47 protein-coding genes and 2 pseudogenes (1 of these 49 running past the window's edge) are annotated in these 57,671 nt (G+C 67.8%); 20 read left to right on the top strand and 29 right to left on the bottom strand.

The window, feature by feature from the left end; genetic code table 11:
- From BSE24067_RS05135 to BSE24067_RS05165, 7 genes are all read right to left on the bottom strand, one after another.
- On the bottom strand, nt 1-646 hold a 646-nt coding region (locus BSE24067_RS05135), incomplete at its 3' end, for a glycosyltransferase family 9 protein (RefSeq protein ID WP_367647127.1).
- Entirely contained in the window at nt 643-1,254 is a 612-nt protein-coding gene (locus tag BSE24067_RS05140) for a D-glycero-alpha-D-manno-heptose-1,7-bisphosphate 7-phosphatase (protein ID WP_151068684.1), read from the bottom strand. The genes BSE24067_RS05135 and BSE24067_RS05140, both read right to left, overlap by 4 nt.
- Entirely contained in the window at nt 1,245-1,994 is a 750-nt protein-coding gene (locus BSE24067_RS05145; protein ID WP_151068683.1) for an SDR family oxidoreductase, read from the bottom strand. The genes BSE24067_RS05140 and BSE24067_RS05145 overlap by 10 nt, the downstream gene beginning before the upstream one ends.
- A gap of 177 nt (nt 1,995-2,171) precedes the next feature.
- Nucleotides 2,172-2,699 carry a hypothetical protein gene (locus BSE24067_RS05150; RefSeq protein ID WP_151068682.1) on the bottom strand — a complete coding sequence of 176 codons (528 nt, stop codon included), beginning with the start codon at nt 2,697-2,699 and terminating at the stop codon, nt 2,172-2,174.
- Nucleotides 2,641-5,496 carry an ABC transporter transmembrane domain-containing protein gene (locus BSE24067_RS05155; RefSeq protein WP_174904702.1) on the bottom strand — a complete coding sequence of 952 codons (2,856 nt, stop codon included), beginning with the start codon at nt 5,494-5,496 and terminating at the stop codon, nt 2,641-2,643. The genes BSE24067_RS05150 and BSE24067_RS05155 overlap by 59 nt, the downstream gene beginning before the upstream one ends.
- Before the next feature lie 50 nt (nt 5,497-5,546).
- On the bottom strand, nt 5,547-6,497 hold the full coding sequence (locus BSE24067_RS05160) for a BON domain-containing protein (protein WP_151068595.1): 951 nt from the start codon (nt 6,495-6,497) through the stop codon (nt 5,547-5,549).
- Nucleotides 6,498-6,828: 331 nt separating this feature from the next.
- Complete coding sequence (locus BSE24067_RS05165) at nt 6,829-7,194, bottom strand: chemotaxis protein (RefSeq protein WP_151068594.1); 366 nt, start codon at nt 7,192-7,194, stop codon at nt 6,829-6,831.
- 294 nt (nt 7,195-7,488) lie between these two features.
- Between BSE24067_RS05165 and BSE24067_RS05170 the strand changes: the two genes are divergently transcribed.
- Entirely contained in the window at nt 7,489-9,069 is a 1,581-nt protein-coding gene (locus BSE24067_RS05170) for a hybrid sensor histidine kinase/response regulator (protein ID WP_151068593.1), read from the top strand.
- Between the two features lie 17 nt (nt 9,070-9,086).
- Here the strand turns inward: BSE24067_RS05170 and BSE24067_RS05175 are convergent, their stop codons facing one another.
- Together BSE24067_RS05175 and BSE24067_RS05180 are read right to left on the bottom strand one after the other, a co-directional pair.
- Nucleotides 9,087-9,413 (bottom strand): four-helix bundle copper-binding protein, encoded by a 327-nt coding sequence (locus tag BSE24067_RS05175; protein WP_174904710.1) that lies wholly within the window; start codon nt 9,411-9,413, stop codon nt 9,087-9,089.
- Between the two features lie 38 nt (nt 9,414-9,451).
- A complete protein-coding gene (locus BSE24067_RS05180; RefSeq protein ID WP_151068591.1) occupies nt 9,452-10,657 on the bottom strand; it encodes a zinc-dependent alcohol dehydrogenase in 1,206 nt (401 codons plus the stop codon).
- Between the two features lie 249 nt (nt 10,658-10,906).
- Between BSE24067_RS05180 and BSE24067_RS32925 the strand changes: the two are divergent.
- Nucleotides 10,907-11,125, top strand: a pseudogene (locus BSE24067_RS32925) (DUF6566 family protein).
- A 90-nt stretch (nt 11,126-11,215) separates the two neighbouring features.
- Here the strand turns inward: BSE24067_RS32925 and BSE24067_RS05190 are convergent.
- From BSE24067_RS05190 to BSE24067_RS05205, 4 genes are all read right to left on the bottom strand, one after another.
- A complete protein-coding gene (locus tag BSE24067_RS05190) occupies nt 11,216-12,751 on the bottom strand; it encodes an FAD-dependent oxidoreductase (RefSeq protein ID WP_151068590.1) in 1,536 nt (511 codons plus the stop codon).
- A 308-nt stretch (nt 12,752-13,059) separates the two neighbouring features.
- Nucleotides 13,060-14,484, bottom strand: a complete 1,425-nt coding sequence (locus tag BSE24067_RS05195) for an aminotransferase-like domain-containing protein (RefSeq protein WP_174904703.1) — start codon at nt 14,482-14,484, stop codon at nt 13,060-13,062.
- Between the two features lie 437 nt (nt 14,485-14,921).
- The gene (locus BSE24067_RS05200) at nt 14,922-15,374 is read right to left on the bottom strand and encodes a phosphate-starvation-inducible protein PsiE (RefSeq protein WP_151067344.1); all 453 of its coding nucleotides are present in this window, start codon (nt 15,372-15,374) and stop codon (nt 14,922-14,924) included.
- On the bottom strand, nt 15,371-15,703 hold the full coding sequence (locus BSE24067_RS05205) for a LysR family transcriptional regulator (RefSeq protein WP_151067346.1): 333 nt from the start codon (nt 15,701-15,703) through the stop codon (nt 15,371-15,373). Before BSE24067_RS05205 ends, BSE24067_RS05200 begins: the two co-directional genes overlap by 4 nt.
- 411 nt (nt 15,704-16,114) lie before the next feature.
- On the opposite strand from BSE24067_RS05205, the gene BSE24067_RS05210 reads away from it, so the two are divergent.
- The 7 genes from BSE24067_RS05210 (at nt 16,115) to trpS (ending at nt 26,175) form a co-directional block, all read left to right on the top strand.
- Nucleotides 16,115-17,203, top strand: a complete 1,089-nt coding sequence (locus BSE24067_RS05210) for a Dyp-type peroxidase (RefSeq protein WP_151067350.1) — start codon at nt 16,115-16,117, stop codon at nt 17,201-17,203.
- Nucleotides 17,196-18,011 carry a family 1 encapsulin nanocompartment shell protein gene (locus BSE24067_RS05215; RefSeq protein ID WP_151067352.1) on the top strand — a complete coding sequence of 272 codons (816 nt, stop codon included), beginning with the start codon at nt 17,196-17,198 and terminating at the stop codon, nt 18,009-18,011. Before BSE24067_RS05210 ends, BSE24067_RS05215 begins: the two co-directional genes overlap by 8 nt.
- A 113-nt stretch (nt 18,012-18,124) precedes the next feature.
- Nucleotides 18,125-18,394, top strand: a complete 270-nt coding sequence (locus BSE24067_RS05220; RefSeq protein ID WP_151067353.1) for a hypothetical protein — start codon at nt 18,125-18,127, stop codon at nt 18,392-18,394.
- Between the two features lie 605 nt (nt 18,395-18,999).
- The gene (locus tag BSE24067_RS05225; RefSeq protein WP_151067355.1) at nt 19,000-21,834 is read left to right on the top strand and encodes an ATP-dependent Clp protease ATP-binding subunit; all 2,835 of its coding nucleotides are present in this window, start codon (nt 19,000-19,002) and stop codon (nt 21,832-21,834) included.
- A gap of 124 nt (nt 21,835-21,958) precedes the next feature.
- Complete coding sequence (locus BSE24067_RS05230) at nt 21,959-24,238, top strand: FdhF/YdeP family oxidoreductase (protein ID WP_151067357.1); 2,280 nt, start codon at nt 21,959-21,961, stop codon at nt 24,236-24,238.
- Between the two features lie 558 nt (nt 24,239-24,796).
- Nucleotides 24,797-24,952, top strand: a complete 156-nt coding sequence (locus tag BSE24067_RS05235) for a hypothetical protein (protein ID WP_170297541.1) — start codon at nt 24,797-24,799, stop codon at nt 24,950-24,952.
- A gap of 209 nt (nt 24,953-25,161) precedes the next feature.
- Nucleotides 25,162-26,175, top strand: coding sequence for a tryptophan--tRNA ligase (gene trpS, locus BSE24067_RS05240; protein WP_151067359.1), 1,014 nt, complete (start codon nt 25,162-25,164; stop codon nt 26,173-26,175).
- A 218-nt stretch (nt 26,176-26,393) separates the two neighbouring features.
- Here the strand turns inward: trpS and BSE24067_RS05245 are convergent, their stop codons facing one another.
- The 8 genes from BSE24067_RS05245 to BSE24067_RS05280 all read right to left on the bottom strand — a co-directional run bounded on the left by BSE24067_RS05245 (nt 26,394) and on the right by BSE24067_RS05280 (nt 35,356).
- Nucleotides 26,394-27,617, bottom strand: coding sequence for an MFS transporter (locus BSE24067_RS05245; RefSeq protein ID WP_151067361.1), 1,224 nt, complete (start codon nt 27,615-27,617; stop codon nt 26,394-26,396).
- Between the two features lie 106 nt (nt 27,618-27,723).
- The gene (locus tag BSE24067_RS05250; RefSeq protein ID WP_151067370.1) at nt 27,724-28,557 is read right to left on the bottom strand and encodes a shikimate dehydrogenase family protein; all 834 of its coding nucleotides are present in this window, start codon (nt 28,555-28,557) and stop codon (nt 27,724-27,726) included.
- 28 nt (nt 28,558-28,585) lie between these two features.
- Nucleotides 28,586-29,977, bottom strand: coding sequence for an MFS transporter (locus BSE24067_RS05255; protein WP_151067372.1), 1,392 nt, complete (start codon nt 29,975-29,977; stop codon nt 28,586-28,588).
- Between the two features lie 424 nt (nt 29,978-30,401).
- On the bottom strand, nt 30,402-31,004 hold the full coding sequence (locus BSE24067_RS05260; RefSeq protein WP_170297542.1) for a J domain-containing protein: 603 nt from the start codon (nt 31,002-31,004) through the stop codon (nt 30,402-30,404).
- A 342-nt stretch (nt 31,005-31,346) separates the two neighbouring features.
- Nucleotides 31,347-31,760 (bottom strand): VOC family protein, encoded by a 414-nt coding sequence (locus BSE24067_RS05265; RefSeq protein ID WP_151067363.1) that lies wholly within the window; start codon nt 31,758-31,760, stop codon nt 31,347-31,349.
- A 93-nt stretch (nt 31,761-31,853) separates the two neighbouring features.
- Complete coding sequence (locus BSE24067_RS05270; RefSeq protein ID WP_151067365.1) at nt 31,854-32,774, bottom strand: bestrophin family protein; 921 nt, start codon at nt 32,772-32,774, stop codon at nt 31,854-31,856.
- Between the two features lie 170 nt (nt 32,775-32,944).
- Complete coding sequence (gene cydB, locus BSE24067_RS05275; RefSeq protein WP_151067367.1) at nt 32,945-33,952, bottom strand: cytochrome d ubiquinol oxidase subunit II; 1,008 nt, start codon at nt 33,950-33,952, stop codon at nt 32,945-32,947.
- A gap of 3 nt (nt 33,953-33,955) precedes the next feature.
- Entirely contained in the window at nt 33,956-35,356 is a 1,401-nt protein-coding gene (locus BSE24067_RS05280) for a cytochrome ubiquinol oxidase subunit I (protein ID WP_151067368.1), read from the bottom strand.
- A gap of 403 nt (nt 35,357-35,759) precedes the next feature.
- On the opposite strand from BSE24067_RS05280, the gene fdhD reads away from it, so the two are divergent.
- The 5 genes from fdhD (at nt 35,760) to BSE24067_RS05305 (ending at nt 40,072) form a co-directional block, all read left to right on the top strand.
- Entirely contained in the window at nt 35,760-36,629 is an 870-nt protein-coding gene (gene fdhD / locus BSE24067_RS05285) for a formate dehydrogenase accessory sulfurtransferase FdhD (RefSeq protein WP_174904704.1), read from the top strand.
- Nucleotides 36,629-37,843, top strand: a complete 1,215-nt coding sequence (locus BSE24067_RS05290; protein ID WP_151068416.1) for a molybdopterin molybdotransferase MoeA — start codon at nt 36,629-36,631, stop codon at nt 37,841-37,843. Before fdhD ends, BSE24067_RS05290 begins: the two co-directional genes overlap by 1 nt.
- A gap of 190 nt (nt 37,844-38,033) precedes the next feature.
- On the top strand, nt 38,034-39,155 hold the full coding sequence (gene moaA, locus BSE24067_RS05295) for a GTP 3',8-cyclase MoaA (RefSeq protein ID WP_151068415.1): 1,122 nt from the start codon (nt 38,034-38,036) through the stop codon (nt 39,153-39,155).
- 45 nt (nt 39,156-39,200) lie between these two features.
- Nucleotides 39,201-39,764: a molybdenum cofactor biosynthesis protein MoaE gene (locus tag BSE24067_RS05300; protein WP_151068414.1), complete on the top strand. Its 564-nt coding sequence runs from the start codon at nt 39,201-39,203 to the stop codon at nt 39,762-39,764.
- Between the two features lie 50 nt (nt 39,765-39,814).
- The gene (locus BSE24067_RS05305; RefSeq protein ID WP_151068413.1) at nt 39,815-40,072 is read left to right on the top strand and encodes a MoaD/ThiS family protein; all 258 of its coding nucleotides are present in this window, start codon (nt 39,815-39,817) and stop codon (nt 40,070-40,072) included.
- A gap of 131 nt (nt 40,073-40,203) precedes the next feature.
- Here the strand turns inward: BSE24067_RS05305 and BSE24067_RS05310 are convergent, their stop codons facing one another.
- Nucleotides 40,204-41,478 carry a glycosyltransferase family 87 protein gene (locus BSE24067_RS05310; protein WP_151068412.1) on the bottom strand — a complete coding sequence of 425 codons (1,275 nt, stop codon included), beginning with the start codon at nt 41,476-41,478 and terminating at the stop codon, nt 40,204-40,206.
- Nucleotides 41,479-41,888: 410 nt separating this feature from the next.
- Here BSE24067_RS05310 and acnB point away from each other — a divergent pair, with 410 nt between their 5' ends.
- The 3 genes from acnB (at nt 41,889) to BSE24067_RS05325 (ending at nt 46,824) form a co-directional block, all read left to right on the top strand.
- Nucleotides 41,889-44,474 carry a bifunctional aconitate hydratase 2/2-methylisocitrate dehydratase gene (acnB, locus tag BSE24067_RS05315; RefSeq protein WP_151068411.1) on the top strand — a complete coding sequence of 862 codons (2,586 nt, stop codon included), beginning with the start codon at nt 41,889-41,891 and terminating at the stop codon, nt 44,472-44,474.
- Nucleotides 44,475-44,698: 224 nt separating this feature from the next.
- Nucleotides 44,699-45,295, top strand: a complete 597-nt coding sequence (locus tag BSE24067_RS05320; protein WP_151068410.1) for a TetR/AcrR family transcriptional regulator — start codon at nt 44,699-44,701, stop codon at nt 45,293-45,295.
- A 47-nt stretch (nt 45,296-45,342) separates the two neighbouring features.
- The gene (locus tag BSE24067_RS05325) at nt 45,343-46,824 is read left to right on the top strand and encodes an MFS transporter (RefSeq protein WP_151068409.1); all 1,482 of its coding nucleotides are present in this window, start codon (nt 45,343-45,345) and stop codon (nt 46,822-46,824) included.
- Between the two features lie 96 nt (nt 46,825-46,920).
- Here the strand turns inward: BSE24067_RS05325 and BSE24067_RS05330 are convergent, their stop codons facing one another.
- Nucleotides 46,921-48,345 (bottom strand): aminotransferase-like domain-containing protein, encoded by a 1,425-nt coding sequence (locus tag BSE24067_RS05330; protein WP_174904705.1) that lies wholly within the window; start codon nt 48,343-48,345, stop codon nt 46,921-46,923.
- A gap of 656 nt (nt 48,346-49,001) precedes the next feature.
- Complete coding sequence (locus BSE24067_RS05335) at nt 49,002-50,414, bottom strand: aminotransferase-like domain-containing protein (protein WP_151067182.1); 1,413 nt, start codon at nt 50,412-50,414, stop codon at nt 49,002-49,004.
- 232 nt (nt 50,415-50,646) lie between these two features.
- Here BSE24067_RS05335 and BSE24067_RS05340 point away from each other — a divergent pair, with 232 nt between their 5' ends.
- Nucleotides 50,647-51,876, top strand: a complete 1,230-nt coding sequence (locus tag BSE24067_RS05340) for an NAD(P)/FAD-dependent oxidoreductase (protein WP_151067183.1) — start codon at nt 50,647-50,649, stop codon at nt 51,874-51,876.
- 37 nt (nt 51,877-51,913) lie between these two features.
- On the top strand, nt 51,914-53,065 hold the full coding sequence (locus tag BSE24067_RS05345; RefSeq protein ID WP_151067184.1) for a branched-chain amino acid ABC transporter substrate-binding protein: 1,152 nt from the start codon (nt 51,914-51,916) through the stop codon (nt 53,063-53,065).
- A gap of 31 nt (nt 53,066-53,096) precedes the next feature.
- Here the strand turns inward: BSE24067_RS05345 and BSE24067_RS05350 are convergent, their stop codons facing one another.
- The 5 genes and pseudogenes from BSE24067_RS05350 to BSE24067_RS05370 form a co-directional block, all read right to left on the bottom strand.
- Nucleotides 53,097-54,017, bottom strand: coding sequence for a hypothetical protein (locus BSE24067_RS05350; protein WP_151067185.1), 921 nt, complete (start codon nt 54,015-54,017; stop codon nt 53,097-53,099).
- A gap of 86 nt (nt 54,018-54,103) precedes the next feature.
- Nucleotides 54,104-54,342 (bottom strand): annotated as a pseudogene (locus BSE24067_RS05355) (TfoX/Sxy family protein).
- A 91-nt stretch (nt 54,343-54,433) separates the two neighbouring features.
- On the bottom strand, nt 54,434-56,170 hold the full coding sequence (locus tag BSE24067_RS05360) for a site-specific integrase (protein ID WP_151067186.1): 1,737 nt from the start codon (nt 56,168-56,170) through the stop codon (nt 54,434-54,436).
- A 235-nt stretch (nt 56,171-56,405) separates the two neighbouring features.
- Nucleotides 56,406-56,597, bottom strand: coding sequence for a DUF2964 family protein (locus tag BSE24067_RS05365; protein ID WP_151067187.1), 192 nt, complete (start codon nt 56,595-56,597; stop codon nt 56,406-56,408).
- Between the two features lie 13 nt (nt 56,598-56,610).
- On the bottom strand, nt 56,611-57,087 hold the full coding sequence (locus tag BSE24067_RS05370; protein WP_151067188.1) for a universal stress protein: 477 nt from the start codon (nt 57,085-57,087) through the stop codon (nt 56,611-56,613).
- A gap of 269 nt (nt 57,088-57,356) precedes the next feature.
- Here BSE24067_RS05370 and BSE24067_RS05375 point away from each other — a divergent pair, with 269 nt between their 5' ends.
- Nucleotides 57,357-57,671, top strand: the 5' portion of a protein-coding gene (locus tag BSE24067_RS05375) for a 2-keto-4-pentenoate hydratase (protein WP_151067189.1). It continues 447 nt past the right edge of the window; only the first 315 of its 762 coding nucleotides appear in the window; the start codon lies at nt 57,357-57,359; its stop codon lies off the right edge, out of view.

Raw genomic sequence — 57,671 nt, forward strand, 5'->3', positions numbered from 1 at the left:
CCGCGCTCGCGCCCGGATGCACGACGAGCCAGCGCCCGTGCCCGGGGCCCGGCCGGCGCGCGCCGCCGATGCGCTGCAACGCGGCGCGCAAGCGTGCGTGCAGCGCGCGCCGCGCGGGATCGCCGGGCTCGAACGCCATCCGCCAGTCGGACGTCTTCGCGCCGATCGTGCGCACCAGCGCAAGCTGGCGCGCGACTTCGTGGCGCACGTGCGACTCCGGCTCGGTTTCGGGCACGCGGTCGGTCAACAGTTCATACGGATTCTCGCGGCAATGCGCGAGCCGCAGCGGAATGCCCGCGAGCCAGCACATCATCGCGGCCGGCAGCGGACTCTGGCTGTACACGGTGAAGATCACGGCCGCGTCGAAGCGGCCGGCGAGCAGCCGGTCGATCATGTCGAGATCCGCGACCGGATCGCCGCGCGCATCGGGGTGCTTGACCCACGGCGCATCGTAGGTCCACACGTCGTCGACCATCGGCAGATGGTTCGCCAGCGCGGCGCCGGTGCGCGACGTCAGCAGCGTGAGCCGGCGGCCGTGGCCGCTCTCCTTCAGCGCACGCAGCGCGGGCGTCGTCATCAGCACGTCGCCGAGGCTGTCGAGCCGCACGCACAGGATGCGTCGCGCACGCTCCCACGCGGCACTCATCGCCGCCCCCACAGGCCGTGGCGGCGCGCGGCCTCGCGCGCGACGATGTCCGCTGCGGCATCGAGGCGGTCGACCACGTGATGCGGCGTGCGCGCCGCATCGATTCGCCATTCGGTCTCGTTGCCGCAGTCGACGAGGATCGTGCTGCAGCGCGCGGCGCGACCGGCCTCGACGTCATCGAGAATGTCGCCGATCATCCAGCTCCATTCGGGAGCGGCGTCGAGCGCGGCGATCGCGCGGCGCAGCATGCCGGGGCGCGGCTTGCGGCACACGCAGTCGCAGGTGTAGCGCGGCACGCTGCCCGCCGGGTGATGCGGGCAGTAAAAAAAATCCGCCAGCGTCGCGCCGTTTGCTTCGAACAGTTCGGCAAGACGCTGGCGGACCGCGCCAAGCTGGGGTTCGGTAAAGTAGCCGAGCGCGACGCCCGGCTGATTCGACACGACCGCGATCGGCATGCCCGTCGCGCCGAGCGTGCGCAGTGCGCGCGCGGCGCCCGGCGCGAGCCGGATCTGCCCGGGGTCGACGTTGTACGGCACGTTCTCGACCAGCGTGCCGTCCTTGTCGAGCAGCACCGCGCCGGGCAGCCGTCGTTCGCGTCTCACGGCCATGACGTCTCCTTCATCGGCAGCACCATCACCTCCGGCACGACCGTGCCCGGCGGCTGCGTGAGCACGAAGCGCACGGCGGCCGCGACGTGCTCGGGCGGCTGCAGCGTGTCCTCGTCGATGTCGGGGAAGCGGTCGAGCAGGAACGGCGTGCGCATCCCGCCGGCGACGATCGCCGACACGCTCACGCCGGCCGGCCGCAGTTCCGCGTGCAGCGCATGCGACAGGCCGAGCAGCCCCCATTTCGTCGCGTGATACGCGGACGCATTCGGCCACGCGCGCTTGGCCGCCGTCGACGCGATGTTCACGATGTGCCCGCTGCCGCGCGCCTTCATCATCGGCACGGCCGCGTGGCACATCAGGTACGGGCCGAACAGGTTGGTCATCATCACCTGCTGCCACGCGGCAACGCTGACGTCGTCGATCGGTGCGGTCACGTCGATCGCCGCGTTGTTGACGACGATGTCGAGATCGCCGAGCGCCTCGCGCGCGTCGTGCACGACCTGCAGCACCGACGTCTCGTCGCGCACGTCGAGCGGCCGTCCGACCGCCTGGCCGCCATGCCGCTCGAGCCGCTGCGCGACGGCCGCCGCGCGATCGCCGTCGAGATCGGCGACGATCACGTGCGCGCCGTGTTGCGCCAGTTCCTCGCAGATGGCCTCGCCGAGGCCGCGGCCGCCGCCCGTGACGAGTGCGGTACGGCCGGCGAGCGGTGGTCGGGCGGGATCGTGAGTCGCGTTCACATGCACCTCCTGTTAGCGTCCGAAGAATCGTGGCGATGACACTTGTCGTGACAAGCGTCCTACAGGGGTACAGCGAAAAGCGTGCCACTCGGCGGAAGCCCGCGCCGTATCGCGCTGCGGCGCGCGCCGGCTGGCTTTTTTATAACCGGCTGTAAAAACGTGCCCGCTCGCCCGCGCTCAGATCGCGAGGCTGTCCGGCGTCGCCTGCGCGCGGTGCTTCGCGAGCGCGCGCAGGCAGTGCGCGATGCAGCCGGCGAACGCTTCGTCGAACCACGGCTGCGCGCCCGATACGCCGACCACGATCCCGTGCTGCGCGACGGCGCCCCACAGGTTCGTGTCGCCCGCACGCAGCCGGTACGGTTCCAGCGCTTGCACGACGTGGCCGTCGCGGCCGGTCTCCCACGACAGCCGCGCCTTCGCGCGTGCGTACGCGCGATAGTCGGCGTCCCAGTCCTTCGGGTCCGGCAGCGAGAACTCGTACAGGATCGCGTCCTCGAAAGCCGCATCGCGCGGCCCGAGCGCCGGATCCATGATCACGATGTGCAGGCAGCCGCTGTCGCCGACGAAGTCGCTCTGCAACGCAGCCGACAACGTCGGCAGCAGCAGTTCGACGGCCGCGACCGCGGCCTGGCGGTCGGCGAACGCGCTACCGCCGCGGCGCTCGGTCACGGCTTCGGGGGTCGTCGGGTTCAGAAGGTTCGGCATGGATCTCTCCGGAGGAAAAAGCGAGCGCACGCAGCGCCGCGATGAGGTCGGCCGCTACCGCGGGCTTGGTCAGGTAAGCATGGAAACCCGCTTCGACCGCGCGCGTGCGATCGCGGTCGCGCGCATGGCCGGACAACGCCAGCGCCTCGAGCGGCGCGCGGCCGTCGCGCGGGCGGTCGGCGTCGAGCTGGCGCACGCGGCGCATCACCGCGTAGCCGTCTTCCTCGTCGTCGCCGAGATCGATGTCGCAGACGAGCAGCGTCGGCCAGTCGACGCGGCGCCTGCGCCACAGGTCGTCGAGCAGCGCCTGTCCGGACGCGAACGCCTGCACGTCGGCGCCCGCGACCTTCAGCAGCGCGGTCAGCGCTTCGCGCGCTTCGTCGTGATCGTCGACGCATGCGATGCGCAAGCCGTCGAGCGGCGGCTTCGCGTCGGCGGACGTCGCACCGGCGTCAGAGCCTGGCGCGCCGGCGCCCGGCAGTTGCATCGATGCGGGCGCCACCGCGCACACCGGCAGCGACAGGTGCAACGTCACGCCGACGTCGTCGCGTTCGCGCAGGATGTAGCCGCCCGCTTCCTCGATCGCGCGCTGCAGCAGTTCGAGATCGACCAGGGACAGCTCGGGCGCCTCGACGCCCGCACACGTGATCGTGATCCGCGCGTCGGGATCGTGGCGCGCGGTGCGCACTTCGACCTGCCCGCCGCCGCTCACGTCGATCCCGCCGCGGCACAGCTCCCAGATGAAACGCCGCAGCGCGGCCGGGTCGGCCTTGACGACGAGGTCTTCGTCCGACAGCTGACGGAACACCGGCACGCCGCGCGCCGCGGCCGCTTCCGCGAGCGAGTCGAGCACCTGCGCGACCAGCGGGTTGATCCGCACCGGCTGCCGCGCGAACTTCGCCTCGGTGCGCTCGAGCTCGCGCTGCTTCGCCTGCAACGCCCACATCTGCGCATACACGCCGTTGCTCGCGAGCAACTCGTCGTGCGTGCCTTGCTCGACGAGCCGGCCGTACTCCATCACGAGGATCCGGTCGGCATCGACGATCGTCGACAGCCGGTGCGCGATGATGAGGCTCGTGCGGTGCTGCGCGACGCGCATCAGTTCCTGCTGGATCGCGCGCTCCGAGCGCGTATCGAGCGCCGACGTCGCCTCGTCGAACACGACGATGGGCGGCGCCTTCAGCAGCGCCCGCGCGATCGCGACCCGTTGCCGCTCGCCGCCCGACAGCCGCACGCCGCGCTCGCCGACGCGTGTGTCGTATGCGTCGGGCAGCCGTTCGATGAACGCGTCGAGCTGCGCGCCGCGCGCGGCCGCGACCACGTCGGCGCGCGTCGCGTCGCGCCTGCCATATGCGATGTTGTACGCAAGCGTGTCGTTGAACAGGATCGTGTCCTGCGGCACGATGCCGAGCGCTTCGCGCAGGCTGCGCTCGGTCACGAGGCGCAGGTCCTGGCCATCGATCCGGATCGTGCCCGCATCGGGCTGGTACAGCCGGAACAGCAGCCGCGCGAGCGTCGACTTCCCCGAACCGCTGCCGCCGACCACGGCGACCGACTGCCCGGGCTCGATGCGGAACGACACGTCCCACAGGATCTGGCGGCTCGGCTCGTAGCCGAAGTCGACGTGCTCGAATTCGATCGCGCCGCCGCGCACCACGAGCGGCTGCGCACCGGGCGCGTCGCCGTCCTCGCCGGGCTTGCCGCGCGCATCGAGCAGCGCGAACAGCCGCTCGACGTTCGTCATCGCGTCGTTCGCCTCGCGGAACACGAAGCCGAGCGCGTTCAGCGGCAAGCTGATCTGGATGATGTATGCGTTGATCAGCACGAGATCGCCGACCGTCATCGTGCCGCGCGCGACATACTGGCCGGCGAGCAGCATCACCGCCGCGATCCCCGCGCCGATGCACGCGCTCTGCCCGATGTGCAGCGTCGACAGCGCGTACTGGTTGTCGACGCCCGCGTCGCGCCATTCGTCGAGCACGCGATCGAGCCGGTCGCGCTCGACGTCCTCGCGCGCGAAGTACTTCACCGTGTCGACGTTCAGCAGGCTGTCGACCACGCGCGAGTTCGATTCGGCCTCGAGCGCGTTCACGCGGCGCTGGTAGCGCATGCGCCGGCGCGTGAAGACCACCGTATACGCCGCATAGACGGCGAACGTGATCAGGATGATCGCGGTGAAGCCGCCGCCGTACTTGCCGATCATGATCATCAGCACGGAGCCGATCTCGATCGCGGTCGGCACGATCGTGAACACGGCGACGCCGAGCAGGTAGCCGATGCCGGCCGTGCCCTTCTCGAGGTCGCGCACGACCGCGCCCGTCTCCCGCTGCGAGTGGAAGCGCGCGCCGAGCCGGTGCAGGTGGCCGAACGTACGGACCGTAAACGTGGCGACCGTGCGCTGCGTGACCTGCACGAACGTCATGTCGCGCACTTCGTTCAGCGCATTCGCCGCGAAGCGCACGACCGCATACGCGAACAGCAGCAGCACCGGCAGCGCGATCGGCTGGCCTGCCGCGCGCCCGAGCCCGTCGACGATGTCCTTCAGCAGCAGCGGCACCGACACGGCCGCCGCTTTCGCGAGTATCAACAGTGCGATCGCCGCGAGCACGCGCGCGCGGTAACGCCAGATCGCGCGCCACAACTCGCCCGCGATGCGCCGGCGCAGGCCGCGCTTCGGATCGTCGCGCGGCGCGGCGCGAGCGGCGCCAGCGGCGTGACGGGCGCGGTCGCCGCGAGCCTCGCGATCGTCGCGGTCGTCGCGCTCGCCGCGCGTCGGGTCGTCAGTGCCGGTCGTCATGCGCGCGATGGCTGGTTCCCGGGTGGTCGGATCGTCCCGCGCATCGGCCGTCAATGGCGCGGTTCGCGGCCGGAGCCGCTTTCGGTCGAAGTGCCGCCGCTGGTGCCGCCGCCGGCCCCGGCCCCGGCCCCGGTCCCGGTCCCGGTCCCGCTGCCCGGTTCCGGCTCGCGCACGGCCGGCTGCGTCGGGGTGACGGTGCGTTGCGACGGATGCAGCACCATGCCGGTGTCGTGCTCGCCGTCGCGGCGCACGCGCACGCGGTTCTCGACGTCGCGCACGCACATGCAGTCGTCGGCGATGTCCTCGATGTCGTGCTTCATCCAGCGCGACGGCACCGTGCCGTCGAGTTCGACGCGGCCGTCGCGCACCTGCACGGTGACGTCGCTCACGTCGATGTCGAGCGCACGCGCGAGCCGCTCGCACACGTCCTCGCGAATCCGCTCGTCCGAGCGCGTATAGCCTTTCGGGCCGCGCGGCCGGCGCATCACGTCGCGCGGCGCATCGCCGCCGAAACGCGACAGGTCGGGCGCGTCCGCAACGCGAGGACCGCGCGGATCGTAGTCGCGCTCGCCGCCGTACCAGCCCATCCGGTGATGGCCGCGCAACCCCGGCCGCTCGCCGCCGTAGCGGCGTTCCCCGCCATAGCGGCCCTCGCCGCTTTCGCGCGCGACATCGCCGCCGCGGTTCCCGTAGCCGCGCTCGGCCTCCCAGCCTGCATCGCGCGCACCGGTCGGCACGTCACGCCAGTCTGCCGCGCCGCGTCCACGCTGCTCGGCCGCCGAGCGCGCCGAGCGCTCGCTCCATTCGCTGCCCCAGTCTTCCGGGCCGACGTCCTCGCTCGCGAAGCGCCGATACGCCGACTCATAGTCGGCGTCATGCCGTTGCGCTTCCCCGCCGCGGAAGTCACGCTCACCGGCACCGCGGTATGCGCGTGCGCCGCGTTCCTGCCAGTCCGGCGGCCCGCCGCGTTCACCCTGCCGCCCGGGATATCGTCGTTGCATCGTCGTGTCCCTCCTTGATCGCGCCTGTGCCGCGCACGGCCCCGTGTCGCGACGCGGCGCGCGTTCGTCAGATCGTTGCAAATCGCGTGCCGCGTGCGCGGCCGGTGCGCCCGTCAGGAAACCGGGCAGCGTACGGATCGCGCACGTCGATCGGTGCGGTTCCGCACCCTCGTGCACCGTTGCGCGCGCTTCGTCACGCTGCCGCGTCGGCCCACCGGCCCGGCTGCCGCATGCGCAACGCCGGTAGTCGGGCCTCGTCGGCCCGACCTCGTCCCTATCTGCAACGCGATTGCAGTTTTTGCGCAGGCCTCGGCACAGCGGTTCCCGCTCGCTATGCGCGGTCGGTGCCGGGCTGCTGCGGCGCGTCGGGATCTTCCGTGCTGCCCGGATCGCTCAGCCGCTCGGTGCGGTCCGGCTCGATGTCGGCGCCTTCCTCCAGCCCCGCATCGCCGTCCGCGGACGCACGCTCGCCGGTGCCCGCGCGGTCCGTATCGCTGTCGAGCGACGCATCGCCGCGCTCCAGCGCATGCTCGTCGAGCGGCGAGTCGACGTCGAACGAATGACGCCGCGCGCCCGCCGTGTCGCTGCCGCTGTCTGACGAGTCGCTCGATCCGAGCGCGCGGCCGTCGCGGCCGCGCTGCGCGTTGTCGTCGTCCGGGCCGGCCGGTTCGTTGTCGGGGTTCAGTGTGCTGTTCATGTCGGTTCCTCGTGTAGCGTCGGGCCGCTGCGGGCCGGCATTCCGCGCGGCACGCCGCGGCCTGGGGGTCGGCGTACGACGCAATCGGCGTGCCGCGCCGTCGCGTGCGCCGGACACGCACGAAACCGATCCGGTCGCACGCGCGGCGCGGCACGGGCAATGCGCACCCATTGATCAGGTGAATTGGGTTCCCGTATGCTGTTGCGGGAATCAATCCGGTTTGAATTGCCGCCGCCGGCCCCGCCAAAGGGTGGCAGGGCGGGTTTGTCCGCCACCCTTCGACTTGCCGTTCCGATGACAAAAGACGACGCCATTACCGATTCGCACCCGCCGCTCGAGCCAACCGATGCTCGGGATCTGCTGCACCGCTTCGCCGAATTCCGCTTCGAGACGGTCGTCGGCGCGATCACCGACTACGCGGTGTTCATGCTCGACCCGCACGGCAACGTCGCCACGTGGAACCGCGGTGCGGAACGCATCAAGGGCTACCGCCCCGCCGAGATCCTCGGTCATCACTTTTCGCGCTTCTATCCGCCTGACGCGATCGCCGCGGGCCGCCCCGCGTTCGGCCTTCAGGAAGCGGTCGCGCGCGGCCACTTCGAGGACGAAGGCTGGCGCGTGCGCAAGGACGGCACGCTGTTCTGGGCGAGCGTCACGATCACGGCCGTGCGCGACGCGGCGGGCCAGCTGGCCGGCTTCATCAAGATCACGCGCGACATGACGGAGCGCAAGCGGCTCGCGGAGCTAGAGGCGTCGACGCACCGGCTCAGCGTGTTCATCGCGATGCTCGCGCACGAATTGCGCAATCATCTCGCGCCGCTGCGTCACTCGGTCGGCGTGCTGCAAAGCCTGCCCGATCCGGCGCCGGCGCTCGCGCAATGCCGCGACGCCGTGCATCGCCAGGTCGCGCAGCTGACGCGGCTCGTCGACGATCTGCTCGACGTCGGCCGCATCACGGCCGGCAAGATCCAGCTCGACAACGCGCCCGTGACCGTGCGCGACCTCGTGTGCCGCGGCGTGGAGAGCATCCAGCCGAAGCTGGCCGCGCGCGAGCAGCACATCCACGTCGCCCTGCCGGCCGATCCGGTCGTCGTGCGCGGCGACGCCGCGCGGCTCGTTCAGGTGCTGCACAACCTGCTCGACAACGCATCGAAATTCTCGCCGCATGGCGCGCGCATCGACGTCAGCGCGAGCGTCGATGCTTCCGGCGTCGCGATTCGCGTGAAGGATCAGGGTGTCGGGATCGCGGCCGGGTCGCTCGAGAAAATCTTCGATCTGTTCGAGCAGGAAAACACCTCGGGCCGGCGCGCGTCGGACGGCTTCGGGCTCGGCCTCGCGATCTGCCGGTCGTTCGTCGAACTGCACGGCGGGATGATCTCCGCCGAAAGCGACGGGCCCGGCCAGGGTTCGACGTTCACCGTGCGGCTGCCGGTCGACCCGAACGCGCGCGTGGAAGCGCCCGCACCGCGGCCGCCCGAGCACGCGGCGCCCGCGCCGCTGCGCGTGGTCGTCGTCGACGACAATCGCGATTCGGCCGACACGCTGGCCGTGCTGCTGCAGGTGAAGGGACATGCGGCGCGCGTCGCATACGACGCCGACGAAGCGCTCGCCGTCGCGCGCGAAACCGTTCCGGATCTGATGCTGATCGACCTGTCGATGCCCGATATCGACGGCTTCGCGCTGCTGCACGAGCTGCGCTCGATCGACACGCTCGCCGGGATGACGTGCGTCGCGCTATCGGGCCACGCGCGCCCGTCCGATCGAGCACGCACCGCGAGCGCGGGCTTCGACGATCACCTCGTGAAGCCGGTCGAGATGGCGGTGCTCGACGCGCTGTTGCAGCGCGTCGCACGCAAGGTTCACGGCACGCGGTAGCCGCGCGCCGTCACCGTTCATTCGGCCATCGCCCTGCACATCGCCGCGCACGATTCGCACGCCAGCGCGCAGCGACGGCAGTGCTCGTGCGTATGCAGCAGGCACTCCGCCGCGCACCGGTCGCACGCATACGCGCACAGCGCACAGACCTGCGGCGCGAGCACGCTGCGGCGCGCCATCGCACCGGACGCGAAGCGGCACAGCTGCGCGCACTCGATGTCGAGCGCGATGCAGTCGGTCAGCTTTTGCGGATCGGGTTCCGCGAGACATCCGGCCGTGCATGCATCGCACGCATGCGCGCACGCGTCGCACGCGGCCATGCAGTTGTCGTAGCGTTCGTTCATCTGGCTCATCGCATTGCTCCTCGTCGGGGTTCGCATCGTCACGGCGTCAGCTTCACCTTCATCCAGCCGGGCTCGCGCACGTCGAACGCGCGGTACGCATCGATCGCGTTGGTCAGCGGCTCGCGGCGCGTGAGCACCGACGCCGGATCGAACGCGCCGCTGCGCACCAGTTCGATCAGATGCGGGGTGATGGTGCGGTGATTGCAGTTGCCCATCTTGATCGTCAGGTTGCGGTTCATCGCCTCGCCGATCGGGAACACGCGCGCCTGCGGCGGATACACGCCGATCACCGAGACCGTGCCCGCCTTCGCGACCGCGCGCACCGCCCACTGCAGCACCTGCGACGGCCCGTCGCCCGGCACCCAGTTGCGGCCGTCGGGCTTGCGGCGCGGCGCCACCGCGTCGACCTCCGCATCGAACGCGCGCGCGGCGTCCTGATCGGCCGCGGCCGGCCCGTGCGTCGCGCGCATCGCATCGACGCCTACCGCATCGATCGCGCGATCGACGCCGATCCCGCCGGTGAGCCGCAGCACCGTGTCGACCGGGTCTTCCTCGGAGAAATCGATGGTCTCGGCGCCTTGCGCGCATGCCATCTCGAGCCGCGACGCGATGCGGTCGATCGCGATCACGCGCCCCGCGCCCATCAGCTTCGCGCTCGCGATCGCGAACTGGCCGACGGGCCCGGCGCCGAACACGGCGACCGTATCGCCCGGTTTCACTTCCGCGAGCTGTGCGCCGAAATAGCCGGTCGGAAAGATGTCCGACATCAGGATCGCGCGGTCGTCGTCGATCGTGTCGGGCAGCCGGATCAGGCTCGCGTTCGCGAGCGGCGTGCGCGCGTATTCGGCCTGCAGCCCGTCGAACGGGCCCGTATCGGCGGGACCGCCGAAGAACGCGGTGCCCGCGCGCGGGCCGCCGGGATTCGCGACGTCGCATTGCGCGGTGTAGCCGGCGCGGCAGTACACACAGCTGCCGCATGCGATCGTCGATGGAATCAGCACGCGATCGCCGCGCTTGAGGTTGCGCACGTCTCGGCCGACCGCCTCGACGATGCCCACACCCTCGTGGCCGAGGATCGTGCCCGGCTTCATCCCGCCGAGCGTGCCGCGCACCATGTGCAGGTCGGTGCCGCAGATCGCGCTGGCCGTCAGCCGCACGACCGCGTCGGTCGGTTGCGAAACTTGCGGGTCGGGTACCGTATCGATGCGAATGTCGCCGATGCCGTGAAATACGACTGCTTTCATGTCAGGCCCTCCTTGTCGAAAGCGGAAACGGTGCAAATGACCGTCGCGCAGTTCGAGCAAGGCGCGCGCCTGTCGGTGCGGTGCGAGGGGGCGTCGCCGTCGTGTCAGCCGGCACACCGGCCGCGCGGGCCCATCGATGCTGCCACGATCGACGCACCGCGTCGGCGGCACGCGCGACGATGCGCTCGTGTACGTGAAGACGAAAGTGCCGCCGCGGCAACGTTCCGCTGCAATGGAGGGCCCTGATCGATGCAAGCAAGCGATACGTACATGGACCACGAGATCCGCGTCGAAGCGACGCGCAATGCGCATGGTGCATGAGTCGCGCAAGTGCGGATTTTCCGCGACGGCGAGCCCGTCGATCTGCCGGCGCCGGCACTCGTTACGCCCGAATGGCTCACCTGTGACGAAGCGCTGCGCGGCGGCATCGATCAGGGCCGCGTGATGATTCGCACGCGCGATCGCTGACGGCGCGCTTGCACCGCGCAGCGATGTGCGCTGTATGACGTGCGGCGCAGTGCTCGACCGCGTACGCCGCCCGCGCAACGCAACGCGCGCTCACGCTTGCGCCGCGCGCTGCTGCTCCAGCGCCTCTTCGGCCCGCAGGCAGTCGAGATCGCGGCCGATCGTCGCGACCGCGAGCCGTGCGTTGCCGCGCCAGTACGTCACGGAACCTTGATGGGCGCTCAGATCGCCGTCGACGTCGATGCGATCCCAGTGCTCCGCATGTCCGACGTAACGCACGGTCACGTCGTAGTGCTGGGTCCAGAAGAACGGCACCGCGTCGAACGGCCGCTGCTGGCCGAGCATGTTGTGCGCGGCGGCGATACCCTGCCGCTGCGCGACGACCCAGTGCTCGACGCGGATGCGCTCGCCGGTCAACGGATCGGGCCAGCGTGCGATGTCGCCGGCCGCGTACACGTCCGGTGCGCTCGTCTGCAGGAAACGGTCGACCGTCACGCCGCGATCGACGGCGAGACCCGCTTGCTCGGCCAGCGCGACGTTCGGATGCACACCAATGCCGACGACCACCACGTCGGCCGGCAGCACGTCGCCGCTCGCCAGCGTCACGTGGTCCGGCGCGATCTGCGCGAGCGTCGCGCCGAGGCGGAACGTCACGCCGTGCGACTCGTGCAGCGCACGGATCGTGTCGCCGAGCGCGTCGCCGAGCACGCGCGCCATCGGATGCGTATCGGGCGCGACCACCGTCACGTCGAGCCCGCGCGTGCGCAGTGCGGCGGCCGCTTCGAGGCCGATGAAGCTCGCGCCGACCACGACGCAGCGCCGTGCCGTCTTCAGCTTGCCGATCAGCGCATCGCAATCGGCGCGCGAGCGCAGCACGCACACGTGCGGCAAATCAGCGCCCGGCACGGTCAGCCGGTTCGGCTCCGCGCCGGTCGCGAGCAGCAGCTTGCCGTAGCCGATGCGGCTGCCGTCCGCGAGTTCGACCGCATGCTGCGCGGGATCGATGCGCGCGACGCGCGTGCCGCGGCGCACGTCGATGCGTCGGTCGGTATAGAACGACTCGCCACGCAGCGGCAACCAGTCGGCTTCGGCCGTGCCGGCCAGATAGTCCTTCGACAGGTTCGGCCGGTCGTACGGCGGTTCGCTGTCCGCGCTCAGCAGCGTGATCGGGTTCGGATAGCCTTCCTGCCGCAGCGTCACGGCGGCGGCGATCGCTGCAGCCCCGCCGCCGACGATCACCACCGACTCCGGCAGCCCGGCCGCTTGCGGCGCCGGCGGCGCTGCCGCAGGCCGCGCATCGAGCACGACCACGCGGCCGTCGCGGCGCTCGACGCGCCAGCACGTCAGCCCGTCGAGCGCCGGAGCCCGCAGCAGAGCGCCGGTGCGCAGGCAGAACGCCGCGTGATGCCACGGACAGCGAATCGTGTCGCCGACCAGCAACCCGTTGGCGAGCGGCGCGCCGTAGTGCGGGCACTGCGCGCCGACGGCGAACAGTTCGTCGGCGCGGCGCACCAGCAGCACCGCGGCGTCGCCGACCTGGCCCTCGATCATTGCGCCGTCGGCAATGTCGTCGAGCGCGATGCCGTGCGCGAGATCGGGACGTGAGGACGAGTGGCTGCTCGAGGACATGGCGTGGCTCCCGGCTGAAGTGACGATCCCATTATCGGCGTCGTTCCCGAAAAGAACAGGTACAGACGCCGCCGCAGCGCACGCAAACGCGGCTGGTGCTGGTACGCGAGCTGCGGCCGGTGCTGGCATCGTCGACGTTGCGGCGCAACACGGCGAATGCGCGTACGCTGGGCCAGCGGCGCAAGCAAACCGCGTGCCGCGATCGGCCTTCATTTCGTCGTCATCCGTCCGTCACCGGGGAACGCCGCGACGCCGGCGCGGACGCTATCGCGCGTCACGCCGCTTCACATGCCGCGCGGCCCGCGCCATCAACGCATGCAGGCCGCCGCGAGCTTGCCCACAGCGACGATCGCGCGCTCGATCTCCTGAGACCACGGGCTGCTGTAGTTCAGCCGGATGAAATTGCGATAGGTGTCGGTGATCGAGAACATGTAGCCGGGCCCGATCGTGATCCCCTGCTCCAGCGCGAGCTGATACAGGCGCATCGCATCGACCGTCGCCGGCAACTCGACCCACAGCACGTAACCGCCCGCCGGGCTCGAGATGCGCGTGCCCTCCGGGAAGAACCGCGACACCATCGCGCGCATCAGGTTCGCCTGCTGCGCGTACGCCTTGCGAATCCGCCGCAGATGATGCTCGTAGCCGTCGCGTTCGAGAAACTCGGCGATCGCGAGCTGCGGCAGCGACGGCGTCGCCAGCGTATTCAGGAACTTCAGCTTCTCGACCTGTTCGCGATAGCGGCCCGGCAACGCCCAGCCGATCCGGTAGGCGGCCGTCAGGCTCTTCGAGAACGACGCGCAGTGCAGCACGATCCCGTTGCGGTCATGGGACTTCAGCGTGCTCGGGTGCGAATCGCCGAAATACAGTTCGTTATACACACCGTTTTCGATGATCGGCATGTCGACCCGCGTCGCGAATTCGACCAGTTCACGCTTGCGCTCGTCCGGCATCTGGAAGCCGAGCGGGTTCTGGAAGTTCGGCATCACCCTGCACGCGGCGATCGGCTGCGACTTCGCGATCGCGGCCAGCGCCGCGATGTCGATCCCGTATTCCGGGTGCGTGGCCACTTCGATCGCCTTCATCCCCATCCGCTCGATCGCGTGCAGCATCGCGTAGAACGTCGGCGACTCCACCGCGATCGTGTCGCCCGGCTTCGCAACCGCCTGCAGGCACAGGTTGATCGCCTCGGTCGCGCCCACCGTCACGATGATCTCGTTCGGATCCACCGACATCCCGTTCTCCAGGTAGCGCCGCGCGATCTGACGAATCAGCCGCGGATGGCCGGGCGGCAGCCCGTCCGTCACGCCCCACAGCGACTTGTTGCGGCCGGCGGCATACGCGTAGCGGTTCAGCTTTTCGAACGGGAACAGGCTCGGGTCCGGATATGGCGAACCGAGCGGCACCGCGTCGTCCGCGCCGATCGAGCGCAGCGTCGACAGCACGAGCCGGCTCATGTCGACCGACGACGAGATCGCGATCGGCTTCGACGGCCGCAACTCGCGCACCGGCGCGTGGTTATCGTCGTGCCGCAGGTTCACGAAGTAGCCCGACTGCGGCCGGCTTTCCAGCAGCCCGCGGCTTTCGAGCAGCAGATACGCGTGCAGCACGGTCGTGATGCTGATCCGGTGCTGCTGGCTCGCCTGCCGCACCGACGGAACACGATCGCCATGTCGATACACGCGTTGCCGGATGAGTCTTTCTATGTCGTTCGCGAACTTCTCGTAGAGCTTCATCCGCCTCGCCCCGGCAACGGTACACCGGCCTGCGACGCGCGGGTCCACGTGCCGCACCGGCGCGCGGAACCGGATACCGGTGCGCGGCCGCGGGCGTCCCTGAACGGAACGCGTCCATTACCGAAATTGAAGGCGGATAGCAATGCGAAATCCATCGTGACAAGGATCGGCATCCTACTGCGGCAATTCGGCGAATGTAAGTGACAGTTTGGCGAGCGAACGTCAAATCGCGCGCGTGTGGTGAACAGATGGGAAGACGGCGCGATGCCCGCCAGTCATGAACCTGCACGCGCGCACGGCGCCGCCCGCGCGCCGCGCGATCGCGGCGCTGCGGCGCGTCCGGATCGCGCTCGGGCGCGGAAGGTTCGATTCGCGCACACGCCGATCGTCATCGCGCGATACAAGTGCGGCCGCGACGTATCGCGCGCGGCGCGTCGTTATCGCGGCGCGCGGGCATCCTCCTCGACGTCGTCGACTTCCGCCGGAAAACGATGCTGCCCGAAACTGAGAATCAGCACGCCCGCCGCGAGCAGCACGATCCCGAACGTGGTCATCAGCATCCGCTCCGGGCTGTCGGTCGCGCCGCGCAGGATCAGATCGCGCGCGAGCGACGTCATCGCTATGAACAGCGGGAACCGCACCGGCAGCCGGCCGAGCCGCAAATAACGCACGTCCATCGCGAGCACCTCCAGATACAGGAACATCAGCAGCAGGTCGGTGAGCGACACCTCGCCGGCGAGCACGACCTTCCATGCCTCTTGCGTCATCGCGAACGCGGTCGCGAGCCCGATCACGATCAGCCCGGCCAGCTCGGCCGCATGAAGGAAGCGGCCGAAGCGGCGGCGGATACGTTCGGCAGTCGTATCGGCGGATGCAGTGGACGTATTCAACGCGATGGCCGGTGCAGTGTCGTAGGTGCCGCGAACGATGCGCGGTCGCGGCGGCGGATGGTGCCGGGCAACGGGAAGCCCGCGACCGGCGAATCGTAAATCGTTGCGCACGCACCGGGTTCGGTCGCGCCGGTCGCGTGCGCGAGCGCGGACAGCGTCCGCCGCCAGCATGCGTGAAACGCGACGCCGGCATCGGCGCATGCGGCACCGCCGCCTGGGCGGCCCCGCAACAACCGGCAGCCGAAACAGCGTTCGGGGCCATCGGGCCGCGCGCTCGCCTGCTCGACGACTGCACCGAAAATACGCATCGCTTCCAAAAGGTTCATCATGATGGTCGCGCTCGGGCGGCGCGAACCTAATCTACTGCACGCGCCACGCCCGCTCAAGAGCACAGCGCGGCCGGCTGCAGGAGTACAGCTGCACGCGCCGCGCCAATTCGGACCTCGATCAACCCATTCGAATGACAGATCATCGATACGTGTTCCAAAGACCCGCCGAAGCTGCTAGATTGCAGGCTCGACGACGTTACGCGGTGCGGACAGGTCTCGCGCCGGGCGAACGCGCGGCCACTTGCCTGCCTCCCCTTTCGCGCCCCGGGCGGCAGGCTGCCGCCGCCGCGGCCCGTTGCGCGATGCCCGCGCAACGTCCCTCATCCGCATGTCACAAAGAGAACAGTCGCATGACACAGTCCAACCGTTCGCCTTCGCGCGCCGCGGCGTCCGTGGCCCGTCCGTCCCGACATGACTGACCGGCAGCCCGCGATGCAAACCCGTCCCCCGCTTTCCCAGGCCGTTCACAGCCCGATCACGCGCAGTGCGATCTTCCTCGTCGCCACCGTCAATCCCGGCGCCGACCGCGCCGACCGAATCCGCGGATGGTGCGGCGACATCGCCGCGCTCGTGCGCTCGGTCGGCAAGCGCGTGCCCGACGGCAACCTGTCCTGTGTGTGCGGCTTCGGCGCCGACGCATGGGATGCGCTGTTCGGCGAGCCGCGCCCGGCATCGCTGCATCCGTTCCGTGAATTCGGCGCCGGTCACCGCGTCGCGATCGCGACGCCCGGCGACATCCTGCTGCACATCCGCGCCGACGCGATGGACCTGTGCTTCGAGCTTGCGACGCAGCTGCTGAACGCGCTCGGCGACGCGGTCACGGTCGTCGACGAGGTACACGGCTTCCGCAACTTCGACCAGCGCGCGATGATCGGCTTCGTCGACGGCACCGAGAACCCCGAAGGCCGCGAGGCGGTCGACTTCACGGTGATCGGCGACGAGGATGCGGAATTCGCGGGCGGCAGCTACGTGATCGTGCAGAAGTACCTGCACGACATGGCCGGCTGGAACGCGCTCTCGGTCGAGACGCAGGAGCGCATCATCGGCCGCACCAAGCTGTCCGACATCGAACTCCCGCCGGACGTGAAGCCGTCGTGCTCGCACAGCTCGCTGACCACGCTCGACGAGAATGGGCAGGAAGTGAAGATCCTGCGCGACAACATGCCGTTCGGGCGCCCCGGTTCCGGCGAATTCGGCACCTATTTCATCGGCTACGCGCGCTCGCCGGCGCCGATCGAGCAGATGCTCGAGAACATGTTCGTCGGCCGTCCGCCCGGCAACTACGACCGGCTGCTCGACTTCAGCCGCGCCGTCACCGGCTCGCTGTTCTTCGTGCCGTCTGCCGACCTGCTCGAAGCGCTGGCCGATCGCCCCGCCCCGGCCGCCGACGCAGCCGCGGCCACCGCCGCCGCGCCGCAGCCGGCGCCGTCGTCTTCCGGGCCGCATCGCGACGGCTCGCTGAATATCGGATCGCTGAAAGGAGTCAAAGCCTATGAATAACCTGCACCGCGAACTCGCCCCCATTTCGTCGTCCGCGTGGGAGCAGATCGAGGAAGAAGTCGCTCGCACGTTCAAGCGCTCGGTCGCCGGGCGGCGCGTCGTCGACGTCGAAGGCCCGGCCGGCCCCGAGTTGTCGGCCGTCGGCACCGGGCATCTGCTCGACGTCGCCGCGCCGCGCGAGCTGGTGAGCGCGCGGCTGCGCGAAGTGCGCACGATCGTCGAGCTGACCGTGCCGTTCGAGCTGAGCCGCGATGCGATCGACAGCGTCGAGCGCGGTGCGCGCGATGCCGACTGGCAGCCGGCGAAGGACGCCGCGCAGCGCCTCGCGTTCGCGGAAGACGGCGCGATCTTCGACGGCTACCAGGCCGCGGGCATCGTCGGCATCCGCGAAGGCACGTCGAACCGCAAGCTGACGCTGCCGACCGACGTCAGCGCATACCCGGACGCGATCAGCGACGCGCTCGAAGCGCTGCGGCTCGCCGGCGTCGACGGCCCGTACTCGGTCGTGCTCGGCTCGGATGCATACACGGCGCTCAGCGAAGCGCGCGACCAGGGCTACCCGGTGCTCGGCCACATCAAGCGCATCGTCAACGGCGAGATCATCTGGGCGCCGGCGGTCAGTGGCGGCTGCGTGCTGTCGACCCGCGGCGGCGATTACGAGCTGCACCTCGGCGAGGACGTGTCGATCGGCTACACGAGCCATACCGACAAGGTCGTGCGCCTGTACCTGCGCGAAACGTTCACGTTCCTGATGCTGACGAGCGAGGCATCGGTGGCCGTGGCGCCGCAAGCCAACACGGCGGCCTGACGTCCCGCCCGCGCGCGATGCCTGCCGGGCGTCGCGCGCACCGGCCGCGTATTACCGTCCACGCGACCGGCCGCACGTTCGTCGCCGCCGAACCATCCTGCATGGAGCGTGACATGAGCGATTCGAATGACGCATTACAGGCGCTGCAAGCGTCGGTCGACAGCCTGAAGCTGGCCGTCGACGCGAGCGCCAGCCACCAGGCCGGCGAGACCGCCGTGCTGTTCACCGTGGTGTCGCTGATGCTGGCCGAGCTGCCGCCCGACACCCGCAACCTGATCGAGGATTCGTTCTCCGTCTGGGCCGATGGTCTGCAGAATCCGGCGCTGTCGGCCGTCGTGAAGCAGATTGCGCGGCAGCGGCTCGCGATGACCCTCTCCGACTGACGCCGGTCGCCACGGTCGCGCCATGTCCGGCCCGTACCGTGCACCCCGTCCATTTCGCGTCCTGCGTCGCGCCGCGCGTCGGTCGCCGCCCGCGAGCGACCCGGGCCGGCGCCACCCCGCACACGGCCGCTCCGCGCGTTCGCGCGAACGTGCGTGCGCCGCGTTTAGGCGCGCGTGCTCCCTCCCGTCCGCCGTTTCCCGGCATCCTGCGCGCCGATGTCGCACCGCCGTTCGCGCGCGCCCCGCACCGGCGCGCATCGCCGCCGCGCTCGCGGCACCGGCCTGCACGCTCGTCTGTACTCCTGGCCTGTCGCGCGCCCACGCATGTGAGGGTGCAATTCCCGGCCGCGCCGCTGCGCAACTGTGTCTTGGAGGCCACTGGCCGATTCGCTATTTTGAACGCAGTCGAAGTGATGCCGCGGGCTCCGCGCAGCACCGGGGTTGCCGGCGTCGAGCACGCGCCCGATTCACGCCGACGGGCGCTGCGCGATGGCGTCGGCGCGACGCGCGCGCCGCGGGCCGCGTCGCGCAGTGGGCACCCCCGTGCGATATCGCAGGCGGGACTTCCCTTTCGATCCACGTTCATTGACAGGAGCCAGACCACCATGCCCGCACTTTGCGATATCTGTCACGCCCGGCCGGCCGTCGCGCGCGCCACCGTGATGCAGGACGGCGAGCGCAAGACGATTTCGATCTGCGACTACCACTTCCGCCAGCTGATGCGGCATCAGAGCATGCTGAATCCGTTCGATTCGCTGCTGGGCGGCGGATCGTCGTCGCTGTTCGGCGCGGCGGGCGACGAGCCGCCGTTCGCGGCCGAAATTCCGCGCGAATCGGTCGATCCGACCGACGCGTTCAGCGAGCAGACGCTCGAACTGCTGCAGCGCGCGGCCGAGAAGGCGCACGAACTGCGCCGCGGCGAACTCGACACCGAACACCTGTTGTACGCGCTCGCGGACACCGACGTGTGCGCAGCGCTGCTGAAGGAATTGAGGCTGTCGCCGCAAGACCTGAAGGCCTACATCGACGAGCACGCGCATACCGGCACCGCGTCGCCCGACGCATCGCTCGACCGGCTCACGATCTCGCCGCGCGTGAAGAAAGCCGTGCAGCACGCGTTCCAGGCGTCGCGCGATCTCCGCCACTCGTATATCGGCCCCGAGCATCTGCTGATCGGTCTCGCGGCCGTGCCGGACAGCATCGCCGGCACGCTGCTGAAGAAATACGGCGTGACGCCGGAAGCGCTGCGCCAGAAGGTCGTGAAGATCGTCGGCAAGGGCGCGGAAGACGGCCGCGTCGACGCGCCGACCGGCACGCCGAATCTCGACAAGTTCGGCCGCGATCTGACTGCGATCGCACGCCAGGGCAAGCTCGATCCGGTGCTCGGCCGCGCGCAGGAAATCGAAAGCACGATCGAGGTGCTCGCGCGCCGCAAGAAGAACAACCCGGTGCTGATCGGCGAGCCGGGCGTCGGCAAGACCGCGATCGTCGAGGGGCTCGCACAGCGGATCGTGAACGGCGACGTGCCGGAAGTGCTGCGCGGCAAGCGGCTCGTCGAAGTGAACATCAACTCGATGGTCGCCGGCGCGAAGTATCGCGGCGAATTCGAGGAACGCGCGAAGCAGCTGATCGACGAAGTGACCGCGAAGCACGACGAACTGATCTTGTTCATCGACGAACTGCATACGATCGTCGGTGCGGGCCAGGGCGGCGGCGAAGGCGGCCTCGACATCGCGAACGTGCTGAAGCCGGCGCTCGCGCGCGGCGAGCTGAGCCTGATCGGCGCGACCACGCTGAACGAATACCAGAAACACATCGAGAAGGACGCCGCGCTCGAACGGCGTTTCCAGCCGGTGTTCGTGCCGGAGCCGAGCGTCGAGCAGACCATCGTGATCCTGCGCGGGCTGCGCGACAGCCTCGAGGCGCACCACCAGGTCACGTTCGCCGACGACGCGTTCGTCGCGGCAGCCGAGTTCGCCGACCGCTACATCACCGCGCGCTTCCTGCCCGACAAGGCGATCGACCTGATCGACCAGGCCGCCGCGCGCGTGCGGATCGGCGCGACGTCGCGCCCGGTCGACATCCAGGAAGACGAAGCGCAGATCGCGCAACTGAAGCGCGAGCAGGACTACGCGACGTCGCGCAAGCGTTTCGACGAAGCGAAGCAGTTCGACGAGCAGATCAACGCGAAGCAGAAGTCGCTCGACGAAAGGATGGAGGCGTGGCAGCGCAAGACCGGCTCCGAAACGCTCGAGGTGACGGTCGAATCGGTCGCCGAAGTCGTGTCGCGGCTGGCCGGCATTCCGGTGTCCGAACTCACGCAGGAAGAGCGCCAGAAGCTGCTGAAGATGGAAGAGCAGCTGCGCGAGCGTGTGGTCGGCCAGAACGATGCGGTGGTCGCCGTCAGCGACGCGGTGCGGCTGTCGCGCGCGGGCCTCGGCCAGACGCACCGGCCGATCGCCACGTTCCTGTTCCTCGGGCCGACCGGCGTCGGCAAGACCGAGCTCGCGAAGGCGCTGGCCGAAACCGTGTTCGGCGACGAGCAGGCGATCATCCGGATCGACATGTCCGAATACATGGAGCGGCACGCGGTCGCGCGGCTGATCGGCGCGCCGCCCGGCTACGTCGGCTACGACGAAGGCGGCCAGCTCACCGAGCGCGTGCGGCGCCGCCCGTACAGCGTGATCCTGCTCGACGAGATCGAGAAGGCGCATCCGGACGTGTACAACGTGCTGCTGCAGGTGTTCGACGACGGCCGGCTGACCGACGGCAAGGGGCGCGTGGTCGACTTCAGCAACACGATCATCATCGCGACCAGCAACCTCGGCGCCGCGATCATCATGGACAATCTCACACAGCCGGAAGCCGCGCGCAAGACCGACAAGGCGATCCGCGAGCAGTTGATGCAGGTGCTGAAAGGTCATTTCCGCCCCGAATTCCTGAACCGGATCGACGAAGTGATCGTGTTCCATGCGCTGTCGAAGGAGAACATCCGCTCGATCGTGCAGATCCAGCTCGACCGCGTGGTGCGCACCGCCGCCGCGCAGGACATCACGCTCGTGATGAGCGACACACTGGTCAAGCATCTGACCGAAGCCGGCTATCAGCCGGAATTCGGTGCGCGCGAACTGAAGCGGCAGGTGCGCCAGATCATCGAGACGAAACTCGCGAAGGAGATTCTCGCCGACAGGCTGCAGTCCGGCGATCGCGTCGAAGTCGATTACGACAAGACGGCCGACACCGTGACGTTCAGCAAGCTCGCGCCGCCCGCGGCCAGGGACGCGAAAAAGGACGCCGACGGCAACGCGCGGCCGAACGGCAACGCGGCGAAAGAATCGGCCGACGCGAAGGATCACGAAGCGATCGCCGATGCGCCGCCGCCCCCGGCCGCGAAGAAATTCGGCAGGAAGTCGTCCGCTGCGAAGAAGGACGCCAGTTGATACCAAGCGGGCCCGGATTCACGGGCCCGCATGACCGGCTCCGTCCGCGGGACGGAGCCGCCCCACGCCGCGACACGGCGCAACCCGAGCCGCCCCGCCACGGGCCCGACTCATGGAGATTCAAATGACAAATCGACGCGAAGTGCCAGGCATCAGGAAATACGACGGGCCCGCCGGCGGTTGGGGCGCGCTTCGCGCGACAGCCGAAGCGGTGCGCACACAGATGGAAACGATCGAGGCGCCGATCGTGCTGATGCGGACCAACCAGCCCGACGGCTTCGATTGCCCCGGCTGCGCATGGCCTGACAAGGAACACAAGTCGACGTTCCAATTCTGCGAGAACGGCGCGAAGGCCGTCACGTGGGAAGCGACGACCAAGCGCGTGACGCCGGAGTTCTTCGCGGCGAACACGGTGTCGTCGCTGCTGCGGATGTCCGATTACGAGCTGGAGAACATGGGCCGGCTCACGCATCCGCTCGTCTACGATCGCGCGACCGACACGTTCCGCGCGGTCGAATGGGACGACGCATTCGCGCGCATCGGCGAAGTGCTGCGCGCGCTGCCGCCCGAGCAGGTCGAGTTCTATACGTCGGGCCGCGCATCGAACGAAGCCGCATACCTGTATCAGCTGTTCGCACGCGAGCTCGGCACCAACAACTTCCCCGACTGCTCGAACATGTGCCACGAGCCGACCAGCGTCGGCCTGCCGCAATCGATCGGGATCGGCAAGGGCACGGTGTCGCTCGAAGACTTCGACCACTGCGAGCTGATCATCTCGATCGGCCACAACCCCGGCACGAACCACCCGCGGATGATGGGCACGCTGCACGAGTGCTCGCGCCGCAACGTGCCGATCATCGTGTTCAACCCGCTGCGCGAACGCGCGCTCGAACGCTTCGCCGATCCGCAGGACATGATCGAGATGGCGTCGTTCGGCTCGACGCGCATCGCGTCGACCTACTATCAGGTCGACGCAGGCGGCGACGCGGCCGCGCTGAAGGGCGTCATGAAGGCGCTGCTGCAGCTCGAGACCGAGCGCGGCGACGTGCTCGACCGCGACTTCATCGCGCAGCACACCCACGGCTTCGACGCATTCTCGGCCGACCTCGAAGCCACGTCGTGGGACGACATCGAGCGCGCGAGCGGCCTGAGCCAGGCGCAGCTCGAACAGGTCGCGCTCGCGTATGCGAAGTCGAACGCGACGATCGTCACGTACGGAATGGGCGTCACGCAGCACAACAAGGGCACGGCAACCGTTCGGCTGATCGCCGATCTGCTGCTGATGCGCGGCAACTTCGGCAAGCCGGGTGCGGGCATTTGCCCGCTGCGCGGCCACTCGAACGTGCAAGGCAACCGCACGGTCGGCATCACCGAGAAGCCGTCGGCCGAATTCCTGCAGAAGATCGAGGACGTGTTCGGCTTCAAGCCGCCCGCGCATCACGGGCACGACGCCGTACAGGCGATGCAGGCGATGATCGACGGCGACGCGAAGGCGCTGCTGTGCCTCGGCGGCAATTTCGCGGTCGCGCTGCCCGACCCGGAAGTGTCGTTCCCGGCAATGGCGAAGCTCGATCTGAGCGTGCATCTCGGCACGAAGCTGAACCGCTCGCATCTGCTCGTCGCGAAGGAAACCTACGTCCTGCCCGTGCTCGGCCGCACCGAGCTCGACATGCAGGCGAGCGGCCGGCAGTCGATCACCGTCGAGGATTCGATGTCGATGGTGCACGCGTCGGCCGGCAAGCTGAAGCCCGCGTCCGACCAACTGCGCTCCGAACCCGCGATCATCGCGGGAATCGCGCATGCGACGCTGCCGAACAGCACGGTCGCGTGGCTCGACCTGATTGCCGATTACGACCGCATCCGCGACCTGATCGACAAGACGGTGCCCGGCTTCGAGGCGTTCAACGAGCGCATCCGCACGCCGGGCGGCTTCCGGCTGCCGCTGCCGCCGACCGAGCGCGTGTGGCCGACGGCGACCGGCAAGGCGATGTTCTCGGTCTACAAGGGCGTGAAGGAAGACGCGGACGTGCTCGGCGCCGATCAGGTGCTGCGGCTGATCACGCTGCGCAGCCACGATCAGTACAACACGACGATCTACGGGCTCGACGATCGCTATCGCGGCGTGTTCGGCCGGCGCGACGTGCTGTTCATGAACGCGGCCGATCTCGCGAAGTACGGGCTCGAACACGGCGATCTCGTCGACATCGAGACCGTCACCGCGTCGGGCCGCACGCTGCGGCTCGAGAAGATCACCGCGATCGAGTACGACATCGCGCCGGGGTCGGTCGGCGCGTATTACCCGGAAGCGAACGTGCTCGTGCCGCTCGACTACATCGACAAGGAAAGCGGCACGCCGTCGTACAAGTCGGTGCCGGTGAGGGTCGCGCGCTCGGCGGTGGTCTGACGGCCCGATGCGGAAGCCAGGCGCGCACCATTTCCTGCGGCGCGCCTGCCGCGTTACTTCCCCTTGCCGCCGCGTCGCGATCGATGCGGCGGCTTCTCTTTTACCGCGCTCCCCGGCTGCACGGGGCCCAACCCAGCATCCGTCGGCGCGCTCATGAACGGGATCTGCACGACGACGCCGATCGCATACGCGAGCGACGGCTGCGGATCGAAGCCGCCCTGGATCTCGCCGTGCGCCGATGGCCCTGCGGGCAACTTCAGCCGTTACAGGTTGCCGGATCCGAACGACCCACGTGAACTGCCGGCTGGCTCGCCCGTACAATTCTTGACTATGCCCACGCCGCCGAACTGGTACGATGCCGGTCGCCTCGGCGCAAAAAAAGCGCATTTGATCGCTTCTCCTTATCGCGTTGCGACCGGCCTTTTGCCGCCGTCGCGCCGGCGTCACGAGGCCCGTAAAACCGTATCCGGCCCCCGTTCAAGAATCCCGCAACACCCCGGCTCGCCCCGCGCGACCCGTTGCAGTAACCGTTGGAGTGGCGCACCCGCGCGAGCAAGCATGAAAAAATCGAAGCAGCCGACCCATCCCCCGCGCGACAAGGACCGCATGCCGCTCGTACGCGCCGGCGCGTGGCTGCTGATGGCCGGCCTGCTGTATCTGCTGTGGCCGTCCGCAGAAACCGCGTACCTCGCGATGGAGTCCATGATTCGCTGACGCACGCGGCCGGCCGCGCCCTACGCTATACTTGCGCGATGGAAAGCAAACCCGCCTCGCCGAACCTGCATTGCTGGTGGCGCGCCTGACCCAGGCGGCCCGTTTCCTTTCGCATGTCCCGAACGTGATGCCGCCAGCCATGGCGGCATTTGCATTCTTGCGCTGACGTCATGGCTGGAAGGTTCGACAACCTGGAGCCAACGACGACCATGACGCAACCCGCCCGCCCGACCATCCTCACCGGCGACCGCACGACCGGCCCGCTGCATCTCGGCCACTACATCGGCTCGCTGCGCGCGCGCGTGCGGATGCAGCACGAGGCCACGCAATTCCTGCTGCTCGCCGACACGCAGGCGCTGACCGACAACATGGGCCGCCGCCAGCGCGTGACCGGGAACGTGATCGAGGTCGCGCTCGACTACCTGGCCGTCGGCATCGACCCGGCGATCTCGACGATCGCCGTGCAGTCGCAGGTGCCCGAGCTCGCCGAACTGTCGCAATACCTGCTGAACCTCGTCACGGTCGCGCGCCTCGAACGCAATCCGACCATCAAGGAAGAGATCCGCCTGCGCGGATTCGAGCGCGACATCCCGGCCGGCTTCCTGACCTATCCGGTGAGCCAGGCCGCCGACATCACCGCGTTCAAGGCGACCCACGTGCCGGTCGGCGACGATCAGTTGCCGATGATCGAACAGACCAACGAACTCGTGCGCCGCTTCAACGCGACCGTCGAGCAGCCGGTGCTGGTCGAGTGCGAGGCCGTGCTGTCGGCGGTCACGCGGCTGCCGGGCATCGACGGCAAGGCGAAGATGAGCAAGTCGCTCGGCAACGCGATCACGCTCGGCGCGACGCCGGACGAGATCGCGCAGGCCGTGAAGGATATGTACACGGACCCGAACCACCTGCGCGTGAGCGATCCCGGCCAGGTCGAGGGCAACGTCGTGTTCACGTTCCTCGATGCGTTCGAGCCCGACGTGGCGAAGGTCGACGAGCTGAAGGCGCACTATCGCCGCGGCGGCCTCGGCGATAGCGTCGTGAAGCGCGTGCTGAACGAGCGGCTGCAGGCGCTGATCGAGCCGATCCGCACGCGCCGCCGCGAGTTCGAGGCCGACAAGGCCGAAGTGATGGCGATCCTGAAGCGCGGCACGCTGCATGCGCGGGAAGTGGCAGGCGCGACGCTCGCGGACGTGAAGCGTGCGATGGGGCTCACGTATTTCGATTGAGCGGCGCGCGCGGCGGACACGACCCACCGACGATGCGCGACGCGATGCCGTTCGCGGTCAGTCGCCGGCGACCGACGTGATGCCTGCTTGGACGAAGCCGCGCATGTCGACACGAGCGACGGTTTGCGGGCGGCATCCTGATTTTTCGGTGCTCGCGATCGATCTTCGGTGCGGACGCAGCTGGCAGCACGAAGCCAACGGCCCTTGTCGGCCTGCGCCTACTCGGGCCTGACTGGAACGGCCGCAGACCGCGAACTCGGCCGGCCACTATCTGCGAGCCTGGGCAACCAGGCGAACGCGATGGCCATCAGCGCCGATCCGGCGACGAGCATCGGGACGACCATCGGCCACGCACCCAGCCGATAATGCGGATCAACGAAGGCCGATGCGGTCTGTCCCACACAGAAAGCGGCGCACATCATGATGAAGCCGGACCACGACACCGCACGCCCCGCCAGATGCGGCAGGCCACCCACCGCGCCGGCCTGTCCGCAAGGCTGGTGGATGCCATGTCCCAGGCAATAGACCCCGTGACCGAGCAGCAGCGGCCACGCGCTGCCGGGCAGCAGCCAGCAGCCGAGCCCCTGAATGACCGCACCTGAAAGGCTTAGCATCGCGCCTTGGCGCACTGTTCGCAACAGGCCGTGGCGATTCAGCAGACGCCTGCAACCCATCGTGCTCAGCATGTAGACGAGCGAGCCGCCGGCGGGTATCCAGCCATATAGCTCGGGCGACAGTCCAAGGTACCCGATATAGACCATCGGCGAAAGCAACAGAAAGCAGAACATGCCGCAGTAGGTGACGGCAGCCAGCATTGCCCACGCGCGGAATTCGGGACTATCGAAGATCTCGCGGACGCTGCCGGCCGGCGTCTGCGCGCCGTGCGTGCGCTGAATGGTTTCTCCGAAGCTGCGCCAGCACGCCACGCACAGCACGAGCGCGTACAGGCTCATGACGGCGAGCACCCAGCGCCAGCCGAGATGCTGCGCAATATAGGCGCCGATGATCGGCGCGGTCAGTGCCGTCGCACCCAGCCCCGTGAGGCCGCGAGCCATCACATGCGGCCCTTCGCTGGCCGGATACAGGTCGCGCACGGCCGCGCGCGCACACACGAGAATGGCCGCCATCGCCAGCCCCTGGCACGCGCGCGCCACCGTCAGCATCAACGCACTCGGCGCAAGCGCACCGGCCAGCGCCGCGATGGTGTAGCCCGCGAGACCCGCCAGCAGCACCGGCCGACGTCCATAGCGGTCGGCCAGGCTACCCATCGGCAGCTGTCCCATGCCGAACGCGAGCGCGAACACCGTGAGGCTGGTGCTGGCTGAACCGAGTGCCGTCGCGATCGCGGGCAGCGCCGGCAGATAACTGTCGGTCGCGACTGGCTGCGCAGCCAGCAGAAACGGAAGGAGCAGTGTAAAACTCAGCGGGCCGCGGCGGCTCATGCAGGGATGTCCTGAAGCAGATCTTTCACGCGGTCAGTCACCGCGACGATGTCGTAAAAACCGCGGCCGGCGCGCGAAGCATTCGAAACGACAGTATCAAAACGGCTCAGTACGCAATGGTCGACGTGCGTCGCAGTTCTTCGGCAGTCGCACTGCCGAAGCCGAAGAAGTGCAAATAGGCCGGAATCATTTCGAACAGCATGTCGGTGCCCACCTGCACTTCGCAGCCCTTCTCACGTGCCGCACGCAGGAACGGCGTGTACTCCGATTTCATCACCACCTCGCCCACGAAGCAGCCAGGCGCGATGCGCGCAACATCGAAGGGCAACGGATCATCCGCTTTCATGCCGAGCGGCGTCGCGTTCACCACGACGTCGAAGCCATCCGGATCGTTCGAGCCGGTGCTGACCGTCAGAGCCGGATAGTGCTCGCAGAGCCGCTGCGCGAGTCCGTCGGCCGACTCGGGCCGCGTATCGTGCAGCGCCAGTTCGCCGACACCTGCCGCCGCCAGCGACGCGGCGATCGCCGAACCGACACCGCCCGCGCCCGACATCAGCACGCGGGCCCCCTCCAGCCGCCGGCCTTTGCGCAACACACCGCGCACGAAACCCGCGCCGTCGAACTGGTCGCCCAGCAACGTGCCATCGGGACGCCTGAGCACCGCGTTGCACGCGCCGGCGATGCGCACGGCCGGCGTGATTTCATCGACCAGTCCGACCGTCGTCACCTTGTGCGGCATCGTAATGAGCGCGCCGCGCAGGTTCGTGAAGCGGAAGATCGACTTGAAGCTCTGCTCGTAGTCTTCCGCTTTGACGCCCATCGGCACGACCACCGCGTCGATGCCTTTCTGCTCGAACCACGGGTTGTAGATCATCGGCGCCTTGAAGCTCTCGGTCGGATAGCCGATGTGCGCAACGAGGGTGGTCTTTCCGGAAATCATGGCTGGCCTTTGCTCTCTCGGACGACGGTCACGCGTGCGCGGTGAAGGCCAGTGCCCGCAGGCGGTCGTACTCGGCCTTGTCCACCGCATGCGCATCGGACCGGCCCAGCTCGCTCATATGGACCCGATACGTCTCGCGGGCGCTGAGCGCGGCCAGCGCGGCGATCACCGTGACGCCGAACGCGAGCGCGCCGACGGTCAACCAGATGTTGGCGGCTCCCGGCGGCGCGACAGCCGTGAAGAGCGCCGGCAGCATCGCCGTGATGGCCGTGCCGATGTTCTGCGCGATCGCCATCGCAGAAACACGCGAGCGCGTCGGGAACAGTTCGGGGTAGAAGCTCGGGAACACCGCGTTGTAGCCCTGATAGACCACGCCCCACATCAGCAGCGACATCACGAAAGCGAACGGCACATTATGGATGCTGATCGCGTACAGATAAGCGAAGGCGAGCAGGCCCGACAGCAACGCGCCGACGATGATCGGCGGCTTGCGGCCGATCTTGTCGGACAGATTGCCGACATACGGAATCACCAGCACTGCCACGATATTGCCCACGACAGGAATCCACAGATAGACATCCTTGGCGAAGCCGATGCCGTAGGCCGGCTGCACTGCGTATGCCGCGCCGAAGATCGTCGCCACCACCGGAATCACGTTCATCAGCGCCATGCATACCACGCGCAGCATGTTCGGCCAGCTGTACTTGAAGGCGTCGACCACGGGCGAGCGAGGAAGTGCCTTCCGTTGCCCTTCTTCGGTGAAGGCGGGCGTCTCGTCGACGTTGCGGCGAATGATCCAGCCCGCGATGATGACCACGAAGCTCAGCAGGAACGGAATACGCCAGCCCCAGACGTTGAACTGCTCGGCGGGCATGTAGTGCGCGAGCGGCAGGAACACCGCTGCTGCCAGGATCTGCCCCGCCTGCACGCCTTGCAGCGTGAAACTGGAGTAGAAGCCACGCCGGCCGAACGGCGCGTGCTCCAGGATCATCGAGCTGGCGCCGGAGATCTCGCCCGCCACGGCGAAGCCCTGCAGCAGGCGCAGGATCACCAGCAGCACGGGCGCGAGCAAGCCGACCTGTTCGTAAGTCGGCAGCAGGCCGACGCCGATCGTCGAAAAACCCATAAGGAACATGCACGACAGCAGTACTTTCTTGCGCCCGTGCGTATCGCCGAGGTGCCCGAGTACGAAGGCGCCGATCGGCCGCGCGACATAACCTACACCGTAGGTCGCGAGCGAAGCGACGATCGCGGTCGTCGCATTGCCTTTTGGAAAAAAGATCTGCGGAAAGATCAGCGCGGATGCAGTGGCGTAGATGAAGAAATCGTAGTATTCGAGCGCCGAGCCGATCCAGCCGCTCGCTGCGGCTTTCTTCGACTGATGCCGGCCTTGAGGCTCGTGGACCGTGTCTGCGTTCATGGATGTCTCCGGATTATGTGATCGGGCGACTGATCGATGCCGCCTGATTGATCGCAGAGTAGTCCCATGCAACGACCGGACACAATGGTGATACGCGCGTGCGCGTTCGATCATCGCGCATACGCGTGCGATTATCGAACGTTTCTAGGGTTTTCTCCGGGTGCTGGCATACGTCCGCTGCGCGCTGGCCGACGTCGCGAAAGACTGCTTGATGAGGCTTGCGGCCACTCACGTCATTCGCCGGCGTGCTCAGGCCCGGCCAGATTCCCGTGTCCGGCCGACGATTCTGGTGAACGACACTTCCCGGCCCGATGCGACCCCGTCAGTCATCAATTCGTGAGGCAATTGATCAACGAACCTCCCCGAAGATGGCACCGATCGCGATCGAGTTCGGCGGATCGCAAAACTGGTCCGTCCCCAGGACTCACTGGCGCAGCCCGAACAAGCCGCGCCACAGTGCGCTGAAAAAGTCCGTATGCGCGGGTGCGTCACTCCTTCGCGCGTCGCTCTTTGGCGCCTGCGCCGAGGCCGCCTCTGTCGCCCTCTCGCCGCATTGCGGCATCTGGTCATCACGCTGCTCGTCCCGCGATGCGCCCGGCTGGCGCGACGCATGCAACTCGACCACACTGTCGGCAATGCGCTCGGCGAGTTGAACATCGCAATCACGGCCGAGCAGAACGCCGAACACGACGTCGCGGTTGTGCCCTTGTTCGGCGAAGCGCATCGCCCATGCCACGAACCGCGCATATTCCGCTTCGCGCTCCGCCCTCAAGCGCTCCTCTTCCTCGCGAAGCCGTGCGTGACGGAGCATTTCCTCTGCGTAAGCGGTGTCATATACGCGGCGCAGTTCCGGGTCCGACAGAATCGCGTATGCCTCCTTGATCTCCTGAAATCGCGCATGCGCATCCGCTTCGCACCCGACGTTGCGGTCGGGATGCGCTTTCATCGCTGCCTTTCGGTAGCCGCGCTTGATTTCCTCGTTGGTGGCGTTCTCGCACACACCGAGCAATTCATACATCGTCGTCATGGTGCGTCGGGATGAAAGTCGGATCGCGTTGATCGTAGCATGTCGCCGCAGCGCCAATCCGTCGGGTTGGCGATGGCGACCTGTATTGCATCCACCACACGGCGCACACTCGAGATGACCATCGACGCGGGGCGTAACGGGCAACCATTCGGACACCTTCCGTCCGTGGCATCACAACGAAGAAGACGATCGGCTGCGCCAGCGTCCCGTGCCGCTCTTCGGCCACCACCCCATACGTTCGAACGACATGCACGGACCGTCGGCATGCCGAGTAAAGCGATATCGTTCGAGACGTGGGCTCCGAAGCGGTCGAAAACTGACGACCGCGGGACATCGCCACCGTCACGGCCGCTCACGCTCCGCCACCGCCGCATGACACACGGCCTCGATCCGGTTGCCGGCCGGATCGACCAGAAAAGCCGCGTAGTAGTCGCCGTGGTACTGCGGCCGCAAGCCGGGGGCGCCGTCGGACTGCCCACCCGTCGCGAGGCCCGCCTCGAAAAACGCATCCACCTGCTCGCGGGAAGCGGCCTTGAAACACCAGTGCCGTTTGCTCGTCCCGATTTCGGCGGGATCCAGATACACCGCCAGAAAGGTCGATGCCGGATCGTTCGCGTTGCAACGCTCGCCATAGCCGAGCGCATTGGCCCGGTCATAGACCTTGGCCGCGCCCAGCGCGGCCATGACGGCATCGTAGAACGGGCGTGCCAGGTCGATGTCCGGCACGCTGATGGACACGTGATCGAGAAGTTGCATGGGGCGGGCTCCATTGAACGAGCACGAGTCTACACATCCGTCGTCGATCCGGCCGATCAACCTTACCGACGACCACACTACCGCCCATGCGCGCTACGTGATCTGATACGTCGACGCCGGCACGAACTCCTCCGGCAACGGTCGCTCACCGAGCTCCAGCACCGACCGCTCGATCGTGCGCGTCATCGCATCGAGCGCGAGCGCGTTCGGCGCGAGGCCGAACGGCTCGGCGACCTCGTTCGCGATCGCTTCGAGCGCGATCAGCGTGTACGAAATGAACACGCAGATCAGCGGCGTGAAGAACTCCGTCGAATCGACGAGCCCGAACGGCAGGAGTACACAATACGCATAGACGGTGCGATGGAGCAGCACGCTGTACGAAAACGGGATCGGCGTCGACAGGATGCGCTCGCAACCGCCGATCGACTTGCCGAGTTCGTCCAGTTGCGTCTCGAACATCCAGCACGTCGTGTCGCTGCCGGGCGCGCGGCCCAGCGCACGAACGATGCCGCCGCGCAATTCGTCGAGGATCGCGACCGGCTTGTAGCATTTGCCGCCGAGCGCGGCCGTGCGCTCTGCCCCGAGAATGCGCAGCAGATCTTCGGCCGGATCGGTGTGACGCAGCTGATGCTTCAGCGCATACGCAAGTGCGACCAGCAGATCGGCGAGCCGGTTGCGCTCGGCGTCGCTCACGCTGTCCGGCAGGTAGCGATGCAGTTGCGACGTCACTGCGCGTGCGGCGATCAGCAAGTTGCCCCACAGATGCCGCGCCTCCTTGAAGCGCTCGAAGCTCGCGTTGTTGCGAAACCCGAGGAAGATCGCGAGCGCGAGCCCGAACAGCGTAAACGGCGCGGTGTTCAGCGGAATCTTCTCGCCGAAGATGCGCCCGTTCGTGAAGACCGCCAGCGTGCTGACGACCGCCATGAACACCAGTTGCGGAATGATCGATTGCAGCACGGAGCCGTTCCATACGAACAGCATCCTGAGCCAGTTTTGTCGTGGTCTGACGATCATGAGGTTGTCTCGACTGCCAACGGAATAGCCAATACGCAAGCGCCCGATGCGCAACGGCCCGCGCGTGGCGGGCCGCTGTCGCGTCGATGCCGGGCCGGGTGACGCGAAGCGCCGCGTGTGCGCGTGATGATACGCTCGCGCACCGCGCCGTTCGTCACCGGATGCGCCGTTCAGTGATAGCCGGCGTCGCCCTCGCGCACCTTGCCGCGGAACACGCGATACTGCATCGCGTTGTACACGAGGATGATCGGCAGCACGATCACGGTGCCGACGAGCGCGAACAGTTGGCTCGAATGGCTCGACGATGCGTCCCAGATCGTCAGCGACGGCGGCACGATGTTCGGCCAGATGCTGATCACGAGCCCGGTGTAGCCGAGGAACACGAGCGCGAGCGTAAGCAGGAACGGCGTCGCTTCGTGCTCGCGCTTCACCGTGTGGAAGATACCCCACACGCACGCGACGACGAGGACCGGCACCGGCAGGAACCACCCGAGGTTGCCGCTGCCGAACCAGCGGTGCGCGACGGCCGGCAGCCCGATCACGGTCCACAGGCTGACCACGGCCATCACCGCGAGCAGCACGCCGGTGAGCGGCTTCATCAACAGGCGCATCTTGCGCTGCAACTCGCCGTCGACCTTCAGGATCAGCCAGCCGCAACCGAGCGCCGCATAGGTGACGAGCACGCCGATCCCGCAGAACAGGCTGAACGGCGACAGCCAGTCGAACGGCCCGCCCGCGAACTGGTTGTTCACGATCCGGATGCCCTGCAGCAGCGAACCGAGCGTGATCCCCTGGCAGAACGCGGCAAGCGCTGAGCCGCCGATGAACGCGAGATCCCACAGATGCTGCGTGCGGTTCGCCTTCGCGCGCAACTCGAACGCCGCGCCGCGGAAGATCAGTCCGATCACCATCAGGATCAGCGGCAGGTAGTTCGCCGGCAGCAGCGTCGAATAGACGACCGGGAACGCGCCGTACAGCCCCGCGCCGCCGAGCACGAGAAACGTTTCGTTGCCGTCCCATACCGGCGCGACGGTGTTCAGCATCACTTCGCGCTCGGCCTTCGCGTCGAAGAACGGAAACAGCAGGCCGATGCCGAGATCGAAACCGTCCAGCATCACGTAGATGAACACGCCGAGGCCGATGATCGCGGCCCACACGACAGGAAGATCGATGTGCATGGCTTACTCCGCTTCGGTGACGTTCAGCGGCGTGGACAGCGCGCTGTTGCGCAGCCCCGGGTGCCGGTGCAGTTCGATATATCCGGCATGCGCGGCCGGCCCGCGCTTCATCAGTTTCAGCATGTAATAGACACCCGTTCCGAACACGAGGAAATACACGACCACGAAGATCAGCAGCGACACGCCGACCTGTTGCGCGCTGAGCGGCGCGACGGAATCGACGGTGCGCAGCACGCCGTACACGGTCCAGGGCTGCCGGCCGACCTCGGTCGTGATCCAGCCGGCCAGCAGCGCGACGATCCCCGACGGCCCCATGCACACGACGAACCACTGGAACCAGCGCGTTTCGTACAGGCGTCCGCCCCTTCTCAGCAGCAGGCCAAGCAACGCGGTGAGCAGCATCAGCATCCCGAGGCCGGCCATGATCCGGAAGGTCCAGAACACGATCGGCGAATACGGACGATCCTGCGGCGGGAATTCCTTCAGCCCGCGAATCTCGCCGTCCCAGCTGTGCGTGAGGATCAGGCTGCCGAGGTGCGGCACCTGGATCGCATAGCGCGTCGTCTCGGCCTGCATGTCGGGCAGCCCGACCAGGTTCAGCGCGGTGCCGCCCTTCTCGGTTTCCCACAGCCCCTCGATCGCCGCGATCTTCGCCGGCTGGTATTCGCGCGTGTTCAGCCCGTGCGCATCGCCGACGACGATCTGGATCGGCGCGAGCAGCAGCAGCATCCACAACGCCATCGAGAAGCTGCGCTTCACGGGTTCGTCGCGGCGCCCGTTCAGCAGGTGCCACGCACCGCACGCGGCGACGATGAAGCCCGCGACGATGAACGCGGCGATCGTCATGTGCGCGAGGCGATACGGGAACGACGGGTTGAAGATGACCTTGAACCAGTCGACGGGCACGACGAGGCCGTTCTCGATCTTGTAGCCCTGCGGCGTCTGCATGAAGCTGTTCGACGCGAGGATCCAGAACGTCGAGATCAGCGTGCCGACTGCGACCATCAGCGTCGCGAAGAAGTGCGCGCGCGGGCTCACGCGCTGCCAGCCGAACAGCATCACGCCGAGGAAGCCGGCTTCGAGGAAGAAAGCCGTCAGAACTTCGTAAGTGAGCAGCGGGCCCGTGATGTTGCCCGCGACGCGCGAGAAGCCGGCCCAGTTCGTGCCGAACTCGTAGGCCATCACGACGCCGGAGACCACGCCCATCCCGAAGCCGATCGCGAAGATCTTCGACCAGAACTGGAACATCGATTTGTAGGCCGCGTCGCCGGTGACGAGATAACGCCATTCCAGCACCGCCAGGAAGCTCGCCATGCCGATGCTGATCGCCGGAAACACGATGTGGAACGACACCGTGAACGCGAACTGCAATCGTGCGAGATGGAACGCATCGAAGATTTCCATGACCGTAATTTGCTCGTGGTTGTGAGGACGTCAGCTCGAAGCAGGAAATCGCGCGACGGCTTCGCGACGGCACGTGCAAACATCGATGGATCGCAGTGCACGGCAACGAAGCGTGAATGACGATATCGCGTTTCGAACGATACTCGCAATCGCGCGAACGTGCGTTGAAACTGTGCTTTCCCGGGCGCCGGAGATGTGTGCACGGAAAATCCGTTTCGAGGCCCGGCGGCCGTCAGCTGTACTGCTTTCCATGCAGCAACGCTGTGTATCCGCGGCGCGTCCGGCCGCCCGTACCATCGGCTCGTAGCCTGCCCCGGCCGGGCGAGCGCGACACCACGCCTGGCCCCCGCAGAATCCGTTCCAACCTCGGCGCCCGCGCCGCCGATCCCCTGGAGAAACTCGCATGGAGCCCACCGACCGCCGTGACGATCCGGCCGGCAGCCGCGCATGTGACGTCACGCGTCATCGCGCCGGTGAAGCGCAGCGCATGGTCGATCGTCTGGTCGACGAAACACCGGTTGCACTCGTGTTCAACGGCATCGCGCACACGGTGATGATGGCGACGCCGATCGACCTCGACGCGTTCGGCCTCGGCTTCGCACTGAGCGAAGGAATCGTCGAGCGCGCGTCGGACGTCTTCGACATCGAAAGCGAATGCCGGCCCGGCAGCGCCGAAGTACGGCTGACCGTGTCGCAGCAGGCGTTCATGGCGCTGAAGGCGCACCGGCGCGCGCTGGCTGGCCGCACGGGCTGCGGCGTGTGCGGAATGGAAAGCATTGCACAGCTCGACCTGCATCCGCCGCGCATCGCGGCCGCGGGCGCGGCGGCCGCGATCGGCGCCGACGCCGTCGCGCGCGCCGCCCGCGCGTTGCCGGAGCGACAGCCGCTGATGCGCGCGACCGGCGGCATTCATGCAGCCGCGTGGTGCGACCGCGACGGCGCCGTGCTCGAAGTGTTCGAGGACGTCGGCCGCCACAACGCGCTCGACAAGCTGATCGGCCGGCTCGCGCGGCGCCGCATCGATCTGCACGCGGGCTTCGTGTTCCTGTCGAGCCGCGCGAGCTACGAACTCGTGCGCAAGGCCGCACGCGTCGGCATCCCGATGATCGCGACGATCTCGGCGCCGACGTCGCTCGCGATCGACGTCGCCCGCGAAGCCGGCGTGCGGCTGCTCGGCTTCTGCCGCAACGACGGCTTCGTCGAATACGTGTCGCCCGACGCACTTCCGATCACCGAACCGGTGCATGCGCAACCGCATGCGCTCACCGCCTGATGAAACCCCTGTCCGATTTCGATACCGCGCAACGGCAGTTCGCCGGTGCGTTCGTGCCGCTGCAAGCGGCGATCTCCGTTCCAGTCGCGCAGGCGGTGGGCCACGTGCTGGCCGCGCCGCTGGCTGCCGTGCTCGATCAGCCGCCGGCCGACCAGAGCGCGATGGACGGCTACGCAGTGCGTCACGCCGACCTCGCGCACGGCGAGCCGCTGCGCGTCGCGCAGCGCTGCTACGCGGGCGACGCGCCGTCGCCGCTCGCGCCGCGCACCGCCGCGCGGATCTTTACCGGCAGCGTGATTCCGCCCGGCGCCGATACCGTCGTGATGCAGGAGCATGCGCATGAGCACGACGGCTGGGTCGCATTCGATGCGCCGCAACGCAGCGGATCGCATATCCGCCGCCGCGGCGAGGAAGTGCGCGCGGGCGACTTGCTGATGCCGGCCGGCGTGCGGCTCGGTGCGATGCACGTCGGTGTCGCGGCCGCGCAAGGTTGCGCGCACATCGACGTACGGCCGCCGCTGCGGGTCGGCATCCTGACCACCGGCGACGAGCTCGTGCCGTGCGGCCAGCCTCGTGCGCCGCAGCAGATCTACAACAGCAATGCGCCGATGCTCGCCGCGCTGGTGTCGGAAACCGGAGCGGGCGTCGCGGCGCACGAGCATGCAGCCGACACGCCGGCCGCTGTCGACCGGGCGCTGCGTGCGATGGCCGCGCGCTGCGATCTGGTCGTCTGCGTCGGCGGCGCATCGGTCGGCGACAAGGACCTGCTGCGCCCCGCGCTGGCCGCGCTCGGCGCATCGTTCGTGGTGGCGGGCGTGCGGATGAAGCCTGGCAAGCCCGTCGCGCTCGCGCGGCTGGACGAGCGGCCCGTCGTGCTGCTGCCCGGCAATCCCGGCGCCGCGTCGATCGCATTCGCGCTGTTCGTCGCGCCGCTGATCCGCTGCCTGCAGGGCCGCGACGACTGTCTGCCGGCCGTGCCGGCGCTGCCGATCGATATCGACGTCGAGCCGGATGCGCAGCGAGAACGGTTCCTGCGCGTGCGCCGCACCATCGACGCGAACGGTGCGCCCGTCCTCGACACGCTGCGTCAGCAAGGCGCCGGCACGCTGCAATCGCTGATGCAGGCGAGCGGGCTCGCGCGGCTGCCGGCCGGCCGGCGCATCGCGCGCGGCGACGCGGTGCCGTACTACGAATTCGCGCAGTGGCTCGCGTGAGCACCGCCATGCGCGCGACGCCCAACTTTCGTGCCCGCACGAGGCTGAACTGTATTCCTGCATTTCAGCCGGGATTGTGTCTCTGCCGGCAAAATCCGGCGGACTATGCTCACGATGAGGCTCGCCGCGGCCTGGGTGCCGATGTGTCGGCGCACACGCGGCCGATCGGCGACGCCGCTCCGCTCACTTCATGCAGGCAGACGAACCGATCGTGAATGCCATCGCTTCAGCCGCGCCGGCCGCCGTCTCGACCGGCGGCGCATCGCCCGGCACCTTCTCCCGCCCGCTCGACACGCTCGCGCGGCCGCTGCGCGATCTGCGGCTATCCGTCATCGACCAATGCAATTTCCGCTGCGGCTATTGCATGCCGCGCGACAGCTTCGGCCACGACTATGCGTTCATGCCGTCCTCCGAGCGGCTGTCGTTCGCGCAGCTCGAGAACGTCGCGCGCGCGTTCGTGTCGCTCGGCGTCGAGAAGATTCGCCTGACCGGCGGCGAGCCGCTGCTGCGCCGCAATCTCGAAGCGCTGATCGAACGGCTCGCGGCGTTGACGACCGTCGGCGGCAAGCCCGTCGAACTCGCGCTGACGACCAACGGTTCGCTGCTTGCCGCGAAGGCACGGTCGCTGCGCGACGCGGGCCTGTCGCGCGTGACCGTGAGCCTCGATGCGATCGACGATGCGGTGTTTCGCCGGATGAGCGATGCGGACGTGCCCGTCGCCCGCGTGCTGGCCGGGATCGAGGCCGCGCACGCAGTCGGGCTCGCGCCCGTGAAGGTCAATGCGGTGATCGAGCGCGGCGCGAACGACGACCAGATCCTGCCGCTCGTGCGGCACTTCCGTCACAGCGGCGTGGCCGTGCGCTTCATCGAATACATGGACGTCGGCGGCGCGAGCGCGTGGGCGAGCGACAAGGTCGTGTCGGCCGCGCAGATGCGCGAACGCATCGAAGCGAGCTATCCGCTCGTGCTCGTCGGCGAGCCGGGGCACGACGCCACCGCGATCCGCTGCCGGCACATCGACGGCGCGGGTGAAGTCGGTTTCATCGCGAGCGTGTCGCATCCGTTCTGCGGCACGTGTTCGCGCGCCCGCGTGTCGGCCGACGGTCAGCTCTATACGTGCCTGTTCGCGACGCAGGGCACCGATCTTCGGCCATGGCTCGACGACGATGCATCGATCGACCATCTTGCCGACGTCGTGCGCGCGCGCTGGACACGACGGGACGACCGCTATTCCGAGCGGCGGGCCTCGCGTGCGGCCCGGCCCTCCGGCAAGACCTATCCGACCGTGCGCATGTCGCTCGTCGGCGGCTGACGGCTGCCGCGCGAAGCGGCGCGCACCGCTTACTGGAGAACCGTCATGACGAGTTTCACCGAATCCCGTGCCGCGCTCCCCGACGATCCGTCGCACGGACGCGCACATTCCGAACCGTCCGATCCGCATGCGGAGCCGCCGCCCGCGATCGCGGCCGGCTTCGAGGTGCGCGTGCAGTATGCGGCGATCGACGCCGGCGCGGAGATCGCGCCGATCGTTCGCAATCCGAATGTCGGCGCGGTCGTGAATTTCCTCGGCGTCGTGCGCAACGAAGGGGACGTCGACGACGTGGTCGCACTCGAAGTCGAGCACTATCCGACGATGACCGAGCAGGCACTGTGGAGCATCGTCGAGGAAGCGAGCGCGCGCTGGCGGCTCGAAGCGATCAGGATCGTGCACCGTGTCGGGCGCATTCCGCTCGGCCACCCGGTCGTGATCGTCGTGGTGGCTGCCGCGCATCGCGCAGCCGCGTTCGATGCCTGCGAGTTCATCATGGATTTCCTGAAGACGCATGCGCCGTTCTGGAAGAAGGAAATCCGGCACGACGGCGTGGCCGGGTGGGTCGAGCCGAAGGCGCATGACGATCAGGCGATGCGGCGCTGGGGTTGAACGTCCGGCCATGCCGCTTCGATTCCCGCGATTTCGCTCTGGATAACGTAATGAAACTGACGATCAAATACTTTGCGAGCATTCGCGAGCAACTGGACATCGACGAGGAAGTCGTCGACATCGATGCGCACGAACTCACCGTCGACGCGTTGCGCGGCACGCTCGCCGCGCGCGACGCGCGCAGCGCGGAAGCGCTTCGGATGGACCGGCCGGTGCGGGCGGCCGTGAATCTGGAGATGGTGACCGGCGGGTTCGTCGTGCGGGAGGACAGCGAGGTGGCGTTCTTTCCGCCGGTGACGGGCGGGTGACGGGCGAGCGCGGCCGTGCCGGCAACCGCTGGTGTCGGCGGGAAGATGCATTCCGCATCGCGGAGGCCCACAGGGAACGCCCGACACCAGCGATCGCGACGGCAACGCTTTCGTCGTCTGCCCGGTGCCGTTCATGACGGGAGCGGTTGTCCGATCGGATCTCGGGAGGCCGAATCAAGCGATCGCGAACGTGAAGCGCGGCGCAGCACGACGATCAGCAATATCGGCAACAGGATGGTTCCCCATTGTCCGAGCGACGGCCTGAAGACGGCCAGGAACGACAGCATCGGCAGCAACCACACCAGCACGATGACCACGCACTCGACGCGGCTCCATGGACGGTGCGTTTTGGCGTCGACGCCGAGATAAACGATCGGCAAGATCAACCACGCCAGATCGTAGTAAACAAGGTACGGCTGGGCGAGCAACGTCGTCACGATGAGCGCGGCTGAGCGCACCTCGATGCGGACCCTGCGCCGCCACAGGATCGCCGTCGCCACCACAGCCGGCACCGCGACCGCGCCATGGAATGCGTAAGCGGCCGGCAAGCTTGCTCCCAGTCGTCGCGCGATCGCGAACGTGGTCGGCATCGCACTCCAGATACCGCCCGCGCCATGCTGCACGATGGACGTGTTGAACCATGACAGCGCGTCGAAGAACCTGAGCCAGAGCGGCAGTCCGAATACGAGTTCGCTTACGGCGCAAAACAGGACACCTGTCACGGCCATTGCGCCGAATGCGCGAAAGTGCCGGCCACACACCAGCATCAACGGAACGAGCACCGCCAGTTGCGGTTTGATCACCAGCATGCCGGCACACACGCCGGCCAGCACCGGGCGACGCTCGAGCAGTCCCAACGCGCCGGCCGCGAGCGCCAACGTGAGAAGCGAGTTTTGGCCGCACACCGCGGCGACCCAGATGCCCGGAAAGGCCACGACCGGAATCCACGGCAGCGCGCCCTTTCTCACCGCCGGCGCGCACGCGGCCACCGTACCAGCGATACCGATGCACACGAACAGCAAATACGATGCAAGGTACGGCAGCAGCGCCAGCGGATAGATCAACAGTTGAAACGTCGGCGGATAAACCCACGGCGCGTACATGCGTTCCAGCGGAATATCGGGTAGCAATGCGGCTTGTACGGCGAACAACTGCCGCGGATCGAACGCGTGGATCGCGCCGCTATGCAGCGACACGTAAGAAGCACTCCAGTACACGCGGAAATCGAGGCCCAGCGGCGGAACGCCGCGGATATGCAACACCCAGTGCGATACAGCCCACGTTCCGATGAGAATGAGCTGGTAAGCCAATAGTGCGGCGCTGTAAAGAACGACTCTTTCCCGGGTCAACCGCCGCTGACGCGGGGCCGACGACCGGTCGACTGCCGGATCGGTTGCTATTGGCATCGTTTTCTCGGCGGGTGTTTTCGCGCATTCTGCCATCGGCCAAATCGCGGCAACAAGCTATCGTGTTCCCGCAGGAAACCGGACGGACGCGCATACCGCCGACGTCATCTCGCCAACGCGCGATCGGCGCGCCCGACGACCGCGCGATGGGCGACGTCAGCTGACGGCGCGCCGTTTTTCACGTCGCGAAGTCCGAACGCGCCGCTTCCGCCATCCGTCGCGGCTACTCGCCATGTCGAGCGTGCAAATCCGTGCACGCGAGCCAACTCTTATATAAGACATAAGACATTTGACGCCTGACCATATTGCGATTAGAATCCCGTCGAAAGCAGTGAAGCAGTGTCCGGAACAGCAGCTTCGGCGTGCCTGGAAAGCCCTTCCCCTGAAACGCAATCTCAGCAGGTCCCCCCATGCTTGAAAACTTTCGTGCTCACGTGGCCGCCCGCGCCGCGCTCGGTATTCCCCCCCTGCCGCTGACGGCCCAGCAAACCGCCGAACTGGTGGAACTGCTGACGAACCCGCCCGCAGGCGAAGAGCAGACGCTGCTCGACCTGATCACCCATCGCGTCCCGGCCGGCGTCGACGAAGCCGCTCGCGTGAAGGCCGGCTTCCTGGCGGCCGTCGCAAAGGGCGAGACGGCCTGCCCGCTGATCTCGCGCGAACGCGCGACCGAGCTCCTCGGCACGATGCTCGGCGGCTACAACATCCAGCCGCTGATCGAGCTGCTGTCCGACGAAGCCGTCGCCGCGGTGGCTGCCGACGCGCTGAAGAAAACCCTGCTGATGTTCGACCAGTTCCACGACGTGAAGGAACTCGCCGACAAGGGCAACGGGCACGCGAAGGCCGTGCTGCAGAGCTGGGCCGATGCCGAATGGTTCACGAGCCGTCCGGAAGTGCCGGAAAGCCTGACCATCACCGTGTTCAAGGTGACGGGCGAAACCAACACCGACGACCTGTCGCCGGCGCCGGACGCCACCACCCGCCCGGACATCCCGATGCACGCGCTCGCGATGCTGAAGAACGCCCGGCCGGGCATCACGCCGGAAGAAGACGGCAAGCGCGGCCCGGTCAAGTTCATCGAATCGCTGAAGGAAAAGGGTCACCTGGTCGCGTACGTGGGCGACGTGGTCGGCACCGGCTCCTCGCGCAAGTCGGCCACCAACTCGGTGCTGTGGTTCACCGGCGAAGACATCCCGTTCGTCCCGAACAAGCGCTTCGGCGGCGTGTGCCTGGGCGGCAAGATCGCCCCGATCTTCTACAACACGATGGAAGATGCCGGCGCGCTGCCGATCGAACTCGACGTGTCGCAGATGAACATGGGCGACGTGGTCGAACTGCGCCCGTACGAAGGCAAGGCGCTGAAAGACGGCAAGGTCATCGCCGAATTCCAGGTGAAGTCCGACGTGCTGTTCGACGAAGTGCGCGCCGGCGGCCGCATTCCGCTGATCATCGGCCGCGGCCTGACTGCGAAGGCGCGTGAAGCGCTCGGCCTGCCGCCGTCGACGCTGTTCCGCCTGCCGCACCAGCCGGCCGACAGCGGCAAGGGCTTCTCGCTCGCGCAGAAGATGGTCGGCCGCGCGTGCGGTCTGCCGGAAGGCCAGGGCGTGCGCCCGGGCACGTACTGCGAACCGAAGATGACGTCGGTCGGCTCGCAGGACACGACGGGCCCGATGACCCGCGACGAACTGAAGGACCTCGCGTGCCTCGGCTTCTCGGCCGACCTGGTGATGCAGTCGTTCTGCCACACCGCCGCGTATCCGAAGCCGGTCGACGTGAAGACGCACCAGACGCTGCCGAACTTCATCAGCACGCGCGGCGGCATCGCGCTGCGTCCGGGCGACGGCGTGATCCACTCGTGGCTGAACCGCATGCTGCTGCCCGACACCGTCGGCACCGGCGGCGACTCGCACACGCGCTTCCCGATCGGCATCAGCTTCCCGGCAGGCTCGGGCCTGGTCGCGTTCGCGGCCGCCACCGGCACGATGCCGCTCGACATGCCGGAATCGGTGCTGGTCCGCTTCAAGGGCAAGATGCAGCCGGGCGTCACGCTGCGCGACCTCGTCAACGCGATTCCGCTGTACGCGATCAAGCAAGGCATGCTGACGGTCGCGAAGCAAGGCAAGAAGAACATCTTCTCGGGCCGCATCCTCGAAATCGAAGGCCTTCCCGACCTGAAGGTCGAGCAGGCGTTCGAGCTGTCGGATGCGTCGGCGGAGCGTTCGGCCGCCGGTTGCACGGTGCGTCTGAACAAGGAACCGATCATCGAATACCTGAACAGCAACATCACGCTGCTCAAGTGGATGATCGCGCAGGGCTACCAGGATCCGCGCAGCCTGCAGCGCCGTATCGCGGCGATGGAACAGTGGCTGGCCGACCCGCAACTGCTCGCGCCCGATGCCGACGCCGAATACGCAGCCGTCATCGAGATCGACCTCGCCGACATCCACGAGCCGATCGTTGCATGCCCGAACGACCCGGACGACGTGAAGACGCTGTCCGACGTCGCAGGCGCGAAGATCGACGAAGTGTTCATCGGCTCGTGCATGACCAACATCGGTCACTTCCGTGCCGCATCGAAGCTGCTGGAAGGCAAGCGCGACATTCCGGTCAAGCTGTGGGTCGCGCCGCCGACCAAGATGGACCAGAAGCAGTTGACGGAAGAAGGCCACTACGGCGTGTTCGGCACGGCCGGCGCGCGCACCGAAATGCCGGGCTGCTCGCTGTGCATGGGTAATCAGGCACAGGTGCGCGAAGGCGCGACGGTGATGTCGACGTCGACCCGCAACTTCCCGAACCGTCTGGGCAAGAACACGAACGTGTATCTCGGCTCGGCGGAACTGGCGGCGATCTGCTCGCGTCTGGGCAAGATCCCGACCAAGGAAGAATACATGGCCGACATGGGCGTGCTCACCGCGAACGGCGACAAGATCTACCAGTACATGAACTTCGACCAGATCGAAGACTTCAAGGAAGTCGCCGACACCGTGCAGATCTAAGCATGCTGTCGCGCTGCGGCGGGCCGCGCCCGTCGTAGCGACACGAAATGGCGCCGCGGGCTGAATGCCTGCGGCGCTTTTTTTTGCCCATCCCGGTTCGATCGAGGGATGGTCGCCCGCAGGATCGACAGAAGGCCTGTCATCCCCTCCCCGATCGGATCGACACGTTGACATAGGAACTGATCGGTCCATATAATGAAGCCAAATTGCAGGAGATCTCATCGATGGCACATCCGACCGGTCTTGGACGTCCGCGCGAATTCGAGCTGGACGACGCCGCGCGCGACGCGATGCAAGTCTTCTGGGACCGCGGCTACGAAGGTGCATCGCTGCCGGATCTGATCGCCGGCACCGGCTTGTCGCGCGGCAGCCTCTACAAGGCGTTCGGAGACAAGAAAGGGCTGCTGCTGGCGGCGCTCGACCTGTATATGGCCGACGGGCTCAAGGCAACCGCCGACATCCTGTCGCAGCCGGGCGCGGTGAAGGACGCGATCCGCGATTCGCTGCTGCGCTATGCGCGTCTTTCCGTCGGCGAGGCCGGCCGGCGCGGCTGCCTCGTGGTCGCGATGACCACTGAAATGGCGGCCCGCGATCCGGATGTCGCGGAGCGCACGGCCCGCATGTTCCGGCGTTTGCAGCAGCTTTATGCCGGCGCGATCGTGCGCGGGCAAGCGAGCGGCGAAATTGCCGAACGCGACGAACAGGCGCTTGCACGTTTTCTGGTCTGTCAGATCGAGGGAATGCGCGTGCTGGGCAAAACCGGCGTGCCGGAGGCGGACATGCTCGCGCTCGTCGACAACACGATGCGCATTCTCGATTAATTTTTTGACCAATTTGGAACTGATTGGTCCCATATGGAGGCTTGCTCATGACCCGAAACGATTCCGTCTCGCCCGACCCGCGCCGCTGGGCAATGTTCTCGGTCCTGCTCGTCGGCGCATTCCTGCCTCCGCTGGACTTCTTCATCGTCAATGTCGCGCTGCCGTCGATCCGGACGGAATTGGGCGCGTCGGCTTCGGCCGAGCAGTTCGTCATCTCGTCGTACGCGGGCCTGTACGCCGTGACGCTGATTACCGGCGGGCGGCTCGGAGACCTGTTCGGGCGCGGACGCATGTTCTTTCTCGGGCTGATCGGATTCGCGACGGCATCGGTGCTGTGCGGCCTCGCGAGTTCGCCGTGGACACTCATCGTGGGCCGCGCCTTGCAGGGGCTGACGGCGGCGGTCATGGCGCCGCAGGCGCTCGCGTCGATCCAGGCGATCTTCCCCGAATCGGAAAAGCCGCTCGCGCTCAGCCTGTACGGCGCGGTCTTCGGCCTCGCCGCGGTCGTCGGGCAAGCGCTCGGCGGCATTCTGATTTCGCTGAATCTGCTGGGCCTCGGCTGGCGGACGATCTTCCTCGTCAACCTGCCGCTGGCGATCCTGGTCATGCTGTTCGGTATCCCGCTGCTGAAGGAAACGCGCGCGCAGCATGCACGCAAGCTCGATCTCGGCGGCACGGCGCTGTCGATGGCAACGCTGGGCGCGCTGGTCGTGCCGTTGATCGAAGGGCGCGACGCAGGCTGGCCGGCATCGGCCTGGCTGTCGTTGACGGCGGTACCGGCGCTCGGATGGTTCTTCTGGCGCTACGAGAGCCGGCTCGCCCGCAGCGGCGGCGCCCCGCTGCTCGATCCGGCCGCGCTGCGCGCGCCCGGGCTGGGCCGAGCGCTGCTGATCGCGCTGTTGCTGTACTCGATCGGCGCGTTCTTCCTGCTGTTTTCGATCTATCTGCAAAGCGCATTGCACGTCGATGCGCTGAGCACGGGCCTCGTGTTCCTGCCGTTCGGCGTGGGCTTTCTGCTCGGGCCCTTGTCGACTCCGTACTGGTCGCGCGTCCTCGGCACGTACGTCAATCCGTTCGGCATGGGCCTCGAGGTCGCCGGCCTCGTCGGTCTGGCCGGATTGATCGCCGCGACGCCGCTCGGCATGCCGCTCGCTGCGATCCCGCTTACCGCCGCCCTGTTCGTCATCGGTTTCGGGCAAGGGCTCGCGCTGCCGACGCTGATGCGAATGGTCACAGGCCGCGTCGCACCGGCGCTGTCGGGCATGATCGCCGGCATCGCCAGTTCGACGCTGCAGGTCAGCACGTCGCTCAGCGTCGCGATCATCGGCGGAATTTTCTATACGGTCCTCGGCCCGCGCCAGGATTCCGCCGCGATTGCGCATGCGTTCATCGTCGCGATTCTCGGTATCGCGTTCTTCCTGAGCATCGGCGCGGGATTGGGCATCTCGCTCGGCCGGACAACGGCGGGGCGCCCCGCCGTCAGTTCCCATACCAGAACGACGTTCGGCACCGAACGCAACGGGCCGTGATGCCGGCCGTGACGTGAAACCGTTCGCGCGCCCCGCCGCATGAAAACCACTTGCTCCGTCAGCCTGCAGCGCCAGCTGCGCGAGCCGACGCGCGCGTTACCGCATGCACGAAGCCGCGAGCTTGCCCACCGCAATCACTGCCTGCTCGATCTCCGGCGACCAAGGGCTGCTGTAGTTCAACCGGATGAAGTTCCGGTAGTTGTCGGTGATCGAGAACATGTAGCCGGGGCCGATCGTGATCCCCTGCTCCAGCGCGAGCTGATACAGGCGCATCGCATCGACCATCGGCGGCAACTCGACCCACAGCACGTAACCGCCCGCCGGGCTCGAGATGCGCGTGCCCTCCGGGAAGAACCGCGACACCATCGCGCGCATCAGGTTCGCCTGCTGCGCGTACGCCTTGCGAATCCGCCGCAGATGATGCTCGTAGCCGTCGCGTTCGAGGAACTCGGCGATCGCGAGCTGCGGCAGCGACGGCGTCGCCAGCGTATTCAGGAACTTCAGCTTCTCGACCTGTTCGCGATAGCGGCCCGGCAACGCCCAGCCGATCCGGTAGGCGGCCGTCAGGCTCTTCGAGAACGACGCGCAGTGCAGCACGATCCCGTTGGGGTCATGGGACTTCAGCGTGCTCGGGTGCGAATCGCCGAAATACAGTTCGTTATACACACCGTTTTCGATGATCGGCATGTCGACCCGCGTCGCGAATTCGACCAGTTCACGCTTGCGCTCGTCCGGCATCTGGAAGCCGAGCGGGTTCTGGAAGTTCGGCATCACCATGCACGCGGCGATCGGCTGCGACTTCGCGATCGCGGCCAGCGCCGCGATGTCGATCCCGTATTCCGGGTGCGTGGCCACTTCGATCGCCTTCATCCCCATTCGCTCGATCGCGTGCAGCATCGCGTAGAACGTCGGCGACTCCACCGCGATCGTGTCGCCCGGTTTCGCAACCGCCTGCAGGCACAGGTTGATCGCCTCGGTCGCGCCCACCGTCACGATGATCTCGTTCGGATCCACCGACATCCCGTTCTCCAGGTAGCGCCGCGCGATCTGACGAATCAGCCGCGGATGGCCGGGCGGCAGCCCGTCCGTCACGCCCCACAGCGACTTGTTGCGGCCGGCGGCATACGCGTAGCGGTTCAGCTTTTCGAACGGGAACAGGCTCGGGTCCGGATACGGCGAGCCGAGCGGCACCGCGTCGTCCGCGCCGATCGAGCGCAGCGTCGACAGCACGAGCCGGCTCATGTCGACCGACGACGAGATCGCGATCGGCTTCGACGGCCGCAACTCGCGCACCGGCGCGTGGTTATCGTCGTGCCGCAGGTTCACGAAGTAGCCCGACTGCGGCCGGCTCTCCAGCAGCCCGCGGCTTTCGAGCAGCAGATACGCGTGCAGCACGGTCGTGATGCTGATCCGGTGCTGCTGGCTCGCCTGCCGCACCGACGGAATCCGGTCGCCGTGCCGGTAGACGCCCTGCCGGATCAGGCGCTCGATGTCGTCCGCGAGTTTTTCATAGAGCTTCATCGCGCGCTCCCCGCCGGCTCGCGCATGCGCGCCGCCGCTCCGGGCACGTCCGACTCGCGCGCGTTCCGGCCCTCGACCGGGCCGTCGTGACGCCTGATTGCTCCCTCCGGTTTTGCCTTTTCCATCGCAGTGGCTCGCTTTTAAAGATGCGCCGAGCGCCCCGTGATGTCGGGGCGCGCGGCACTGTGCACTTGATGATGGAATCTTAAAAGCAGAACAGTTTGGGCGAAGTACACACATCGGATATGCACACAAGAGTACAGTTCGGCGCGAATTCGAGCGCTCCGGCGAACTGTACGTCTTAAGAATGGGGTCGGCGGACCGGTACCGGATGATCGGGCGGCGCGTGGTGAGCGCGTGGTGGTGGCGCTTCAGTGCGCGATTCGCGTCCGCAGCAGAATGGCGCCGAAACGATACGGCGGCCCAGGGAGGCGATCGCGCGGCCCGACTTCAGCACGATGGCAGGCGCGATATGCATGTACCGCCGCGTTGAACTCGCACGCGATCGCGCTGCATCGCGCGCCTGGGCGGAGACGGGTCATCGCACGCCGACGCAGTTCGATGGAACACGGCGCTCGGGCGCGCCAATCGGCGGATGTGAGCGCTGATGAGTGCTGGCCCTGCCGGACAGGAGAACCCGACGCAAACAGCGCGCGTCAGATCGAACCGAACAGCGCCCGCGGCCGGTCCTTCAGCGTGCCGGCCAGAATCCGCAGCCCGTTCACGAGTTCGTCGCGCGTGGCCGGACAAGCGAGGTTGATGCGCACGCCGTGCTCGATTTCCGCGCGATCGACCGCGAACGTCGACGACGGCATAACGATCACACCGCGTGCCTTCGCGTTCGCGGCGAAGTCGTCGGCACGCCACGGCGGCGGCAGCCGCAGCCACACGAACATGCACGCGGGGTCCGCTTTCAACTGGCCGGCCGGCAGCAGTTCCCGAGCAAGATCGACGCGCGCCCGGATCTCGGCGAGCTGCGCGCCCATGATCTGCTCGGCGGTGCCGTTCTCGATCCACATCGTCGCGATCAGCATCGACGTCGGCGCGGGCATCCATGCGGTGGTGCGCACGGCTTCCGCACACAGCGCGACGCTGTCGCGCGGGCAACTCAGGTAGCCGAGGCGCAGCCCCGGCGCAAGAATCTTCGACGTCGCGCCGATATGGAACGTGAGTTCGGGACACAATCCCGCGATCGCCGGCAACCGGTCGCGCACGAGCGGTCCGTACACGTCGTCCTCGATGATCGTCACGTGATGGCGGCGCGCGATGTCGACGAGCGCCATGCGGCGCGCGAGACTCATCGTCGTCACGGTCGGGTTCTGCAGGTTCGGCACGACGAAGATGGCCTTCACGGGCATGCGCTCGCAGATCCGCTCGATCTCGTCGGGCAGCAGGCCGTCGTCGTCGGCCGGCGCGCTGACGATCTCGAACTGAAACACCGGCGCGAGCGCCTTCAGCCCGTAATACGTGAGCCGATCGGCGACGATCACGCCGTCGGTGCCGATCAGGCTGTTCAGCACCGCGTAAAGCCCGTGCTGCGCACCGCTCGTGACGACCACCTGGTCGCGCGACGGCGCGAAGCCGGGCGCGGCGAGCCACTGCGCGCCCGCCGCGCGCGCCCACTCGGGCCCCTGCGGCGGCTGGTATTCCTGCAGCGACGCGAAGCGCGGATCGGCCGGCAGCGCGCCGAACGTCTGCGCGAGGCTCGCGAGAAACTCGCCGGTCGCGGGCCGGTTCACCGTCAGGTCGATCACGCCGTTGCCGGCCGCGAGCGACGCACGGGCGGGCTCGATGCTGGGCATCGCGCCGCCGGTGACGAGCGAGCCGCGCCGCTTGCTGCCGATCACGAGGCCGCGCAGTTGCAGCTCCTTGTAGGCACGCGACACCGTCGACACGTTGATGCCGAGTTCCGTCGCGAGCTGGCGCTGCGGCGGCAGGCGGCTGCCCGGCGGGTAGATGCCGTTGCGGATTTCCGCTTCGATCGAGCTCGATACCTCGATATAGGTCGGCCGCTTCGCCGGCGCCGGTGCACCGTTATCGCGCTCGCCGGAAAGTTTGTCTGCTGCCATCTATCGCCTGTACCCACACAAAAATCGTTTGTCTGCCGTTTTGGCCTGCCCGGCGATTGTATATGACATCCCGTTCCGCTCAAACATCAGCCGAAAAGTCTATTGAATCAGCCAGTTGAAATCGGGTAAACGCTAGCGCCACACAATTGTTTTTTGATTGCACACAAAAATTTACTGTGTGATTCTTGATCCCGTCTTTGTGTGAATCGTGTGTGACGGACGGAGAACGGTCATGGCGAACGTCGCCATCGTGGGTGCAGGCTTCATCGGGCTCGGCGCAGCGGCATGGCTGCAGCGCGACGGCCATCGCGTCACGTTGTTCGACCCGGCGGGCGTCGGCCACGGCGCGTCGTTCGGCAACGCCGCGACGTTTGCGCCGTATGGCTGCGTGCCCGTCAACGGCCCGTCCGTGTTCCGCGACATCCCGCACTTCCTGTTCGCCTCGGACAGCCCGCTGCGAATCCGCTGGCCGTATCTGCTGCGCGGCACCCCGTGGCTCGCGCGGTTCCTCGCCGCGTCGACGTCCGCGCGTCACCTGCGCAGCGCCACGGCGCTGGACGCGCTGCTGTCGCGCGCCGCAGACGGCTATGCGCCGCTGCTCGCGTCGTCGCGGCTCGCCGCGTACGTGCGGCCGCGCGAGTGTTTGTATCTGTACGCAAGGCAGGCGTCGTTCGACGCGGCGCAGCCGTCGCTTGCGCTGCGACGCCGGCTCGGCGTGCCGTTCGACACGCTCGACGCGAGCGCGATTCGCCGGCTCGAGCCTGCGCTCGCGCCGATCTTCACGCGCGGCGTGCTGTTCCATGGCAGTTGGCATTTCTCCGATCCGTGCGGGTTTCTCGCTGAACTGTTCGCGCATCTGGCAACGCATGGCGCGACGCTCGAACGCACGCAGGTCGAACGGATCGAGCCTGCCGGCGACGGCGTGAACCTGCATGCGGGGCGCACGGTGCGCCGCTTCGATCACGTGGTCATTGCCGCCGGTGCGCGCTCGCGCGCATTCGCCGCGGCGTGCGGCGACGCGGTGCCGCTCGACACCGAGCGCGGCTATCACGTGCAGTTCGGTACGCACGAGCCGATCGTCACGCGACCGGTCGGCTGGGCCGAACGCGGTTTCTACATGACGCCGCTCGACGAAGGATTGCGCGCGGCCGGCACCGTCGAGCTCGGCGGCTTCGACGCCGGCATGAACCGATCGCTGATCGCGCTGCTCACACGTTCCGCACGCGAAGCGCTGCCGTCGCTCGGCACGCCGACGCGCAGCTGGCTCGGCTTCCGGCCGACGCTGCCGGACGGCGTGCCGGTGATCGGACGCGCCCGACACAGCGAGCGCGTGATCCACGCATTCGGCCACCAGCATCTGGGCGTCACGCTCGCCGGCGTCACCGGGCGGATCGTCGCCGATCTCGTCGCGCGGCGCGCGCCGCCGCTCGACCTCGCACCCTATCGGGCCACGCGCTTCTGAATGCGTACCGAATCTTTCATCCCTGCAAGGAGGCATCATGAATCGTCGTAACTGGCTGGCTTGGCTGGCCGTCTGCTCGATCGGCACGGCCACTGCGTCCGCGCAGGCCGCGGAGCCGGAAACCATCAAGATCGGCTTCGCCGGCCCGCTGACGGGGCCGGTCGCGCGCGTCGGCAAGGATCTGCAATACGGCGCGCAGCTCGCGCTCGACGAGGAGAACGCGAAACATCCGACCGTCGGCGGCAAGCCGGTGCGCTTCGTGCTCGACGTTCAGGACGACCAGGCCGATCCGCGCATCGCGATCCAGGTCGCGCAGAAGCTCGTCGACGATGGCGTGATCGGCGTGATCGGGCACTACAACTCGGGCTGCAGCATCCCCGCGTCGGCCGTCTACAAGCAGGCGAACGTCGCGATGATCACGCCCGGCTCGACCAATCCGCAACTGACGATGCAGGGCTTCAAGAACGTGTTCCGCACGATGGGGCACGACGGCGTCGGCGGCGTGGTCGCCGGACGCTTCGCGGTCGAGCAGCTGAAGGCGAAGCGGATCGGCATCATCGACGACCGCACCGCATTCGGCCAGGGTCTCGCGGATGCGTTCGAGAAAGGCGTGAAGGACGCGCACGGCAGCATCGTCGCCCGCGAATACACGAACGACAAGGCGGTCGATTTCCGCGGGATCCTGACGACGCTGAAGAGCAACAACGTCGACCTGCTGTTCTTCGGCGGCCTCGACGAACAGGGCGCGATGCTGGTGAAGCAGATGCGCTCGCTCGGCATTCGCGCGCAGCTGTTCGGCGCCGGCGCGCTGAAGAGCAATGCGTTCGTGAAGATCGCCGGCAACGCGGGCGAAGGCACGCAGGATCTCGAGCCGGGCCCCGCGCTCGACAAGCTGCCGTCCGCGATCGCGTTCGCACAGCGCTACAAGGCGCGCTTCAACCAGGACGTCGAGTTGTATGCGCCGTTCGCGTACGACGCGGCGCTCGCGATGATCGCGGCGATCCGCAAGGCGGATGCGGCCGACCGCGGCAAGATCGTCGCGAGCCTCGCGGGCGTGTCCGTCACCGGCGTGACGGGGAAGATTTCGTTCGACGAACGCGGCGATCTGATCAAGCCGCCCTACACGTTGTTCCGCGTCGAACAGGGACAGTGGCACAGCATTCGCACGGTCGGCGGCGCGTCGAACTGATCGGCGCCGGGCAGCCCGGCAGCAGGCGGCGTCATCGCGCCGTCTGCTGCCGCTGCACTTCCTGCGCCTTCATCTGCAGATACGCGCCACGCTCGACCTCGTGCAATTGCTGCGGATACTGCTCGGTCGCATCGAACCAGCGCGCGAGGCGCTGATCGAGCGGCTTGTCGAGCGTCGCCAGATACGTGTCGATCGCGAGGTAATAGCGCATCGTGTTGCGCTCCAGCAATCCGCGCACGCCGCCGACGTACTGCGGCTGCGCGGTCGATGCGCCGCTCGTGACGGTGAACCCGACCTTGTCGCTGCCGACCGTCGCGAGGTAGGTCTTCATCGCCATCCGGCCGACCGTGCCGAAACCATACGAATACGTCAGATGCAGGAACGTGCGCGACGCGCCCACCGGCACGGCCTCCAGTGCGATCCGGTAGTCCTTCGTGCCCATCGGGCCGCTGTCGGCGGTCAGGTCGACCTGGAAATAGTCCGGCGTCGCGGCGGCCACGCGATAACGGAACTGCACGCGGTAGGTATCCGACAGTTTCTGCTCGATCTTGCGGCCGACGTTCACGTCGAGCACCGGGCCGTCGCTGCCGGCCGACGCGTGACAGTACTTCGTGTTCAAGTGCAGGATCAGCACCGCGCACCAGTTCGCGGGGCCTTGCGCCGGATCGTTGAGCTTGCCGTTCACGACGGAGAACGGGTAGTCGACGACCGCATAGATATCGCCCTTCAGCGATGAAGATGCCTCGGACGATTCGAGGTACAGCGGACGGTGGAACGGATTGTTCTTCAGTTGCTCGCCGAGGCTGCGATAGCGGTCCAGCAGCGCGGCCGCGCCGCTCGCGCCGTCCGCGCCGAACGACAGTGCGCTCCAGCCCACACACAGGCACACGACGAGCGCGTGCCAGGTGCGACGCGCGAGCTGCGCGCCGCGCGAAGGTGCGGATGTCTCCATGTTCGTACTCCCTGGCGCGCGCCGGTCGCGCGCATGTGTCACAGAATACGCCTGCCCGCCGCGCGGCATGGCATGCGGCGCGATCGTCACCGGCCGCGCCTCACCGGCAGCGGCAATTGCGCGGCGGTGATCCGGACCAGCGTCGGCAGCCATTCGCGATCGTCCCACCGCTTGCCGGCGATGACGAGGTGCGGCTTCGCGCGCGGATACGGCGGGGCTTCGCCGCACGCGCCGAGATACGCGCGGCCTTCGGGCGTCGGCTTGATGCACAGCCGGTCGTCGCGGACGAGCGCGACCATCCGGCCGCCGCGATCTGCTCGACGATGAAATCGACCGTGCTCTGGCTCGGCTCGACGCCATACGAATCTCCGGGATCGAAACATCGTGTGACCTGCGCCGATGCCGCGCCGGTCAACTCATTTGTCGATGCCGAACGCACTCGACATCTGCCGCGCCCGCTTCACGTCGTCGCCGTGCAGATAGATCGACGTCGTCGAGATCGACGCATGCCGCAGGTTGTCGCGCACGGTCGTCAGCTCGGCGCCGCGCGCCAGCGCATGCGTCGCGTGCGTATGCCGCATCCAGTGCGGGCTCGCCCGGCGCAGCTTGTGCGCGAGCGCCGGGTTGTCGGCTTCGACGGCGTCGGCCGTCTGCGCGAAGAAACGCTGCATCACCTTCCACAGCCGCACGCTCGTGATCGCGGCCGCGTCATCTTCCGCGAGGCTCGGAATCAGCGGCGTATCGGGCCGCCAGCGCGCAGGCGTGACCGGCAGCCGGCGCGCGACGAGATAGCGATCGAGCGCCGTGCGCGCCAGCGGCGGCAACGCGACCCGGGCGGCCTTGCGGCCCTTGCCGATCACCTTCAGCCACACGTCGCCGTGCGCGTCCGTTTCGACATCGCCAAGCGTCGCGCCGACCAGTTCGCTCGCGCGCAGCCCGGTCGCATAGCCGAAATCGAGAATGAAGCGCAATCGTTGCGCCGCAGCGGGCGTCCAGCCCGACTGCGGCGCACCGTCCGCCGCGCGCCTGCCGAACTCGAGCCCGTCGGCGATCGTGCGGACCAGCAGCCACTCGCCTTCGGTGAACGCATGCGACGTATCGAGTGCGGTCGCGCCGCGCGTATCGCGCACCTTCACGCCCGCGAACGGATTCGCGAGCAGGTAGCGCTGCTCGATCAGCCAGCGGAACAACGCGCCGAGCACCGACAACGCGTACGCGGCCGAACGCGCGGACAACCCGCCCGAAAATGGCCGCCAGTCCGGCGCGCCGCGCGGCCGCACGGGGCCGACCCAGCGTTCGTGCGGCGTCGGGTTGCGCAGGAACGCGCGATACGCGACCGCGTCCTCCGTCGTCAGCGACGACAGCGCACGCCCGCGTTCGACGATCGCCCACAGAATCAGCCGCTCGGCCTCCTTCCGGTATGCACGTCGCGTCGCGGCCGATTCGTGCAGCGACAGCCAAGCATGCACGGCCGTGTAATCGTTGTCCGCATCGAGCGTGCAGGTGGCGCGCGGCGCGCGGAACGTGCCGGCCGAGCCGTCGACTTCGTGCGGCAGCTTCAGTCGTTCCCACGGCACGATGCCGCTGCGCGGCGTCGCCGCGATCAGCACGCGCGCCCGCTCGGTCAGCTCCGGATGCGCGGAAAAGAACGCCTCGATGTGCCGTGCGCCCGCGACGCCGAGCCCGGCAATCGCGCGCCACCACTGACGCCGGCGCGGAATCCGCACGGTCAGATCGGCAAGCGTCGCGATTCCATGCGCACGCAGTGCGACGACCGCGCGCGCCGGCAGCCACAGGCCGACGTCGTCGCTGATCTGCGGCACCGGCGCGCGCGCATGGCGCAGCTGGCCGATTGCATCGGCCGCCGCTTTCGCGATCTGCATGCACTCGCTGTCGGCATGACCGAGTTGCTCGGCGAGATCGGGCCGTCCGGCCTGCCGCGCGACGCGCACGAGGCGCCGCCGGATCCCGCCGATCACGCCGCGCGCGGAACGCCCGTCGCCGAGCCGGTCGGGCAGGTAGCGTTCGACGGCCTGGCGCACGGTCATGCCCGCGTACCACGCACGCAGCGCGGCCAGTTCGTCGGCGTCGGGAAAGCCTGCGGGTGCGGGCGCGGGATCGGAGGAAGGCGGTAAGGCGTGGCGCGATGTCATGGGCGCCAGTTTGACAGAACCCGACGCGGCCGAAAACGGGTGCGGCCGCGGAAAGAACGCCGCGCGACGCCGAAGGTGCCGTGGTGCGGAATACGGTATCGGCACGACGCAAGATGCCGGTCGATCGCGGGCGACGCGAACGCGCCGGAAGCGGCGAGAGAAGAACCGAAGCGGCGCGCCGGCGGACCGACGACGCTCAGCGTCGCCCTCGCTCAGGAAACGGCGAAGCGTCCGCTCACCCGTCGCGTTTCGGCCCAGGATTGAGCATCACGACGAAGGCCGCCACACCAAGGATCAACGCGATCGCACCACCATGCAGCGCGGTCGATTCGTCGAACAGCAGCCCGGTCACGACGGCCATCATCCCCGCGAGCGATACGAATACGGCGATCGCCGCGACGACGATCCTCGATTGTCGACGTATCATCGTGCGCGCCGCGTCAGGCCGCCGCGGATGCCGGCACGGCGGCATCGTCACCGCGAATCAGCAGCACCGGGCAGGTCGATCCACGCATGAAACGCTCGGCAACGCTGCCGAGCAGCACGCGCTGGATCCCGCGCCGCCCGTGCGTGCCTACCACCGCGAGATCGATTTCGCGCTCCTTGACGTAGCGCTGCAGGCGTTCGGCGATGTCCTCGCCGATGCTCTCGGTGTCGACGAGTTCGCCTTCGCCTTGCGCGCCGGCCAGCGCGATGGCCCGTTCGGCGTCGAGCAGCACCTTGCGGCCGTCGTCGCGGATTTCGTCGACCAGTGCGGCCGGGTCGAAACGGCCCGCATACGTAAACAGCACCGACTTGTCGACCACATACACCGCGCTGACGTGCGCGCCGAATGCGAGCGCGACCTTCAATGCCTCGTCGAGCGCCTGCTTCGACGACGCGCTGCCGTCGACGGCCACCATGATCTTCTCGTACATGTGAACCTCGCTGGGGTGAGCGGCCGCACGCGGTAGCGCGCGCGGCCATGTCACCATCATCGGCAGATGGCGCACCTGCAAGCTTGACGGCGGTCAAGGTTCGCCGGAAACCGGCGGTGCGGCAAAGCGCCGCGCGGCGCAGCCGAAGCCGCGCGCGCCCGGCACCGGACGCGACCCGAGCGCGCGACCCGCCGAAGGCGCTATCATCAGATTGACGACCTTCGTCCGGCCCCTTTTTTTGCCGGCTCACTTTCACTTCGCTAACCGACATGACAACGACTACCGAACGCGTGGACGGCGCCGCCCAGCATCTCGTCGCCGCCCGCCATGCCGGCGTGCCCGGCCCGCTGCTGCCCGACGCCTTCCGCCCCGAGAGCGTCGATACCGCGCTGGCGATCCAGCATCGCGTCGCCGACCTGCTCGGCGAGACCATCGGCGGATGGAAATGCGCGCTGCCGCCGCCCGATCGCGTGATCGTCGCGCCGATCTTCGCGTCGACGATCCGCGAAGCCGATGCGCCGTATCGCGTCGTCGGCGGCCCGATCGTACGGATCGAGCCGGAGATTGCGTTCGTGCTCGATCGC

Origin of the sequence: Burkholderia latens, from assembly GCF_902499045.1 — a bacterium.
GTDB lineage: Bacteria > Pseudomonadota > Gammaproteobacteria > Burkholderiales > Burkholderiaceae > Burkholderia > Burkholderia latens.

Excerpts from the sequence above, each read along its gene's own strand:
- BSE24067_RS05140 (WP_151068684.1), bottom strand. The coding sequence starts at position 1,254 with ATGGCCGTGAGACGCGAACGACGGCTGCCCGGCGCGGTGCTGCTCGAC.
- BSE24067_RS05150 (WP_151068682.1), bottom strand. The coding sequence starts at position 2,699 with ATGCCGAACCTTCTGAACCCGACGACCCCCGAAGCCGTGACCGAGCGC.
- BSE24067_RS05155 (WP_174904702.1), bottom strand. The coding sequence starts at position 5,496 with ATGACGACCGGCACTGACGACCCGACGCGCGGCGAGCGCGACGACCGC.
- BSE24067_RS05160 (WP_151068595.1), bottom strand. The coding sequence starts at position 6,497 with ATGCAACGACGATATCCCGGGCGGCAGGGTGAACGCGGCGGGCCGCCG.
- BSE24067_RS05165 (WP_151068594.1), bottom strand. The coding sequence starts at position 7,194 with ATGAACAGCACACTGAACCCCGACAACGAACCGGCCGGCCCGGACGAC.
- BSE24067_RS05170 (WP_151068593.1), top strand. The coding sequence starts at position 7,489 with ATGACAAAAGACGACGCCATTACCGATTCGCACCCGCCGCTCGAGCCA.
- BSE24067_RS05175 (WP_174904710.1), bottom strand. The coding sequence starts at position 9,413 with ATGAACGAACGCTACGACAACTGCATGGCCGCGTGCGACGCGTGCGCG.
- BSE24067_RS05180 (WP_151068591.1), bottom strand. The coding sequence starts at position 10,657 with ATGAAAGCAGTCGTATTTCACGGCATCGGCGACATTCGCATCGATACG.
- BSE24067_RS05190 (WP_151068590.1), bottom strand. The coding sequence starts at position 12,751 with ATGTCCTCGAGCAGCCACTCGTCCTCACGTCCCGATCTCGCGCACGGC.
- BSE24067_RS05195 (WP_174904703.1), bottom strand. The coding sequence starts at position 14,484 with ATGAAGCTCTACGAGAAGTTCGCGAACGACATAGAAAGACTCATCCGG.
- BSE24067_RS05205 (WP_151067346.1), bottom strand. The coding sequence starts at position 15,703 with ATGATGAACCTTTTGGAAGCGATGCGTATTTTCGGTGCAGTCGTCGAG.
- BSE24067_RS05210 (WP_151067350.1), top strand. The coding sequence starts at position 16,115 with ATGACTGACCGGCAGCCCGCGATGCAAACCCGTCCCCCGCTTTCCCAG.
- BSE24067_RS05215 (WP_151067352.1), top strand. The coding sequence starts at position 17,196 with ATGAATAACCTGCACCGCGAACTCGCCCCCATTTCGTCGTCCGCGTGG.
- BSE24067_RS05220 (WP_151067353.1), top strand. The coding sequence starts at position 18,125 with ATGAGCGATTCGAATGACGCATTACAGGCGCTGCAAGCGTCGGTCGAC.
- BSE24067_RS05225 (WP_151067355.1), top strand. The coding sequence starts at position 19,000 with ATGCCCGCACTTTGCGATATCTGTCACGCCCGGCCGGCCGTCGCGCGC.
- BSE24067_RS05230 (WP_151067357.1), top strand. The coding sequence starts at position 21,959 with ATGACAAATCGACGCGAAGTGCCAGGCATCAGGAAATACGACGGGCCC.
- BSE24067_RS05235 (WP_170297541.1), top strand. The coding sequence starts at position 24,797 with ATGAAAAAATCGAAGCAGCCGACCCATCCCCCGCGCGACAAGGACCGC.
- trpS (WP_151067359.1), top strand. The coding sequence starts at position 25,162 with ATGACGCAACCCGCCCGCCCGACCATCCTCACCGGCGACCGCACGACC.
- BSE24067_RS05245 (WP_151067361.1), bottom strand. The coding sequence starts at position 27,617 with ATGAGCCGCCGCGGCCCGCTGAGTTTTACACTGCTCCTTCCGTTTCTG.
- BSE24067_RS05250 (WP_151067370.1), bottom strand. The coding sequence starts at position 28,557 with ATGATTTCCGGAAAGACCACCCTCGTTGCGCACATCGGCTATCCGACC.
- BSE24067_RS05255 (WP_151067372.1), bottom strand. The coding sequence starts at position 29,977 with ATGAACGCAGACACGGTCCACGAGCCTCAAGGCCGGCATCAGTCGAAG.
- BSE24067_RS05260 (WP_170297542.1), bottom strand. The coding sequence starts at position 31,004 with ATGACGACGATGTATGAATTGCTCGGTGTGTGCGAGAACGCCACCAAC.
- BSE24067_RS05265 (WP_151067363.1), bottom strand. The coding sequence starts at position 31,760 with ATGCAACTTCTCGATCACGTGTCCATCAGCGTGCCGGACATCGACCTG.
- BSE24067_RS05270 (WP_151067365.1), bottom strand. The coding sequence starts at position 32,774 with ATGATCGTCAGACCACGACAAAACTGGCTCAGGATGCTGTTCGTATGG.
- cydB (WP_151067367.1), bottom strand. The coding sequence starts at position 33,952 with ATGCACATCGATCTTCCTGTCGTGTGGGCCGCGATCATCGGCCTCGGC.
- BSE24067_RS05280 (WP_151067368.1), bottom strand. The coding sequence starts at position 35,356 with ATGGAAATCTTCGATGCGTTCCATCTCGCACGATTGCAGTTCGCGTTC.
- fdhD (WP_174904704.1), top strand. The coding sequence starts at position 35,760 with ATGGAGCCCACCGACCGCCGTGACGATCCGGCCGGCAGCCGCGCATGT.
- BSE24067_RS05290 (WP_151068416.1), top strand. The coding sequence starts at position 36,629 with ATGAAACCCCTGTCCGATTTCGATACCGCGCAACGGCAGTTCGCCGGT.
- moaA (WP_151068415.1), top strand. The coding sequence starts at position 38,034 with ATGCAGGCAGACGAACCGATCGTGAATGCCATCGCTTCAGCCGCGCCG.
- BSE24067_RS05300 (WP_151068414.1), top strand. The coding sequence starts at position 39,201 with ATGACGAGTTTCACCGAATCCCGTGCCGCGCTCCCCGACGATCCGTCG.
- BSE24067_RS05305 (WP_151068413.1), top strand. The coding sequence starts at position 39,815 with ATGAAACTGACGATCAAATACTTTGCGAGCATTCGCGAGCAACTGGAC.
- BSE24067_RS05310 (WP_151068412.1), bottom strand. The coding sequence starts at position 41,478 with ATGCCAATAGCAACCGATCCGGCAGTCGACCGGTCGTCGGCCCCGCGT.
- acnB (WP_151068411.1), top strand. The coding sequence starts at position 41,889 with ATGCTTGAAAACTTTCGTGCTCACGTGGCCGCCCGCGCCGCGCTCGGT.
- BSE24067_RS05320 (WP_151068410.1), top strand. The coding sequence starts at position 44,699 with ATGGCACATCCGACCGGTCTTGGACGTCCGCGCGAATTCGAGCTGGAC.
- BSE24067_RS05325 (WP_151068409.1), top strand. The coding sequence starts at position 45,343 with ATGACCCGAAACGATTCCGTCTCGCCCGACCCGCGCCGCTGGGCAATG.
- BSE24067_RS05330 (WP_174904705.1), bottom strand. The coding sequence starts at position 48,345 with ATGAAGCTCTATGAAAAACTCGCGGACGACATCGAGCGCCTGATCCGG.
- BSE24067_RS05335 (WP_151067182.1), bottom strand. The coding sequence starts at position 50,414 with ATGGCAGCAGACAAACTTTCCGGCGAGCGCGATAACGGTGCACCGGCG.
- BSE24067_RS05340 (WP_151067183.1), top strand. The coding sequence starts at position 50,647 with ATGGCGAACGTCGCCATCGTGGGTGCAGGCTTCATCGGGCTCGGCGCA.
- BSE24067_RS05345 (WP_151067184.1), top strand. The coding sequence starts at position 51,914 with ATGAATCGTCGTAACTGGCTGGCTTGGCTGGCCGTCTGCTCGATCGGC.
- BSE24067_RS05350 (WP_151067185.1), bottom strand. The coding sequence starts at position 54,017 with ATGGAGACATCCGCACCTTCGCGCGGCGCGCAGCTCGCGCGTCGCACC.
- BSE24067_RS05360 (WP_151067186.1), bottom strand. The coding sequence starts at position 56,170 with ATGACATCGCGCCACGCCTTACCGCCTTCCTCCGATCCCGCGCCCGCA.
- BSE24067_RS05365 (WP_151067187.1), bottom strand. The coding sequence starts at position 56,597 with ATGATACGTCGACAATCGAGGATCGTCGTCGCGGCGATCGCCGTATTC.
- BSE24067_RS05370 (WP_151067188.1), bottom strand. The coding sequence starts at position 57,087 with ATGTACGAGAAGATCATGGTGGCCGTCGACGGCAGCGCGTCGTCGAAG.